Source organism: Olivibacter domesticus (assembly GCF_900109575.1).
GTDB classification, from domain to species: domain Bacteria; phylum Bacteroidota; class Bacteroidia; order Sphingobacteriales; family Sphingobacteriaceae; genus Olivibacter; species Olivibacter domesticus.
On the sequence record NZ_FOAF01000008.1, the window covers coordinates 1 to 57,671 of the forward strand.

Here is a 57,671-nt window from a genome sequence, read left to right on the forward strand (position 1 = left end):
ACCACGTTGATAGGCCGCAGGTGTAAAGGTAGAGATACCATAGCCGAGCAGTACTAATAGCCCGAAGCTTTCTCAAGCAGCAGCAGACTGTTGTCTTCCTGTTTTTTTTCTTCCGGTATATATGTCATATAAAGATATTCGGGTGCCTATATCGGCGGTGTCCACCTCTTCCCATACCGAACAGAGAAGTTAAGCCCGCCAGAGCCGATGGTACTGCAGTAACATGTGGGAGAGTAGGTCGGTGCCACCTTTTACTGGGCCGTACAGCATTGCTGTACGGCCCTTTTTTTTGTTACAGCCAAATGAAATGGATTGGCCATCCCCAGTTTTTTCTCCGAACTTAAACATGCGTCATTGGATTTATTTTGACGTTACGCTTACAGCACAGATTCTTTTTTGATAGTAGTGAAGTTTAACTTTGTTGTTAATGACAAAGCAAATTCCCTTATCGGCTCTTGAATTGGCCGTAGTAGTTGAAGGCGGAGACGCCGGCACTGCAATTAATAGTACTGTAGAAGTCGCTCAACACATAGAACAATTAGGATACCAACGCATTTGGTTAGCAGAACACCACAACATGGAACATATAGCGAGCTCCGCTACCGCGGTGCTTATTGGTCATGTTGCAGGCCACACAAAAAATATTCGCGTGGGTTCTGGTGGCATTATGTTGCCTAACCATACACCTCTTATTATCGCGGAGCAATTCGGAACTCTTGAAACATTATATCCTGGTCGAATTGATTTAGGCTTAGGAAGAGCACCTGGTACGGACCAACTAACAGCGATGGCTATAAGGAAGAATAATATGAATGCCGCCTACCAGTTTCCTGACGACGTGAAAGAGTTGCAACAATTTCTTCATACTGAAAATGTAGCTAGTAAAGTGCGCGCATTTCCAGGAGAAGGACTCGATATACCCATTTGGATATTAGGATCTAGCACCGACAGTGCCCATTTGGCTGCAAAATTTGGCTTACCATATGCGTTCGCCTCTCATTTCGCTCCAGCCCAATTTCGCGCTGCCATAGATATTTATAAGCGTGAATTCCGTCCTTCCGATCAGCTTCAAAAACCTTACGTAATGGCCTGTGTGAATATTATTGCAGCGGAAACAGATGAAGAAGCGGCAGTACTTTCAACGAGCTTATTTCGTATGTTTATTGGCATTCTTACTGATAGACGCCAACCTTTGCAACCCCCTGTCCCATCATTAGAACCTTATTGGAACCCAGAAATACAATATGCAGTGAATAATATGACGGCTTGCACGTTTATAGGAAGTAAGGAAAGCATTCGCCAAAAATTATCAGTGTTTATTGCGGAAACGGGTATTGATGAGTTGATGGCAGCTTCTTATATCTATGATAGCGAAAAGAAATTGCGGTCGTTCACGATTTTGAAGGATGCTTTAAGCGAGATATAGATTGGTTATTCGGGTTTCCCTGCTGAGGTATAAGTTGAATATTGATGTCGCATAAGGTAAGTGACCGCTTGAGGATAAGATAGGTCAGTGGTGAATAATACTTGGTTAATCAATATTCTTTTTTTGATTTAGAAGATCGTTTATTATCTTTATTTTTAATGTAGATATGTTTTATTTTCGTGTTTTCAACATTTTTTTCATCAATTTCAAAGTATCTATTTAGCGACTTAAATAAGGGAGCCAATTTTAAAAAGCCATAAATACGAGGGTCGAAGTCAGGTTTTCTTTTATTGAGCAAAGCGCCGATTTCTGCTAAAAATGCCCAACCACTTTCATCGGCTACATCATTTACTGTATTTTTTAAGAGTCTTATGAAATTGCTGCTAATAGGTTCTGTGTCAACTGATTTTTGTGTCTCTTTTTCTTGTGTTTCAACTCCCTTTTCTTGCACTTTATTACCTATTGCCGCTGTAGCCTGCGTGTTATTATTACTAAGAATTTCGATGTATATGAATTTATCACAAGCAGCAATAAAAGGCTTAGGAGTTTTCTTTTGACCAATCCCTATTACTAACTTGCCTGATTCTCGAAGTCGTATAGCTAGTCTTGTAAAATCACTGTCACTTGATACAATACAGAAGCCGTCAACCTTCTGACTATGAAGAATATCCATAGCATCTATAATAAGAGCGGAATCAGTGGAGTTTTTACCACTCGTATAACTGTACTGCTGAATAGGTGTTATAGCATGTGTAAGTAAAGGATCCTTCCAACCCGCAACGTAAGGACTTGTCCAATCTCCATAGATGCGTTTAATGGAAGGAGTACCATGTCTCTTTACTTCATCTAAGATGTTTTCTATTTTTGAATTTGAAACATTATCTGCATCAATAAGAACGGCAATATTTAATTCCATCATAGTCTCTTATATACTCATCATCTAGATTAATTTTTGTTTTATTTCCCTTATCGACAGCTCGATTTTTCAAATCTCTCCTATTTACATACTGTCAAACTGTTGAATCTATATCTGTCAATAGGCAGCCTTGGATAGCACGATTCTTCATACTGTTTCAAAATGAATAAGGCGAATGTACAAAATAAGATCAATTACTTCATTTTTGGTGTAGTAATAATTGTTTTTTCTTATGTTTGATGCTCAAAATATTAACTTTGAGACTAAAGCTAAGAGCTATTACATGTTGCTTGATAACTATTCGATTACAATATTTCTAGTTTATAATAGTTCGATAGGTAGATAAGAATGAGTAGCTGTTATTAAATAGAAAATAGATATGATTGCTCAAGTTTTTGGAGCAGCCTTTGGGTTATTGGCTGTGGTTTTTGGTGCATTTGGCGCACATGCTTTAAAAAGAAGGTTTACGGACGAGCAGTTGCAGAGTTTTGAAACGGGTGTGAAATATCAGATGTACCATGCTATTGTGTTAATCGTAGTTGGGCAGTTATGTGAGGAGACTGCAACTTTTTATCAAGCATTCACAGTTTTATTCATTGTCGGTACATTTTTATTTTCTTTTAGTATTTATGGTCTTTGCCTAAGCGCTGCATTTGGTAATAAACTCAGGTTTTTAGGCCCGGTTACACCTCTAGGAGGACTGCTTCTCGTTGGGGGATGGATGTTGCTTTTATACCAGTTTGTAATGGCTCTTTAGGTTCTGTACACATAGGTTCAATCAAAATCTATTCCTAACCGTCTATAAAGATTATGCAGCGTGAAGATTTGTTTACTTGTATTGTTATCTAACGACTTTACCCCGTTTTTGCAACTAGTATAACAACATGCTATTTTCTGCCCATGTCCCCACTCAGGTGTGAGCGGCAGCATAGTAGTCAACAAAGTCAATGTTAGAAAACTAAAAAATAGTGAAAAAGCAATTTTTGTCTTGATTTTATTAATACCGAGCATAATACAATTCTATTATATGCTGAATCCCGTAAAATTTATGCCGTATTTTTAAAATGCTTATTTACAGTGTCTTATTTGTTTTATGTTGACGGTTATGTTCGAAATCGGACAGTTTTTTGTGCGTTTTCGAACTGTAAGGAATGTAAATTGACTTCTAGCGATTGGCACGAATGAAGTATTTATTGATGCTTCAAATAGTAAAGATTGCTAAAATGTATTTTAATGTTTCCTTACACTACTTCTTTTTCGACTAATTTAACTAGAACTGAAACAGATAGTCGCAGGTAGTCTTTGCCAGTTCGATTATTTTGAACTGGTAAAACTGTCTGTTTATTTCTCCTTTAGTAACGAACGCTGATTTACACTAAAAATTAGCCGGGAAGTATTTTCTAAATTGTTGTTATTGTGTATACCATTCTTTGTAGCATCATAATTTAGGTTTATAATTGGTAAAAGGCCTTCAATCAAGGAGATCGAAGGCCTTTTTTACGTACATTGCCGTTAAATGATGTTGTGTAATAAAACCTATGTAATTAAGATTTTTCCTTTGCAAAGGTCTCTGCAATAGCATTCACTTCTTTGTCAGTTAAATGGCTTCCCGAATTGATAAGTATTTTATATTTGAAGATAATTGATTTCCCTGCAGGCAGGGAAAAATTCAATGTTTCTTCACCGCCACTCATTGCGTTTTGACCTAGGGGATTAGCTGCAAATAAACCGTAGCCACGTGCATGCCAATAAGTAGGGTAACCAATATTATCTGGATGATCAATGATAACGAGTGAAATAGATTCATTATCAATCTTTCCGGTTAAGTTTACCCATTTTCCTCTGGTTCCCCAAACATCATCGCCTTCTATACCCTCACTACTACGATATTTACCAGTTGTTTTTGAATTATCGAGCTTTGCCACCTCTGTTATATTTCCACTGGCATCTGTAAAATTAACTGGCTCGTTTGAAGGATGTTCCAATTCTCGCGCCAGACGGATTCCTAGTAGACCTTCTTTATTATCTTTGAAAGATACATTCTCTTTCAACGCCGTTAATTTTGTGGTTAATTCAATCGTGCGCATCTCACCGTTAACGCTGAATAAATAGCGCGTATCTTCCTTTAAAATATTAGTGCCATCTGGTTTTTGCCAGTACTTGGTTACATCTAATAGAGCATGATCATTTGTCGCTTCCATCTTATTAACACTGGCGTGTACGATGGTGCCATATTCGTTCTTCTTTTCAGCAGGTATCGCAGTAGAATTATTCCAAAAGTCGAGGCCGTTCACATCTCCATAATTAAACCAAAGGCCCACATGGTGCGGATGATCCACTCGCTCACCAGGTCTTGGATCAAAAGGCCACCCTCTTGTTATTAAAGTATTCTTGGAAGTGCGTAATGGATATAGCACTGGTTTCATTAACGATTCAGGATAGATATAGGAGGTAAGGGGTTGACCATCGAAAGTGATATCAACACGTTTTTCCACCTTATTTTCGGTAATAGCAAAACCGTTTTTTTCAGACTTAAATCCTGTAATGGTTAATATAGCAATAAGCGCCAAAATATTTATTTGTTTATAATTCATGGTGTTACTATTTAACCAACGATTACTTCTTGTTTTTCATCATTAAAAGATACCTTTTTACCTGTTTCCATTGCTATCCTCGCCATTATATTTGCGACTGAATGATTATAACCTGCCTTTACAGAGGCATTAGGGGTTTTTCTGCTACGTACGCACTCCATCCAATTCAGCATATGAAGAGATGTCATAGGATCGCTGCCCGTATTGGCCGAAGTTTCTATACGTGCAGCATTTGCCAATGTAAAAGGCTGCAACAAATTAGCTTTCATGTCCATTTCAGCCGCCATCTTACCCGATAATCCACCTTCATCTGTTACCTGATTCGTGTCTAAATTCAGCATGCCGGCATTTGAGTAGTACAACTCTTTAATGCCCCCTGCCGAATTGGTAAAGCGCGAAGAATAAAGAACTTGAAATCCCTTAGTCTTGTCATTCTTCGGGCCATAGTCCATTACCGCGGTTACCGTATCAGCGTTTGTTCGTCCGTCATCCCACATGTAAATACCACCGTTGGCTGCTACACTTCTTGGGTGCTCAAGATCAGTAAACCAATGTACAGTATCTATCTGATGTGACATCCATTGTCCAAAAATACCCGAAGAATAAGGCCAGAATAAGCGATATTCTAAATACTTTCGGGGATCCCATGCTACTTTTGGCCGATTCATTAAAAAGCGGTTCCAGTCGGTATCCTGCTCGCGTATTTCTTTTATCAATTGTGGAAGTCGCCATCTTCCAGGCTGATTAACATTCCAGGTCATCTCCACCATTTTGATGTCGCCAAATTTTCCAGATCGAATATATTCATTGGCAGCGATATAGTTAGGTGCGCTACGTCGTTGAGAACCAACTTGCAATATCTTTCCTGTTTCCGTTACAGCTTGTAGTAAGACTTTGGCGTCCTCCAATGTCTCCGCCATAGGTTTTTCTACATAAACGTCCTTACCATTACGAACGGCTTCTGCAGCCATAAGCGCATGTTGAAAATCAGCCGTACTGATGATGACCGCATCAATCCCCTTTTGCGCATAAAGTTCATCGTTATTTCGATATTTAGCGATCGACATACCTGCTTTATCCTTAATAAAAGCTTCTGCCTCCTCACGCCGCCGATTCCAGATATCGGAGACACCTACGAACTCAAAATTTAATTTTTTCGAATGGTTTAGAAAGCTAGGGCAAAGTGTACTTTTAAAACGATTGGAGAAGCCTACAATAGCCACCCTTACACGATCATTCGCACCTAAAATGCGACCATAACTTTTGGCACTGATGCCCATCGTAGATAATCCCACAATTCCCGCACCTAAAGTGGCTTTTTTGATAAATTCGCGACGTGAATTTTCATACTTTGTTGTCATATCATTATTGGTTAGTTATAAATTATATGGTTTATATTTTTTTGCGGAACAAAATCCGTTTTTGCATCATGCTAAATAATATCAAGCAAAATAATGAAGAATTACTCACTTCACAATTTCGGTTATTTTACGTGAATGCCTGCTGAATCCCGCAATAGATAGCTAATCAGTACAAGTATAATGACATAGCAGTTTTAAAAAAAATAAAAGCTAGGAAAAATCTACGCAATCGATATCGTTTACATTGAAATCGGTATTTGACCAAGAAAACAACGTTAATTTATCTGTTTTTAACCAAAACCCTCTCGCTAAGCTAATTATAATAGCAAGAGGGCTTAAATGATGGACTTGCATCTACTTTTTAAACGCTAGTACTGTAAGAATCGGAAAGTGATCGGAAGGAAATTTACCACGATAGGTATCTGTTAAAATTCCCCACTTTTTAGCGTGGATATCTTTTGTTACAAAAATATGGTCGATAATTTGATCACTGGCCAATGCTTTTGTCGAACCAAAAGAATTAAAAGACGCATTGCTTTTATAGGGATATTGTACCTGTATTTGTGTATCGAAAACTAATTCAGATTGTGCTAGTGTCTTATACCACTCCGTATCACTGGCACCATTAAAATCACCTGTTAAAATAGTGGGCGCCCCCTCGGCTATCTCCTTTATCTTTTTTAGAATCAAATGACTGCTTTCCTTTCGGGCGATAATGCCTTGATGGTCATAGTGAACATTAAAGAAGTAGAAGGTACGTTTACTTGCTTTGTCTTCTAAAAATACCCAAGAGCATATACGTTTGTGTGACTGTGCATCCCAGCCAAAACTAGGCTCGTCGGGTGTTTGAGAGAGCCAGAAATCTCCTTTGTCCAACAAATTGAATTTGTCTTTTTTAAAGTAAATTGCCGAATGCTCTCCAGCGTCTTTTCCATCATCTCGGCCAACACCGTAACGGTCGTAATTAGGTAGTCCAACACTGAGATCATCAATCTGATTTTTTAATCCTTCCTGTGTGCCAAAAATATCAAAATCATGAAATCGAATAAGAGAAATAATTACTGGTGCACGATCTTGCCAAAGATTACCTGTATCGGTTTTGTTAGCATAACGAATGTTATAAGAACCAACTGTAATGGTTTGTGCATAAAGTCCGTTGATTATCAATAACAGAACGATAAGTAGGGAATATACATGTTTTGTGCTCATCTTTATAAATTTGCGGTTGGGAGTTTAGTTCTCCCAACCTGGGTTTTGTCCGATATTCGGGTTTAATAAATAGTCTTCTTGTGGAATAGGATATAAATAATGCTTTTCCTCCCAATGCCGGTTAATGTTATTCAGCCACGTCAATTCGCCAGATGTACTATTTTTTAACTGTTGTGGATTTACTCCTCCACTAATGGTAGGACCTACGTTTACATAGGTAACACCAGGAATCCGTTGGGCTGGTTCCTGTTGAAAGAAGCAAACATCTAATATACCGTCCTCGTTAAGATCAAGTGGCGTATTTAGCGCAGGTACATAAAAGCCGTTCCATGGCAGATCCATCAGTTCTCCCTTGTGCCAACGTACAATATCATAAAAGCGAAAGCCCTCCAACGCGAGTTCGATACCTCTTTCCCTACGTACTTCCAAAAGTATTGGATCGCTAGTTTCTTTAAAATAATTCTGTTGTAGATATGGATCTACCTGAGTAGGTAAGGAAGATGTGTTTCCCGTAATACCTGCGCGTCGGCGAAGCGCGCCAATTGTATTGTTCCAATCAGTGGCGCTAAGTACGCCAAGTTCTGTCTTGGCTTCCGCGTAATTTAACAACACTTCTGCATATCTAATTATACAGATAGAATTCGTATTGCGCGTGCCACCGTCATAAGATGTATTATCAACGGTCCATTTTATTGGTTGATATCCCGTATAGGTATAAGAAAATACAGGAGGAGCCGCTTCCGGTTTTCCGCCGTTTAGGCGTTTGTAATCACCCATACGGATAGTTTGCTGCAAGCGCTTATCCCGGCCCTTTACTTCCTCTGCAAAAGTCATCGTGGCATAGTTTGATTTATTTGTAAATGGCGTACCATCAATATTGAGGTACGTATTAACGAACGTACGAGTAAAACTCAATCGAGCACCGTAAGTAGCACTCGTCCACCACCAGTTTGCATCGTTTAAAACATTTAAAGAAGCGTTCATTACTGCTGATAACATTATTTCCTGCGCAACAGGGGCATCACTAGTAAACAGTTGTCGATAAGAAAGTTCTTCTCCACCAGCAGTATTTAAGCTAAACCGATTACCTTGGATTACGACTTCAGCTGCATTAGCAGCCTCTTGGAGCCATTGATTGGCCGATCCACTAAGATTGTATGCCACATGATATTTTCTAAAGGTACCTTCAAATAAACATACCCGTGATTTAAAGGCATAAGCAACGTCCTTCGTAATAAGACTTCTGGTAGCATCGTTTGTGGCCGTAATGTTTTGGCAAGCATAATTAATATCGGCTAAGATTGAATCCATTACTACGGTTCGATTATCGCGACCATTGAACAAATTAGGGTCATCAATAGTAAAGGGTTTGCTAATCCAAGGCACATCTCCAAAACGTTTAACTTTATCGAAATAAAACCACGCCCGGAAAAAACGAGCTAAGCCAATATAATTGTTTTTTACTTCTGTACTCAGTAATGGACTATTGCAATTTGCTATAAAAAAGTTCACATTACGCAAATCTTCCCAATCCCAGCCATCACTTTGTTGAGGGCCATAAGCGCCCACACGTAAAAAATCAGGTACCTGGCTGCGCGCGCCATAATCTGACATTTCGTCGCCACGATGAATATTATTTGCCGTGGGTAAAATATCATAAAAAGAGTTTGCATATAAGGCTAAGCCATTCTCACTATTAAAAACAGCCTCGCCGGTTGCAGTATCTTCAGGCTGTTGATCTAATTTTTGGCAACTGGTGAAGATAATCATAAGTACTGCGAAAAACAGCCATTTAGTCGCTTTCATTTGATTTATATTTAAATGCTTTATCATAATTCTTTTGATTAAAAAGTGGCCGATATACCAAAAGATATACTCTTTAACATAGGGTAATTATTTCCGTTACCACTGTTGTTATTATTGGGGTCGGCTACAGCATCAGTAGGTGGATTGAGGAGCGTGTCCGAACGCCAAACATTTTCTACATCTAAATCTTTGGTGCGTTTATATAAAGGCGACCAAGTAAAAAGATTTTCACCCGAAACGAATATTCGTGTTGCACTCATTCCCAGCCGTTTAATCCAATTTTCTGGAAGCATATAACCCAGTTGTATATTTTTCATGCGGATATAAGCTACATTTTGTAGATAACGTGTTTGATTTTGCCGAAGTGTAGCTTGGTCATTCTGCGCAATGTATCCTCTATAGCGTGGTAAATAGGCATTTGGATTATCCTCCGACCAAATTTCACCCAGTTGCCAAGTAGGAATCTTATTATACGGGCGATTGTATTGCCCCCAGAAAATGGCCGCTTCTCGTCCAGGATACCAATCTTGTTTTCCTACGCCCTGAAAAAAAACAGAAAACGAAAAACGATTCCAATCGGCTCCCAAATTAATGCCATAAGTATATCTAGGCGTCGTATTACCAATGATAGACATATCGCCAGGATTTCCTACTGTTTCGGTCCCTTTATCTATTACACCATCTCCATTAAGATCTGCAAACTTAATGTCGCCTGGAAGTGTTTGTCCACTGGTAGATGATTTATAAAGAATTTGTGTAGGAGAGCTGGCGATATCTTCGGCCGACGTATAAAATCCAGCTGTAGTGAAACCCCAAATTTCGCCTAACTTCTGGCCAGCATAATAATCAGAGAGCCGTTTGTCAGGGTTATTATATTTAGTAACCTCCGCTTGGTAATCTGCTAAGTTTAACCGGATATTATAATGGAAAGGTTTGGCACCAAGGTCAAACTTGTCATTCCATTGAACAGAGACCTCCCATCCTTTTGTTTCCAGATCAGCATAATTGCCTTTCGGCACATCGGTGCCAAAAACAGCGGGTAAAGTCATGCCCACCGTAAACATATCGGTTGTTTTGCGTATATAGGCATCTGCTACCAATGTTAGGCGATTAGCTAACATACTTACATCTAAACCTACGTTGGTTGTAGTAGAAGTTTCCCAGGTAAGACCATCTGGCAATACGCCTGGCTGGCCCGTTTGTTGCGGACGTACGCCGTTTAAAATCCTTTCTGATTGAGTAATCTTGTATCGCTCTTGAAAGGCATAAGACGCAATACTTCCGTTTCCTAGTGATCCATATGATGCCCTTAATTTCAATTCAGATATAAAGTTTGGCGAAACATTCCAAAAAGGTTCACTATTAATGCGCCAACCAGCAGAAATGGAAGGGAAAAAGGCGAAGCGCTGGTCTTCCGGAAATTTCGAGGATCCATCGTATCGCCCATTGGTTTCGATGAGATAACGGTCCTTATAAGCGTAATTTAATCGATAAAATCCACCACGAATAGCCCATTTTTCTCTACCTCCTAAAGTAGTTATAGATTGCCCGAGGGCTAAGTTGATGTCTGTACCATCTTCAAAGATAAGTCCGTTACGGGTAGTGGTAAGGGATTTAAAGGTAGACTGCTCATTGTTAAAACCAACTAACGCTTTTACATAATGGCCGTTCGTTAATTTCGGCTCATATTCAGCATAGACGTTCGTTGCAAGATAATCGGTAAGCCTATCCGTAAATTGCAGATCATTCGTATTGGTTCCTACATATTCAATTACCCCCGGAATCCGGCTATATGGCACTTGAACACGTCTTCTTTGCTCATCGTTATTGGTCTGTTGAAAAGTGAAGTCTGCATTTACACGAAGTTGATTGCTGAAAAAATTAGTGTTTACAGAACTGGTGTTTCGGAAAACCCTTCTATCCATATCGACACCATTTTTACCGTACCAAAAATCACCTACTGTATAAGCTGCAGAATAAGTAAGTGTTCCGTCTGGATTAAACATAGGTGCCATCGTGTGTCCCTCATCAGAAATATTACGCCAGATACTCCCGCCTTCGCCAACATTTAAAGGATTATGATATTTAATACTTGAATAATCTGCATTATTGGCAAATCGCAGCCAAGGAAATACTTGTAAGGAACCTTTAGCACGGAGATTATAAGATTTATAATCATCAGAATTATAGCGAAAAAGGCCGCTTTGATTGAACATTCGGCCGGAGACATAAAAATCAGATTTACCTTGGCTTCCGGAGATGGTGATGTTATGGTCGTTAGAATTGTTATGGTCTTTATAAAGTTCCTTATACCAATCGGTATTGCCATAGTATACATATTCTCCCGCTTCATTTACGTCAACTTTTGGTAAACTTGGATCTGCTGCTCTACGCTGATACTCTGCCAAATATTCAGGAGAAAATTTAACAGTTTTATTAACGTTCTGCGGTGTTTGAGAATAATCGTTCCAAGCTGACCAAGAATCGTTAAACATTGTAGCGAACTGATAACCATCTGTAACAAAATCGGGCGATGCCACAGGACTTTTGATACCATGATTAAATGAATAAGTGACACTGGTTTTATCAGGATTCGGATTTTTAGTCGTAATTAATATAACACCAAAAGCTCCTCTGGCTCCGTAAATTGCTGCAGAAGAAGCGTCTTTCAATACAGAAACGGTGGCTACGTCGTTCGGGTTAAGTCTACTAGGATCTCCTTCAACTCCGTCAATAAGCACCAGAGCGTTACCTCCTTGACCAATTGACGTTATACCTCGGACATTATACGAGGGCGACTGAATGGGTTTGCCGTCGAGCGGCACCAAATTCAAATTGGGTATAGTTCCCTGCAAGCCTTGGGTGAGATTAGGAATGGCCCTATTTTCAAGCACCTTGCTTGTTACCTGATCTACGGCTCCGGTAAGATTAACTTTCTTTTGTGTTCCATAGCCAACCACCACTACCTCGTCCAAGCCTTCGAATCCTTCTTTTAATGTAACTTCTAAGGTGCTTTTACCATTCAGTGGTATTTCTTGTGTAAGATAACCTGTGTAGGAAATTATCAGAATGGATTGTAGATCGATATCTTTTAATTCGAAAATCCCATTATCATTGGTTACAGTAACCCGCTGTGTACCCTTCACTTTTATGGACGCTCTTGGCAGGGGAGTGCCAGTGGTATCCGTAATTTTTCCATTCACCGTATTCTGCTGCGCATGATCAAATGAATTTTTGTTTATTACCAATGGTTCCTTTTTCTTGATAACTACAGCATTGCCTTTGATGGTGTAAGTAAGTTGTTGATTTTGCAAAGCCAGCTGTAATACTTGAGAAATAGAGGCATCTTTCACGGAAAGATTAATAGGTTTAATTTGCTTTAAGAGCTTAGCATCATAGAAAAAATCAAAATTAGTTTGCTGATGAAGATTTGTCAAAAACTGCTCCACAGATAAATTTTTTGCCGAAAGGGTAATGTTTTGAGCATTCCCAGGCTTTGCATATCCTTGAAGGATACTGAGTAAAATCAGGAAACCTGTAATTTTCATGACCAAAAATGTTTGAAAATGAGGGATCGTCCAATCCCTTGATTTTAGGGCGTAGATTAATTGCATATATTTGTCTAAATGGATATTGAAAAAATGAGTGCTATTCTTTTTTTGATTTCTAAATTCATAACCAGGGGCGCGGTAACGCTTCTGGTTTTTTTTGGATAGCCTGTCTATTGTTAGGGCATAACCATTACCCTCCTTCCCTCAACCTTAAAGTGTACGTTGTCTGTTAGTTCCATAATGCTTAAGATGCTTGAAATATAATTGTTGCTGGAAATCATTCCACCAAATGTTTGATATTTATTAGCTTTCGGATGATATATTACCTCTATATTATACCATCTTTGTAATTTTCGCATAATACTGTTAAGCGGCTCATCTTTAAAATAGAAGTAACCTTCTTTCCACGAAAGAGCTTCCTTCATATCTGCAGCAACTACTCGAATTGGTGCTGAAGAATGAGTGACTGCCTGTAAACCAGGTTTGAGTTGTTTGCTTATATTTCTATTATCAACACGTACGGATCCTTCAACCAACGTTGTTTTTGTATTTTCCTCGTCGAGGTAAGCCATAATATTAAAAGCTGTCCCTAAAACTTCTATGTTGGTACCTTTAGCCTTTACAATGAAGGGTAACGATTTATTTTGCGCTACTTCAAAATAGGCTTCACCCTCAAGTTCTACGACTCTTTGATTACCAGTAAAACTACTTGGAAAAGAAAGTCTACTGGAAGCATTTAACCATACCTTGGTACCGTCAGCTAATGTTAGCATATACTTACCGCCTGGCGGAGTAATAAGTTGATTTTGGCGGCTAGAGAGATTTTTTTTATTTAATTCTACCGTCTTAAAGTTTAAACTGCCATCTATTGTTTTAATAACTTGAACCTTATTTTGCAAAGCAAGCAAGCCGTTCTTCTTTTCATCAAGTATAATTGTTTTACCGCCACCTAATATTAATTGCGCACGTTTACTGCCGGGTGGTACATCATGCGGAGCAGTGGCAACTTTTTCAGGGAGAACCTGTTGTTTTTGATGATGATAGTAAATAGCAAAAACAGAAGAAATTACTATCAATATAGAAGCAGCGGCATGCCAATGGGTGAATTTTTTCTTTACTACTGAGGGTTCTTGCTGAATGGTTTGCATGAGTTTTTCATACATTTCATTTTTGGTGCCCAGATCTTTTTCATTTACCTTATTCGGCAGCGCATCGAATAATTCATAATATCGATTGATAAAATCCTCCTCCGTTTTGGATGCTTTACCTTCGTTGTATTTTTTTAATAATGTTAGAAGCGTTTTGCGGGTCATATAAATTATTACTGCATTTATGATATGATCCGCGAAACAGAAAAACTCCCATGAAAAAGATTTTTTTTTAAATGTTATTTGTAAGCAATTAAAAAACAATATAAAATGATTAGCAGTAAAGTTTCTTTCAATTTATGACGACAGTAAGCAAGTTGATTTTGAACTGTTTTACGGGATATATGTAATTGCTTAGCTATAATGTCGGTGGATAGGTCTTCTAAGTATCGAAGACGGTAAATGTTTTGCTGGGAAGGGGTTAGTTCTCTAAGGAGTTTTTTATAGGCCGCCATAAATTCTTTCTCCCGTATTCTACCATCTGTTTTATCTCCACTTGTTCTGAATTGATCTAGTAACACCGGTATGGAGCAATATTTGTTTTCTTTTTCCATTAACTTAATTACTTGATTTCGAGTACAGACATATAAGTAGGCTTGGAGATTTTCGACTTTTAGGTGTTCCCGCTGTTGCCAAAGCTTTAAGAAAATATCTTGCGTGGTGTCTTTGGCAAGCGAGATGTCCTGCAGCCTTTTATAAGCAAGATTGTAGATATAAGCCCAATATTTATCATATAAGGTATTAAAAGCACTAATAGAACCTATACTAAGTTCGTGAAGAAGACGTAGGTCTTCCTCTGGATGGTTGACAGTTTTTATCATTATAAGGAGCTTTGGGCAAATAAATGGTTCAACTATTAAGTCTGTGTTAAATATAAATGGTTTTTTTAATTGTTGGTAGCCGAGCTAACAATTAGTTGCCTATTTAAACAGGTGGTAGAAACTACGCGTACTATAAATATTAAAGAAATGAACATTATGTTTCTACTGAATATCTTTTGGTGCTTTATAAGAGCTGTCGCATCACGAAATTGGCTTGTATTTTGATAGATGGTATAAAACTAATAATATGCGCAACTATTTTACGATTACTCTTTTATTAGCTACGGTGATCAGTAGCACGGTCTCTTGCCACATGTCTAAAAACCGACCTGAAAAAACGGATACGGTCTCAAAAAAATTGGAATTCCCCTCTGCAAGTGATACGAATCTTGTAGCACTATTATCCATCCAGCAGCCGTTACATCTTCGTGATAGTATTCTCTTGCATTTTACCGTATTTAATCCAACGGAAGATACCCTGCGATTTACTAAATATCATACACCTTTTGAAGGTTTTTTGAACAACTATTTAACGATCAACCATGCTGACGGAAGTGAAGTGACCTATATCGGTCCGATGGCGAAACGTATTATGCCACCCGTTCCAGAAAGTTATCTGGTAGTGGCTCCTCACGATAGTCTGTCTGTAAATATTGATTTAAAAAAAGGCTACCGTTTTGAAAAAAAAGGGATGTATAGGATACAATATAATGGTGGGAACGTGAGTGGAATAGTGAGCGGAAAAGGTATAAATGCAGTTATTGAAGAATAGGTTTAGAAAGAAGGCAACTACTATATGTAGATTTGTGCAACTAATAAAACAAGTATTTGCCATAGGTAATGTACTACTATCTTTGTATCATCATAATTTAGGTTTAATAATTGGCTAGTAAAGACCTTTGATCTCTCCGATTGAAGGCCTTTTTCATTCTTATAATGAATCTATTTCATTAGAATATTGATCATTCGATAAGAAAGGATGTTTTTGTTAAACCAAAAGCTTGCTTATAACTAAAATAAAGATAGAATGTGTGAAAAATTTGCACAGATAAAGGATTATATCTATTTTGCTTGCTCTATTTCTTTTAAACTAACGCAGCAGCAAATAAATGCTGCTGTAAATTATAAACAATAAATTTAAATAATATGAAAAAGTTCAATGAATTAAAAGAGTTGATCAATTCAATGGAAAAGGACGCACTAGCTTTTTATGAAAAAGGAAACAAAGCAGCGGGAACCCGATTGAGAGGTGCCCTGCAGCAAACAAAAGCGATTGCTCAGGATATAAGAAATAGTGTGACTGAATTGAAAAATAAAAAATAAAACCATTATAAGCCGCTTGTAGATAGCTATCAAGCGGCTTAAATTTAAATGCTATTGTTTTTCTCTAATGGTTGGATAGCTAATACCTAGTTGCTCTAAGTAAGTGGCATATTTCTTAGGATCGTAATAGTATTTTTTCATTTGTGGTCTAAACTCCTCCATAATCTTTTTATTCAGATAAATAGCTGGTTTATCTTTTTCTGAAATCAAAGGCGTGTATTTAATCTCTTTAGTTTGCACATCCTTAAAATAAGTCCACGCATCCTCAATAATCTGCGGATTAATTAACATATCCAATAAAGTAAGTGCCTCTGCCTTTGCTCCAGCAATGACTCCTTTATGTGCAATTGGCGTAGCCATAGCTATAGCATTAGCCCAATGATGGCCCGGTAAACCAGGTATATTAGCTGGATAACGTAATACAACAGTTGGTACATTCCAAGCAATATCTGCTATATCATCGGATCCTCCACCCATAGTAGAAGAAGTGGCAGACGGTACACCCAGGGGACTTAACTCGCTATTCATTCCCTCTTCTTTAACTTTTAACTCTTTCTGTATCGCCTTTGCTAACTCTTGATCCTGATCGCTCCATTGGGGTAATCCTACGGTTTTTATATTTTCATACATTGTTTCAGCAATTGCTTTATTAAAATGACCTGGCCAGGCACTGCCTAAGACCTCGTACGTCATCTTCGTGTTGGTCATTTTAGCCGCTCCTTCGGCGATTCGTATGCCATCTTGGTACATCTGCACAATTTTTGGATAAGTTTTTTCTCTAAAGTAATACCATACCGCTGCCTTCGAAGGAACAACATTAGGTTGATCACCCCCATCTGTTACTACATAATGTGATCGTTGAGTAGGTTCCATATGCTGTCGATGATAGTTCCATCCTACATTCATTAGCTCAACCGCATCTAACGCACTTTTCCCCCGCCATGGAGCTCCCCCTGAATGGGCCGCTTCTCCTTCAAAATTAAATTTGACAGATATCATGCCATTGCCTCCGCTATCTCCGTAAGAAACACCAAGATTATTGGCGACATGAGTGAAAATACACGCATCTACATCCTTAAAGTAACCGTCTCTTACATAATAAGCTTTAGTAGCAAGCTGCTCTTCCGCAACACCGGGCCATAATACCAAGGTACCAACAATCTTTTCACGCTCCATTATTTTTTTTAAGGCTAGTACCGCAGTAATATTGAGTGGAATTCCGGAATTATGTCCTTCTCCATGTCCTGGAGCTCCTTCCACCAGGGGCGCATGATAGGCAACACCAGGTTTTTGGGAAGCTTTTGGAATACAATCAATATCACTGCCTATAGCGATAACAGGCTTGCCACTGCCCCATTTAGCCAGCCAAGAAGTAGGAACCCCAGAGATGCCATATTCTATCTCAAATCCATTTTCTTTTAAAATATCGGTGAGATAACGGGAAGTCTCTTCTTCCTGAAAGCCTAGTTCGCCAAAGCTGAAGACCATGTCTACCATCTCTTGACTACGTTTTTGCTCTTTATCGATTTCTTGAACAAGCTCACTCTTTAAAGCCGATAATTTTTTATCGCTTATTTTTTGTGCTGATACGTTATTAATAGATGCAAATGCCATATATCCCAATAAAGCACTGGCAGTGAATATTTTTAAAAAAGAATTCGTTTGCATGAATGTTTCAATTAGTTAAATGAACAAATACTATTGTTATTAAAATCTATTGATGGCATACCTATTGGTGCTCCTGGAGGCATTTGCATAGGCGTTTGTACCTCAAACTGAGATGGATTTCGCCTAAAAGTAGCCACCTCTGCTAGACCATAACGTAGGTTAGAAGCATAAGCTGGCGATGCAGTGCCAACTGTCTTTTCCATCCATGCAGCAAGCGCATCTATGAGGAAAAGTGTTTGTCCTTTAACGATAGGAGAAACATTTTTACTTGCGGCTAGCTGAAGTAGATATTGTAAGGTAGTGTTGTTTACCATCACCTGTAATTCACCTTCGTAACCAGCGGGAAGCGGTTTTTTCCAAGTGGCATCAAGCAATTTTTCTACCATAGAAATAAATCCCGGTTGTTTAGCATCTCTGCCTTGGTATTCAATTAAACGAGCGGCTCTGGCAGGGTCTAATAAAAAGCCAATAGTAGTACCCGCAACCGTTTCGGCTGCAGCTATAGGATCAAATGTCGAACCGGTGTAGCGATTAAATATTTCTCTGGTTTCCGGATAACCCGAAGGACGGGGAGGGATTTGTTGAATTAAGCTTTCGGGTAAAGTTAAAGCACTTGGCTGAATGGTTTTTAATAACGTATTGAAAGCATTCCACTGTTCGTCAGGTTCTATAAGCTTAGTTACCGTTTGTCCGTCGTTCTTTATGGCGTGCGTAAAATATAAACCGCCAATAGACTTAACAGCTGCCTCAATTTGATAGCGATGTAAAAGATACATTGGCACTAATACTTCCTCCAAGGTTGCCATCGGAGCGCCGCTTGGGATAGCTTTTTCAGAGAATTTCTTTAATACTGCTGCTCTTATTTCGATTATACGCTCAAGTTCATCTACTGCATTTACCCCTTCATCCCATTGGTTTGCAATGGGGTGCACATAGCCCCCTATATCAGGTATAAAGATATGTCCCTGTGCTAAGGTTTCCTGCATGATTTTATCCAAGGCATCGTCTTCGTTCGTGCCTTCGGGAAAATCTTGGTAACCCCACATAATTGCCCTTTTGTCCCAAGCACCAATGCCAATAGCGTAGGCATCAGCTACATTTATGTTTCCTTGCTTATCCATGCTAAAGCGAGGAAAAGGATAATCCATTACAGAGGCTCGGTCTTTCGTACTGGAAGTGAAATTATGATAAAGCCCTAGGGTGTGGCCAATTTCATGTGCAGACAACTGACGAATGCGTGCTAAGGCAAACTTTTCCATTGCTTCACTTACCGGTTTGCCGTCTTCATAATTTTGCAATAAGCCTTCGGCTATCAGGTAGTCTTGACGATGTCTATCGGCACCTAGCGTTACTACTCCTTTAATAATTTCACCGGTACGCGGGTCGATATGTGACATGCCGGTAGAATAGGCACGTGGATTGCCCGTGCGATTAATCCAATTTACAATATTGTAGCGAATATCCATCGGGTCGGCTCCTTCTGGGAGTTCCTTAATCTGAAAGGCATTTTTGTAGCCTGCGGCCTCAAAAGCTTGATTCCACCAACTACCACCTTCTATAAGCGCTTTTTTAATTAAGGCCGGCGCACCCCGATCTACATAATAGATAATTGGTTTTACGGGTTCACTCAGTGCCGCATTTGGATCTTTCTTTTGCAAACGTTGCCTACGAGTAAAGCGTTTGAGTATCGGTTCTTTCATAGACGCTGCAAAATCCATATAACTGAACATATTAAAGCCAGATCGCGGATCAAATTTTCTTGGTTTATATCCATCATCAGGTAATGCTACAAAGGATTGGTGCATTTTTACGGTGACTGAGTTTGGATCGGGCGCGATACCAGGCCCTCCGCCCCAACGGCTAGCAGCGGTGGAGCCACCGGTGAAGGTAATAATCGCTTCAAATTCAGTATTTTTTGGAAAGTTTTTAGTGTTTTCCATGTAAATGGCAGATCGGCTTTCATCGAAATGGTAAGTAGCACTGCTACTTTTACCTTCCCCTATATTAAGACCAGGAAGATTGTTTTGTCCCACGCGATTGGCTATTTTCTGGCTATCCCGTATAATGAAAGGAGTGAGGTCAATTAATATATGTTCGCCTTCTGCAGCAAGGGGGGTGAAAGCCCAAATAACTGATTGAGCGAAAGCGTTTTCTACCGCCTTTTGCTCATCTTTATTCTCGGTCACAGCTCTAAAAGAATAGTTTGGTTCAACTAGCAATATTTTAGGACCCACCTTGATAAATTTGGCAATTGCCGCGCTTGCCTGCCCCCGTTCCGGTCCACCTGAACCAACACCGTCAGTCAGCGAATTATAATAGAGAAATTCGGCGCCAAGTTTGTCAACCTCTAGATAAATTTTACCGTTTTTTTCATCATAATAAAAATTAAAATAACCAGCATGTTTTGTTAAGTTCTTTACCTTCTCGGTGATGTTTTCAACGCTACTTGCATCTGTTTTAACTTTTTGTGCGCACGCTATTCGATAAGACAGGAGCCCGCCTAGCGGAAGTATTATTAGCAAAGTGTTAGTGATTGCTTTTTTAATATGCATCATAATAGTATTTAAGTTTATAAATCTTTATTGGTTAATAATTCTGAATTCGGCAACGGAAAAATATACGCTTCGTCTGCTGGAGCCACGGCTGGAGCCGAACCCTTGGCAGGGATAGTTCGTAAAGTACGTAACAAATCATTGGAACGCAATCCCTCGCCAAGGAATTCTATACGTCTTTCATGTAAGATTGTGTTGACTAAAGAAGTTTCATCAGCAACAGCATTTGCCGTGAATTGATAGCTGGCATCTGCTCGATTTCTCACGAATGATAAAAGATTTCTTGCTTTATTAAGATCCCCCGTGTGAGCGGCAGCCTCTGCGTAGTTTAACAATACTTCGGCATAACGTATAACGGGAATATAATCAAGGAAAGGTGACGGTTTATTATATTTTTTTAGATATTTAGTTGTGCCGGTAGTGATGAACTGCCTACGTTGATCGTTTTCCCGCCATTCCATATCGCCAATGATCCCATCTGGATTGAGATTGTATTCGGAGTTTCCAGCGGGAGCCGTATTGAGATTATAAGTAATGGATGATTGACCGGTAGAGGAATCTAAATCAGTCATAGGCATACTGAAGATGGATTCAGTCGTTGTATAATTGTTCCCCAAAAACGGAACCGTAGCATCCGTTTGTAATGTGTTGGCTACACCTGTTTCAGCGCGATAGGGAGCGTTAGAGGAGACAATTTTTTGTGCCTCTTGTACCACCATGCTATAATTACCCATTGTAAGGTATACCCTTGTTTTAAAAGCAATAGCCGTATTGCGATGGGCACGAGTAGTATTAAGTAATGGTGTGTCATACGTTAAAGGTAAGTTCTCTTCTGCTTCGTCGAGGTCTTTTAATATTTGACTATACACTTCAGCAACCGTACTTCTAGCTAAGGAGTTATTCTCGGATGTAGTTTCCCCTTGCAGCCGAAGGGGTAAACCGGGTGACGTGCCGTTATTTTCTATATAGGGCCTGGCATACAGTGTTACCAATGCAAAATAAGCAACAGCACGAACGAATTTAGCTTCCGCTGCATATTGAGATGCTATTTTAGGATCTACTTTGTTGGCATTGTCGTTGAGCCCTTGTAGAAATACATTACAAAGGTTAATGGTGCGATAAGCCGCGGTCCATAAATTCTGAACCTCGTTAGAACCCGCATTTAACGTATGATTCCATGAGTCAAATGCAGTAAATAGGTTAGCTGTCCGGTTAATATATTCATCACCACGTACCTCCGCATAAATATAATAGCGGCCACCATAAAATTGTTGATCTTTCATGCCTCTATATAAACCATTTACCAGTGCCAATACGCGCTCTGGTGTATCAAACGTTTGCTCCTGTGGAATATATGTGGTTGGGTCTGGATGCAAATAATCTTTTTCACTACAAGAACTGAGACTCAAGATCGTTAGCAATAAAAGTTTAAAGCTATGCTTGTATAAATCGTTTTGAAGAGTAACTTTCATAATTTTTTTTTTACATACATTTTAAATTGTTCTAGGGCTTAGAAGCCTACGTTTACACCTAATGTAAAAGTACGTGCTTGGGGTACCGAATTTTTGTCAACACCGGGAGTTAAATTGTCATTTCCATTAGATGAAAGTTCTGGATCGGAACCGCTGTAGCCTGTAATTAAAAAGGCATTAAACACTTGTCCATAGATACGAACCGAGCTAATGCCCGATTTACCCAATAAGCGAGGAGGGATTCGATAACCCAGCGATACCGTTTGCAAACGTAGAAAATCGGCCTTCTCTACATTCTCAGAAATTGGATAAGAAGAACCATTAGAAATCACATCCCCATATACCAGGCGAGGAATATCTGTTATTTGTCCAGGTGTCGTCCAACGATCAAGTACATCGGTATAATTGTTCCAAAAACGCTGGTCGCGCAATGTTCCTTTGCTACCATTTTGAATATAGTTGCCGCCCGAATAGACAAAATTTAAGTTAAGATCAAAATTCTTGTATTGGAGAGTATTGTCAAAACCACCGTACCAAGTGGGAAGCGCATTGCCGAGCAAATAATAATCACTCCCTGAGATAGCGGCAGCGGGGCTTCCATCTAAGTATGTCCACCTACTTTGTCCCGTTGCTACCGCATGGCTATATTGTACGCGTTCACCATTACGATTAATAAAAATACGTTGCCCTGTTTCGGGATTAACGCCATCGGTTTTCGCACCGTATAAGCTGCCTACTGAATAACCCACACGTGTTATATTGGTTGCTTCGGCGGCAGTACTAGTTGACCCTACAATATCAGCGTTGCCTTCTGCCAGTGCAGTTACCCTGTTTTTTATAGTCGTAAAATTTAATGAAGCATTCCAATTAAACGCATTCCGCTCAATTACGCGTGTATTAAATGCGAATTCAAAACCGCGGTTATACATAGCGCCAACATTTAACATAATGCCGTTATTGGGAATTCCCTTAGAAGGCGACTGCGGTGCATTTAAGATGAGTCCATTTACATCATTGTAGAAATAAGTCATCTCGACTTGAAAGCGGTCATGAAAGAAGGAGATATCGGCACCCAAATTAGTTTGGTCACTCGTTTCCCACTCTAAGCCAGTATTACCTGCTTGGTAGTAATTTAGCATAGGAGCATCTCCATATAAACCAGATTCATATAGATTGAGAGATGCAAATTTATTAGGGTTGTTTGCATTGCCTACACGACCCCAGCTAGCACGTAACTTTACACTATTCATGATGGCGGCCAAACTCGAATTCTTATAGAAACTTTCCTCAGAGAGTGTCCAGCCTAGTGAGGCGCCGCCGAATACACCGAATTTAGAATCTTCCCCTAGAATGGAATTGCCATCCCGACGAAAGTTGATTGTCAAGAAATATCTCTTAGCATAATCGTAATTGATGCGAGAGATATAAGAAATGAGCGAAGATTGAGCGTCTAGCATGTTGGCGAAAGGAATAATCCGGCCGTAGCTTCCTTCAAAGTTTTCATAATATTGATCGGAAAGTTGTGTGCGGTTTGCTCCCCATCTATTAAAATCAAAATGTTGAACTTCATATCCCGCTAATAAGGCGAGGTTGTGCTCCGCAAAGTTTCTTCTAAAAGAAAGTGTGTTGCTCCAGTTCCAGGTATTAATATTATTCATCGTGTTTGCCGCGTTTCCTCTAGCGGTGAAACCGGGGCCGTGCAAGGCGCTTTCGAAGGTCTTATTCTCAACTTTTGTCCAATCAAGGGCATAACTGGTTTTAAAGTCCAAACCCTCCAATAATGTTACGGTGGCTCCCACATTGCCAATAATATGGTCATTCTGCGCATCATACCTATTTAAACCAAGTAGGGCAGTCGGATTATAAAAATTGCTAGGCACCGTGTTATTTCCCATTCCCATGGTGTTAGTGCTACTGTTTATGTTATAAGATCCATCTGTATTGTAGGGCCCCACATTTGGAGCTGTAAGCCACGCTAGTCGAGCTATTCCGGTAAGTAAGAAGGCGTTGCCTCTTAAAGATCCTGTATTCGGTGACTGATTGTTACTACGGGTATAATTGGCGCCACCTGTTAATTTGAGCCAGTTAGTAAGGTTATGATCAACATTGAAACGGACACCAATACGATCAAATTCATTATTTTTGATGAAGCCCTTTTGGTCGGAATAATTGGTTGAGAAGAAATATTTAGTGTCTTCTGATCCGCCTGTAATATTCAAACTGTGATTGTGTGAGAATCCTGTTCTGTAAGTTTCGTCGTACCACCGGGTGTCTACTAAAGAACCATCGTCATTATATGTAGGAAAGAAATAGGCAGATGCTACTTTATCATTATTCGCATTGCCACTTGAAATTTTTGAGTTTAATACAGCTTCATTTTTTATCATCATAAATTGTTCTGCATTCAACATAGTAGGCAATCTTACTGGATTCGAAATACCTGTCCAGCCTTCATAATTTACACGGGCTTTGCCCGTCTTCCCTCTTTTGGTAGTAATGATCATCACGCCAGCTGCACCTCTTGAGCCATAAATAGAGGTAGATGCCGCATCTTTCAATATATTAATAGATTCAATATCGGCGGGGTTGATATCTCCGAGGGGGTTGTTCGACACGTTAGCATTAGATGATACGCTCTCACCCGCATTGATAGGAATTCCATCCACCACAATAAGTGGGTAAGAACTTTGAGAAATAGAGTTGACACCACGGATACGGATAACAGGTGCATTATTTAGAACCCCGTTAGGTTGGGCAATATTGACACCAGAAGCCCTACCTGCCAATGCTTGATCAAAACTTTGAACCGGCTGATCTGCCAATTTTTCTCCTCCAATGCGAGAAGCAGAACCTGTAAATTCTTCTTTTCGCTGTACGCCATAACCAACCACCACCACCTCACTTAATTCAGCAGCAACAGGCTCCAATTTAAAATTTAAAACAGTTTTGTCTGAAACGGCCATCTCAATTGGGCGATATCCCATATAAGAAACGATGATAATAGCATTTTTTGGGAGATTTTTCAACATGAAGTGACCATTCTCATTTGTGCTTGTACCGAGGCTTGTACCTTTTATCTTTACCGCAGCAAACGGAATGGGGTCTCCTTTCTCATCCGTTACTGTTCCAGTGATTATTTGCTGCTGTGTTTGCGGGTTTCTATTGATATTGCTTTTAATACCTGTATTTTTTTTCTTTTCAATGATAACATAGAACTTTTCATTGTTCTTGGTATAGGTTAAATTTTTTTCAGCCAGTGCTTTACTTAAAGCAGCCTCAACCGTAGTTAGCATTTTAAGTGCATCCATATCCACTTGATTGCTGCCGAGCAATCCGCTGCGGTATGCTATTGAAACGTTAAATTTTTCTTCCAGGGTTTTAAACGCTTGTTCCAAACTAACTAGTTGAATGGAATGAATATAAGCCGGATGAATTTTTCTTAAATGAATAAATGTAGAACTATGCACAGCTCCATAGGCATTGAGAGGTAGGAGTGGTAGCGTAGTTACACCAAGGAGAAGAGTTAAACTGACATTTTTTAGAGTTTTACGCATGATGAAGACTTGTTTAGATGATTTTAAAAAATGCAAAGCATTTCCATTAACCAATAAATGTGTTTTACTGATTTCACTTTTTAATGTAGATGAACCTAAATTTTAGAGGTCAAAAGCTGGTTTAACAGCGGAGAATAATGAATGTTTTTTGTGGCTTCATAGTAATGGGTTTGATATTTATATTATTGTCGATTATATTTTCTATAACAATAAAAAGTCTTTACATGCGATTGAGCACATGTTTTTTCGTTAAAAATCCTGCTATAAAGCGATTTATTTACGATATATTGATTTAGGTAGCAATAAGAATTGATCGTCCTTTCTCATAACATTTAAATCATATAATAATGCAATATTCGATATCATTTCTTTATGACTGACATTGAGGGGTAGAGAGCCTGAAGCATCCCTTTCTAACAATTTACTGTCTGTCACTTTCAGTCTTAACCCGTAAGTTTCTGATAATGTGGATAACACATATGAAAGTGTACCATGATTTAATACGAGCTTATACTGCTGCCAAATAAAAAAATCATCAATTGGTGCATTGTCTTTAAGTCTATACCCTGTACTGTTTTCCGTTAAAGAGAGGTACTGCCCAGGATGGATGAGTATTTGATGTTTACCTTTTTTGCTGTTATATCGAAAATTGATTTTTCCATTGCGGAGGGCTACCAGCGTCTCTACCGTTCTATTTCGTACATTAAATTCGGTACCTAATACATCAATATAGGTACTGTCGGATACATGTACCCTAAAAGGTTGATTGTTTTGTCGGTGTACGACCTGAAAAGTCCCTTCTCCCTTGATCCAAACTTCCCGTTCTGATGAAAAGCTATATTTATGATAAACCAAACTAGAGTTACCGTTTAGTTTAACAAGGGAGCCATCTGGCAATTTTAACTGTTTTATTTGACCAAACGCAGTTTTATAGGTTAATTTTTTAGGTGCAGATAATAATACAACTATGCTGGTGAATACCAATATAATAGAAGCTGCATATAACACAGGCTTCCACCGGAACTTTAAAGAAAATGATGTAGCAGGTTGATAAGATATGTTGGATTTTGTCTTGATCGCTGACAGCATGTTACTGCGAAGATTGCGTCTAGTTTGCGGCCTTAGTTCTTCCGTATAACTATGCAGCTCATCCACTTCATTATACCATTTTTCGAAGCGTTCGTTAAGAGCTCTTTCCTCTTCCTTATGTTGATTGTATGGATCCATTATCTACGCAAATACAAACAATAGTAAACTTAAGCAAGATAATACCTCCATTTTTTCTAAAAAATAAAAAATAATAACAAAAAAAAATACTTTAGTTCCTCGCGAATCGTTTTTAAGGCCCTAATGATATGTTTTTCTACCGTGCTAATGGATATTTGTAACAGAGCGGCAATTTCTGGATAAGTCAGTCCATCTTCTTGTTTTAATTTGTATACTCTTTGGGCTTGTTTGGGTAATTTTTCAATGCATTTTTTTAATGCTTGATGGAGATCGGTATAATTTAAGTGTTCTTCAGTTTGATTACTATTACCAGAGCGCAAAGAGGCTTGTATATTTACAAATTCCTTATAGCGTTCCTGTACTTGTTGAGATTTATAATGATTGAAGATTTTAAATTTTAAAGATTGTTGTAAGTAGGAGGATAGCGAAGTGTGAATTTCTATTTTACCTTTATTCAGCCACAATTCAGTGAAAAGATCCTGTATAAATTCCTTGACAATCTCTTCATCAGCCAATCGCCGATGAGCTTGATCGAAAAGTTTAGACCAATATTTATCATAAATCTGCTCAAAGGCTTTTATATCGCCCGATTTTAGCTTTTGGAAGATATCTATATCCGACATTTTCTTATTTACCGACATAATTAATAGAATTCAATTAAAATTCATTATCTCTTGTCAGTTCAATTCGGTTTTATCGGTTTCGTTAATACGAATTTAATCTAATAGGATTATAAAAACAACAAATTTTAGAATTAATAACCAATAGCAATTCAACGAGACGTTAAGAAATACTTGAACACCTTTTAAGATTAAAAATTAATAATATGGCTGATTATTCTATGATGCTTTGTCAATTAATAGGTTTAGATGTTATTTGCTTATTGCTCAATTAATTTTTTCAGCAATTCCAATGTAATGTTCCAGTAGAAGGCTAAATGTTTATATATGGTTTCTGTCGGAAAGTTGGAAAGTGTAATTGTCAATGCTGTTTGATTCTCTTCTTCTGTTAAACTAAAATCAATTATGGAATAGTTTTCGATGGTGTTGGGAAGCCGTGAAAGAGAGCTTAAATGGCTGTATTTTAAATGCTTGTTAGGTTTAAATGCTAGAATTATACCTTTATTTTCAAGTTGGGTTTTATACCAATCCACCCGAATGGTTATTGGGCTTCCAACTTTCCAATCGGTGATTATATCAATTTCCGTTTCGAACATCCACTTTTTCATTAGCTTAATATCTGTCAGGAACTCCCAAACTTTTGAAGAGGAGGCATTTATAATAACCGTTTTATTGACCATACGCTGCAGCAAATTTTTCTCATCCATTTTTTATAGTCATGTATGCAAATCTGCAATAAATCTAAAAATACTGGAGCTTTTATTAGCATAATTTAATATGGAAAATTTTTGACGAACTTTTGAGGTGATTTTTAGGTCAAAGGGTTAGTTAAAGCGCCATCCAATATCTCCAGTATACCTTCATTTTTTAAGATCCAAGCGCCTATTCTATTATCTGTGATACCTCCAACAAGCTTATAATTGAAGGTTGGTGTGTTACTTTTCATTTTTGTTTCGAAATGCCTGAAGTCTATCTGCTTGTTTTCTTTTAAATCGTGGGCCACCTCTATCAAATGGCTGGAAATAATAAAAAAACTCGTCGGTACTTTTGAAAAGGCCTCTATCACTAAAAGAGAAGATTCATAAGCATCTTTAACATTTGTTCCCCGGAAAAGTTCATCAAAGATGATCAGGAGGTTTTTTCGTGTTGCAACCTGTTGAGCAACAAGTTTTACTCTTAACACCTCATTATAAAAATGGCTTCTACCCAGTGTTAAGTTGTCAGCAAGGTTGATGGTGGTCAATATTCCATTAAACAGGCCGGTCTCCATCCCGACAGCTGGCACAGGAAATCCAATATGGGCAAGATACACGGCAATGGCGACAGATTTCATTAAGGTGGATTTACCCGACATATTTACGCCCGTCAGGAAGCAAAGATGTTGTTGTCTATCTAACTCGAAATTGTTCGTAACAGGCGTGCTTAAAAATGGGTGAAAAACTCCTTCTAAAATAAGTTTGCTTTCGTTATCATGGTGATAAATGGGAAAGGAAAAATTATATTTTCTTGCAGCCAATGCAATGGCATAATAGGCGTCAAGTTGATATACACTAGCTAATATTTTAAGTATATCCTCTAAATAGATATTTCTAATAAGGAAATCGCATCTCTCCAATCGTAATCCCTTAAGCTTTTTAGGGTAGGTCAAACACTTTTTTATAAACGGATCGCTGCACACTTTCTCTAACCGTAAGTAAAGCTCCTTAATAAAGTTGAGCTCATGCTTTTGTTGGATTTCCTTAGAAAGCACATTGAGAAAAACCAAGGTGTTTAGTATTTCACCTAATCCGCGTTGTTTGTTGTATTGCTCTTGTTTCTTTGTGTATCGATATTTAACCGACTTTTTAAAAGCAGCATGCCAAGTGTATTTTTTGGGCTTATCGATACTGTTTAAATAATATTCAATGAAATCGATAGATTCCCTTTGAAAAGATAGGCTCTCTACCTCATTGAAAAGAAATTGGATATCCTTACTTCGATGTATTAGCTCCTCTATGTTAATAATTGGCTTAGTAAACAAATCTTTTAAAAAGGCTTTTCCGCCAATGGTGGTGGTATTATCAAAATAGGCATAGATACTACGATCATGCTTCGTACTCTCAAAAAGCTGTAAATCATCAATCGTTTGACTATCTATCAGAAAGGTATCCACGTATTATATATATATGTTTAGGCAATTTAATGATTCTATCATAAAAAAGTGCATCCAGTCGGCTTTTGTTATCTTATACATACTAATTTAATATCTGTTAACTCGTCCCGCTAAACGAAAACTGACAAAGTACGTGAATTTAACATACGGTTAAATATTAAAAAACATTGGGAAGTTACTTTTACAGCAAAAGATAACTGAACTATGATAAACACGAACGCCAAACAATCACTAAAACTAGGTATAAGCCTTTTTGTCTTATCAACACTCTTATTTGGAGCTTGTAAAAAGAACAATGATAATAATACCGACGAAGAAAATCCAAATCCCGATTTCGAAATCGTTGATAGATCGGTAAATCCTTCTTTGGTGAAATCACTGACTGGATTCGAAGATTTAAAGATCAATACATTGATTAGCAGTGACGACGTTCTTTCTGAGTCACCAGACTTTATCTTTGGTGCTCAACCTGATGGTGCCGGTATTCTTAAAAACCCTGATGGAACTGGCTATATCATGATCAATAACCATGAGATCTTACAATCTGTTTCGAGAGTTTATTTAGATAATGAATTAAAACCCTTAAAAGGTGAATATATTGTAGATTCTGATGGGGGTATGACCCGTCTATGTTCTGCAACATTAGCAACACCCGAAGAACATGGATTTGCGAAACCCTTGTTTCTTACTGCTGGGGAAAGTGGCGCGGAGTCTTTGATACATGTTATTGATCCCTTGGCACCTGCTGATAAAAAGAATCAACAACGTGTAAACCCTGCCTTTGGACGGTGGAGTGCAGAGAATGCCGTTCCATTACCAAAAGATGCTTTTCCAGGAAAGACCGTTATTCTTATAGGTGAGGATGAGGGTGATGGACAAGTAGCAATGTACGTGTCGAATAATCAGGGAAATTTGGATGATGGTAAATTATATGTACTGAAACGGAGCGACAATAATCCGGTAGAAACAGACATATCAAAAGGAAATTCATATGATGTGGAATTTGTAGAGATGGATAAGGTTAAGGATAGTAGGGGTGAAGAGCTTCAGCAGCAAACCGTTGACAAAAATGCTGTAATGTTTGCTCGTGTAGAGGATATTGATTATCGTAAGGGGGGGAGCGCCAATGGTCGGGAGGTTTATTTTACAGCAACAGGTGTAAGTCAAGCCGATAAAATTACGCCCGTTAGTGGTAAAACGATGTGGGGACGTGTATACAAATTGATCTTGAATGCCGATAACCCGTTGAAAGGTAAACTCGAAATTGCTGTTGATGGGGCGGATGATCCAGGTAATAGTATTGTTAACCCAGATAATCTCTGCGTAACCGAAAATTTTGTTTATATTCAAGAAGATGGGGATTCGTTCTATAAAAATAATAATCACGATGGAACTATCTGGCAATATGAAATGTCGAACAAAGCATTAAAACCAATGCTTCAGATGAATCATAGAAGAAACGAAGCTGAATTTAATGCAAAGTATAATCCGGACAATGTGCAGACACTAAGTACTTGGGAGTACGGTGCTATGTATGATATTTCAGAAATCATTGGTAAACCTAATACCTTCGTAGTCAATTTACACCCACATACGTGGAAAGATGATAAATATAAGAACGCCGATGGCGGAGATGCACGGCTTACCAATAACAGCGAGGGTGGCCAGGTGGTGATTGTAAGCGGGGTTAAGAAATAGCTATAATAATAAATACTACCATTTCCCTTTGTGGCGTTGCTACAAAGGGAATTTTATTTACTCATCCTATATGATTAAAAGACTTTTTATCATTCTTGGAATGTCTGTTATCATTATCTTTTTAGTGACTTTCTGCGCTCAAAATAAAAAAACGAACGCGGTTACTATAAAAGATCAGGTAACCAAAGAAATTTGCAAGCTAGAGACATTGATTAATGCCGATTTGCTGCCTTTGGCTATCAACAGTAAGGATACATTGGCTATCAAAAAAAGCTTTTTAGAATGTAGAAATCAATTTAAAGTCATTGAGTATTATATAGAATATTTTTTTCCAAGTACAGCGAAAGTTCTAAATGGTCCCCCTATTAATGAAATTGAGTTAGGCGAGAATCTGGTAGAGCCTCCCGGTGGATTTCAGGTAATGGAAGATTATATATACAACGACTTGACACCAGAAGCTAGGGAAGAGCTTGTTAATGAGATTAAAAAAATGGAGGTCGCTTTAAAAAGAGTTCAACAATATCAACAAGCGTATACCATTACCAATGAACAGATTTTTGACGCGATGCGATTGGAACTTTTCCGCATTGCCGCTTTAGGTATTACAGGTTTTGATACTCCTTTGGCGCTACAGTCGCTCGATGAAGCTGTATCCTCGTTAACAGGATTAAAACAGTGTCTTTTGCTTTTTCAAAAGCACGATGCCGTTATTGAGGCATTAGATAAATCGATAAAGTATCTTCAAAGAAACAATGATTTTAATAAATTTAACCGCTTGGATTTTATAATCCAGTATCTGGACCCTTTAAATGTTTTGCTTAATGAGATGCGGAATACACTTCAAATTGCCTCAATATCTAGTACCGTAGCACTTGATAATGAAGCTACAAGTCTCTTTAAAGGGAAGGTTTTAGATATCAACAAATTTGTTAGTAACAAAACAGCATATTTTTCGAATGAAAAAGCGGCACTAGGGAAAGTGCTCTTTGCAGACGTTATTTTGTCGAACGGGAATAATAAAAGTTGTGCAAGTTGTCATCATATTGAGAAGGCATTTACAGATGGATTAGTGAAAGCCATTGGTATTGATCAACAAAAAAGTCTTTTAAGAAATACACCAACGCTTAGTTATGCAGGTTTTCAACGTGCTTTCTTTTACGATCATAAGGCCGGAACCTTAGAAGATCAGGCGCTCGATGTAGTGCACAATGAAGCCGAAATGCAGGGAACACTCGCTAAAGCGGCGGAAGCTTTACAAAAAAATCAAAGATATGCTGCTCTTTTTAAGCGTGCCTACGGCTCGGATCCATCTCAAATTGATCCTTGGAAAATACAACATGCGCTCGCGAGTTATGTCAGGTCTTTAGCGCCTTTTTCTTCCAGGTTTGATCAATATATGGATGGCGATTACCAGCAGCTAAATGAACCTGAGAAAAAGGGATTTAATTTATTTATGGGTAAAGCGAAATGTGCCACCTGCCATTTTGTACCACTATTTAATGGTACACCCGCTCCGCTATTTGATAAATCGGAGACTGAGGTACTAGGTGTGCCTTCTAAGCCAGATACTATTCACGCTGTGATCGATGATGATAAAGGTCGTTTTTTATTAAGCCCATATAATCAGTATAAATATTCTTTTAAGACGCCCACCCTGAGAAATATTGCTAAAACGGCTCCTTACATGCACAATGGCGTTTATAAAAGCTTAGAAGAAGTGATGGACTTTTATAATCGAGGAGGGGGAGCAGGTATTGGAATATCGCTTAACAACCAAACCTTATCGGATCAACGACTAAACTTGTCGCAGCAGGAAATAACGGAAATCATTGCTTTTATGAAAACACTGACAGATAATTAAGGCCTAAATTTTTGTCTTATACACTAATTCTGTTTTAAAAAATCATCAGTTGTTGAATTATATCGATTTCGATGATATATAAGATATCACCGTTGAAGATAAATAAACGACATTCTCGTTTTATAGACATATAGCAAGCTACCTTTAATTTTCAGCTTCATTTGGTTACCATTCTCCTGTGTTTTACATGTCAAATGTGGAAGTAATTTTCTCTATCTAATATGAACGTTTTAGGTATGGGCTTTTCAACAAAGTTAATTTGAGCCTTTCAACAAAACTTTATCGTAAATAAGAGTTAAATTTGTTCTGGATTATCATATGGTCGATTCATTCAACTACTTCATAAATTAATTGTTGAAGCAATGGAAGTGTTGTTAATAGATGCTACTGGTATGCCAATGCTGTTTTTTCTTTTCCTGAGGGAACCTTTTGTATGAAATTGAATTGATGATGATTAATGCTGTACGTAAACTCTTTATAAAAAATGGATTTTAGCTGTGAAAGATATTAAGTTTTGACTCACGTATAAATGTCTGCTGTTGAAATTAAAATGAAGCGATTTTTAAAAATATTTAAACGAATAATGATAGTCCTCCTATGTATCGTGCTGCTCACAGCAATTGTTGTATTCTTATATATGCGCCAGCAGAAATTTGGTAAAGCCCCATCGGGTAAACGCCTTGAGCTAATAAAGAAATCACCACATTACAAAGACGGACAATTTCAAAATATTCATTTTACGCCAACTATCACCGAAGGCTATTCTACAGCAGGCGTTACCTATGATTTTCTCTTTAAAAGTTTTCCAAGGAGAACCCCTGCGGATAGTATCCCTTCTATAAAAACAGACCTACTACAATTGAATGTAGATAGTAATGTGTTGGTATGGTTCGGACATTCCTCTTATTTCATGCAAATAGGAGGGAAGCGTTTTTTGATCGATCCGGTCTTTAGTGGAAATGCTTCTCCTATTCCAAGGACAAATAAAAGTTTTAAAGGTACTGATATTTACCATGCTACCGACATGCCCGATATTGATTATTTATTGATAACGCACGACCATTATGATCATCTTGACTATGAAACCATTCTTGCATTAAAAGGAAAGGTTAAGCATGTAATTTGTGGGCTCGGTGTGGGTGAACATTTTGAACAATGGGGATTTGATGTTAAGAAGATTATAGAGAAAGATTGGAATGATAGTATTCCGCTTGGCGACGGTTTTGTTGTGCATACTGCACCTGCAAGACATTTTTCGGGAAGAGGTTTTACGAGAAACAATACCTTATGGTTGTCATATGTTCTACAAACACCCAATCTGAAGGTATATATTGGTGGTGATAGCGGATATGATAATCACTTTGCCGATATAGGTAAGCAGTACGGCCCGATTGATTTGGCTATCTTAGATAATGGCCAATACAATGTTGCTTGGCAAGCAATTCACATGTTACCGGAAGAGGTACTTAAAGCCGCGCAAGAACTAAGGGCGAAACGTATATTTCCGGTGCATTCCTCAAAATTTGTGTTGGCGTTACATCCATGGGACGAACCTTTAATGAAGATTACAGCCTTAAGCAAATCTCATGATTTTCCATTAGTAACACCGATGATAGGACAAGAAGTGAATTTAAATGATACTGCACAAGTTTTTAGCGAATGGTGGAAAGGGCTAAACTAGAATTTAAAAGAACAAGCATACCCTATATCGGGCAAGAGGAGAGATAGGCGTAACCGAAGTTCAAATCGTCCTATCTCTCTTTGCTTGTTCTCTTATTTATTTTATTGCCGAGCTATTTATAGAGATATCCGTAATTTTGGTTGGTAGCCAAACTTGCATCTCGCCCATACCTCGATTCGCCCAAGAGTAATAGGGAACTGCGGTAATGGTTGCTCTTTTTAGGTTTACCGATTGTGCATCTGTAGCCGGACTGACTACTGGAAGATTACTTTGGATAGTTACAATACCTCCAAGTAAATCTTTTTGATACGACGTTGTAAAAGAAACATCTTCAGGCACAAAAAAGTTCGAGACAGATTGTTGATCTGCCTGTTCCACACAGTATACGAGGGGGCCCCTTTGTAATGCTATACGGTTTTTGTTAGCTGAAACCTTATCACTAGCGCCTACTTTTTTAACCTCCATAGGCAATGAAACGCTTAATACATCACCCTTGTTCCAAGCTCTGTCAATGACGGCATATCCCTTTTCCATCCTATAATCTACGACTTTTCCATTGATGGATATTTCTATTTTATCCTGTTTCCCATTAACAAAATGATAGGTGTCGCCAGGTACAGGTTGATTCTGCGTCCAGCCAGGAATTCGGATGTGCATAGGAAAAGACATTTTCTTGTTTGGTGTAACGGTTAGTTTAATATTCCCCTCCCAAGGGTAATTGCTTTGTTGTGTGATGTCTACCTGTCCCTTTTTGAGTAGTACACTGGTATTGCTACCAACAAATAAATTAACCCAAATAGACTGATCAGATTTTGCATAGATATAATTACCTAATGACTCCACTAGTCGCGCTATGTTGGATGGACAGCAAGCGGTGCCGAACCACTCACTTCTAGAATAGTTCCCTTGTGAAGCAAGTGGATTTCCATAAAAAAAACGATCGCCACTCAATGATAGACCATCAAGTGCCCCGTTGTACAAACTTCTTTCAAGCACATCAAAATACTTAGCCTCACCAGTAAGTAAATTCATGCGCTGATTCCAGAAAACCATACCAACAGAAGCACATGTTTCGCAATAGGCAGTGGCGTTGGGCAAATCGTAGTCTTGGCTGAAACCTTCATTTTTTGCTGTTGAACCGATTCCACCAGTAATATACATGTTTCGATATACCACATCTTGCCAAACATCTTGCATGGCCTGCATATAATCGGCATTTTGCGTAGCGGCACCCACGTCAGCCGCACCTGTATAAAGATACATAGCCCGCACCGCATGGCCCGTAATTTCCCGTTGATCCATTAGAGGTATGGCATCTTGGCAACGAGCTGGATCCTTCCATTCATCCCAAGTTTGTCCTTTGCCATAACCACGTCCACGCTGCTGAAGAAACCAATCCGCCAATTGCAGATAACGTTCATTTTGCGTAGTATGATAGAGTTTGACGAGTGCTAATTCGATTTCCTGATGCCCACTGACCCAATGCCTATTTGGTAGTCGAAATGTCGTATCAATGTGGTCAGCAAAGCGAATGGCCACGTCCAGCAGCTTTCTTTTACCTGTGGTGTTATAGTAAGCAATTGCAGCTTCCATTAAATGTCCGGCACAGTAATCTTCATGCATATCCATATCGGTCCATCGTTTATCTAATCCGTTTAGTGTAAAATAGGTGTTTAAATAACCATCAGATAGCTGAGCGGCTGCAATCTTATCGATCCATTCGTCAGCTTTATCAACTAAAGCTTGATTAGGTTGGTTTTTTAATGAGTAGGCGATGGCTTCCAATGCTTTGTAAACATCCGAATCATCATAATAAATGCCCTCATGTTTTTCACCTGTTTTACGAGCAACTTTTTCAAAATTGCGAATACGTGGAGTTTTGACTTCGGTTTGCTCAATGCATACAGGAATGGTCACGGTGCTCACCGTTTTTATCTTGGGTGTCCAAAACTGATCAGTTATTTCAACTTTAGAGAAATTAACGGGTTGTATCGTGTTGACTTTGTTCTGCGCGTATGCCACTGCTCCGGAATGTAGGAGCAAGCTAGTACTTATATAGATGAATGTATTTTTCATAATTACTTGTTTTAATTAACTACCGGGAACTGAGTGATACGAAGAGTAGAGCAGCCATAAGGAACCAGCACTATGGGTGTTTCTTCTCCTTTGGCAGATGAAAACTGATGAGGAAGAGGACCTGCCATATTTTTATATAAGGTCCATTCAGGGATCTTCTTGGCCTTCGTTTTTATAAGGATGGGCGCACCGGCTAAATTCCAGGGGTACTGCCCGTTTGTCTGGTTTTTAATCACCTCGAATCCGTTCTGAGGGTCGTTTATTGCTTTTTCCAGTAACCCGTAATTCCATTCCGATTTAGGATATACCTCATAGAAATCGCCGAAGTATTCCGCATTACTTACTTTGCGCCAGTCTTCCTCTATCTTAAGTGCATATACCAAAGGGCCTCTTTCTACAGCAACCGATAGTTCAGCCCAACGGCTGGTTTCGATATGCATTGGTAAAACCAAGCTAACCTGGTCGCCTTCTTTCCAGCTGCGATTAATTTTTACAATGCTACCGGGCTTAGTTATTTCACTTATGGTATCTCCATTGATAGTTATTTTTGCATCTTTTGCCCAGTACGGGATACGGAGATGGAACGGAAAGCTAACTGCTTTCTTTGTCTTTATGGTGAAACGGATAGTCTCGTCAAATGGATAATGGGTGTCTTCAGTAATATGGATGGATTGACCATCGGCCACTTTTGCATCTACTTCGCTGGGCCCATAAAGCAGGGCAGCTATACCTTTATCTGCTGTTTGATACCATAGGTTTTGCACAAATTTAGGCCATCCTTGATGCATATTGGCGGTGCAACAAGGATAACCGGTAAGGAGTCCATAACACTGATCAGTGCCTTGGTGCCCACCATCTTCAAAAAAGTTGCGTTCGGCTCTAGAAATCAATACCTGATTAGCACTCTGGAAGTATTGACGATGGTTGAAGTCGTCGGTTGCCTGCGTAGGCATGGCGTTATATGCAATTTTTTCCAAGAGATCTGCAAATTCTGTATCACCGGTAATGGAAAGCATGCTCTCTAGGGAAAACAGCATTTCGACTACCGAACAAAACTCAATACCTTGAGTTGGGGCATTGCCGTGTAGGGGCTCATCGCCACCATACATGCCTTGCGCCTGCCCGTGAAAAATTGCAATATCATTATAAGCTCTTTTTACCGCTTTTATGTAATTTGTATCTGGATTTTGCTGGTAATAAATGATGGGTGACTTAATACCTTGCGCTAAATTAACACAGTGAAAGCTTTGTAGCTGGCCAACATGCAATCTATTAATTGCTTGCTGATCGAATGGATAGGTGTTCCCGGTGTTGTAAGGATAGAGGTGTGAGATACCGTTTTGCTTGTCGTTATATTGATTTGAAAAGACAGTAGCGTAAGGAAATGTTTGCTGGTAAAGCAGATTCCCCAATTCTAATAGAAAAGACTCTCCCGTTTGGTTATACAACCAGTATACCACCATTAGGTTATCTGCTCCCCGGCGATTTCCCCAGAAAGACCATTGGTCTAAAGGGTGTTTAGGTAGTTCTTGGAGCTGATACCTAAAATAATTGGTTAAGGTTTTAATAACCCTTTTATCACCTGTGGCATTATAATATTGTTGTAGCACCTTTAACATTACCATTCGTGGCCACCAATCTTCAACGGGCTCCTTTTGGATTCCTGGTTCAGGTTTTGATTTTTCTTTAAGTGGCCTTGGTCCGATATATCCGTCATCACGTTGGTTCCTTATAGTCCATTCAATCCATGGCTTTACTTTTCTAATTAACTCATCATCTTTTAAAATGTAAGCAAGGGGCAGTAAACCATCTAACCAGTAAGGACCTCTTTCCCAAGCATCGCCATCACCACCAAGCCAGCCATTTCTGTTGCCAACCACTTGCGGGTATCGTTCATCTAAATGACCTGTTAAGCCGGTTTTCATACGTGTTAATTGATTTTTTAACCAGTCTTTGGGCTGAATAGCACCTAATGGCAATTCCATATAAGGATTAGCGCGTAATGGTTTACGATTCTGTAACTGAGCCTTGCCTTCGGCACACAGGCCGAACGCAAGGAGGATAAAGCAAAAAAACTGTTTTGTTTTCATCGTCATATGGAGAATAAAATATTAATAACCTTGATTTTGCGTTAGGTTAGGATTCGAATTAATAGTCTGTTGCGGAATCGGAAAAGTAATACGGTAGTCGCCATTTGGCTTGTGCGAGAGCCAGCTTTTAGTGGTAAATATACCGAAACGAATCATGTCACGACGACGGTGACCTTCCCAAGCAAACTCCCAACCTAGCTCATCCAGTAGGCGTCCATATTGTACCGGTGCTGTATTCCCTTCGTCTACAAGCTTGTAGTCTTCTACATAGCCATACTTATAACGACTATTTTGCTGGAGGTCGTTTCCAGTTACCGTCGCCTTCGCTGGATTGTTTTTAAAAGCACGAGCTCTTACCTGACTGACCAATGTGGAAGCTTCATTGGGATTGCCGTTTCGTAAGAGGCATTCAGCTTTCATCAATAGGATATCAGCATAGCGAAAGAAGGGGAAATCATTATCTAGATTATGTAGTGCCCCCATTTTTACGGTGAATTTATTCATACGATAACCTTCCGATTCGCCAGTATATAAGCCATCGGGAATATCTTTGGTGAATACGAGTGGTTTACCCGCCTGGTCATAAGCACCCAAAAGTGGTGTTTTACCATCAGCAGCAAATTGAGGGCCCATTAACCAGGTGTCGGCTAATCGTCCATCAAGCGGATCATAAGTATCAATAAATTGCGGAACAGCCATAGCCGAACCCGAACCCCATGGTGTTGCTTGCATATTTGCTTTAGCCTTTAGTGAGGCATGCCAAGAAAACATATGGAACAGGAAACCGCCACCAACTGTTTCTTCAAAAGGAATGGCAAATACGATTTCCGGTGAGTTTTCATTCTGAGTTGTAAATACATCTCTGAAGTTGGCGTTCAAGCTATATTTGGCAGAATTGATCACATCATCACATTGCTGAATGCATTCTTGCCATGCCGGTGTACCTGTATACACACCAGCATTGAGATATACGTTGGCCAATAATGCTTTTGCAGCCCATTTATTAAAGCGTCCATATAACAACCGACTATTATCTTCACTTAAGTTGGGCAGTGCGGCATTGACTTCTGAAACAATGAATTGATAAAGCTCGGTTCTTGACGATTTTGCCTGTAATTCAGTGCCTGTACTGGTAACTAAGGGGGCATCGCCAAAATTGTCACAAATGAGCCAGTAAAAAAAGGCTCGTGCTATCTTTACTTCGGCTAGTACGCCTTCTTTTGTAAGCCCGTCTGTTAACGGAATTTTGTTTTCTTCAAGCAAACTGATAATACGGTTTGCATTGATCGCACCTTTATAGAGGCTATTCCACATGGCATTCATTTGCTCGTTTTCTGAATTCCAAGTATGGAGATGAATACGCTTATAGATGCCACCATCATCCCAGCCGGAGGCATTGGCAGGCATAACTAGCTCGTCTGAGGAGGTTTCCTGCACACCGGCCCAGTTATGATGATCAAAAAGTTCACGCATATTGGCATAAAGAACACCGGTGGCCTGGTATGCATTTGTATAGGTCAATTGATCATCAGTCACTTCTGTATATAGCATTTCATCTAGATCGTTGTTACAGGCGGCGAGCAACAATATCAGCAGAAGGGTGGTTATGTTATATTTAATTGTTTTCATAAATCAGGTAATTAGAAGGTTAAAAATGCACCGAGTGTATAGCTGGTTGTGGATGGATAACGATTTTTGTTGTCAATTCCCGGTGAGAGGCCATTGATGCTCACTTCAGGATCAATGCCTTTGTAACCAGTGATTGTTGCTAAATTCGAGACCGCTCCATAGAGTCGGATGCGTTTGATATACTTGCTCTTAAGCCCAACATTGTAACCCAGGGTGACATTATCTATTTTCCAATAATCGCCATCTTCAATATAGTAACTTACATAATTAAGAGATTGATCGTCAGCGAGTGGTCGTTTGTCGAAAATGTTATCATAAGCCGAATTAAGTAAATTCCCACGGGTCAGCATTACTGGGTTGCCGTAAAACATCTCGGGCATGTTCAGAATCTGAAAACCAAATGCACCACGCATGGTGATATTTAAGTCGAAATTTTTGTAGACGAAGGTGTTGTTCCAGCTGGCATAATACTGTGGTAATCCATTTCCAATGATTTGTTTGTCATCGGCTTGCTGATTGGAAATAGATTTTGGATTACCATCTTTACCCTCAATTATCCAATAACCATTCTCATCAATATCAATGGTTTTGAATCCATAAAAATTTCCAATGGGCTGACCTACTTGCACCCGATGGGTACGTTGTTGGATAGGTTCACCCGTTTCACCAGCATCAAAGTAACCGCTGGCCAGTTGGAAATTCTCATCCGAAAGCGAAAGAATCTTGTTTCTGTTCGTAGAGAAATTAACAGAAGTACGCCATTGAAAATTGTCGGATTGCACCGGGATACCATTTATTTGTACCTCTAAACCCTTGTTTTGCATGGAAGCTGCGTTGGCACGTATGGTACTATATAAATAGGGAGGCGTTGGAACAGGATAATCCATCAGCAGATCTTTGGTAGTGCGTTTGTAATAATCTATGGAACCGGAAATACGATTATCAAAGAAACCGTAATCCACACCGATGTTTAACTCCTCTTTCTTTTCCCAGCGTAAATCGGGATTAGGATTTAAAGAAGGATTTACGACTTGTATCCACTGCCCGTCTACTAAGCTATAGGTGTCAAAATTAATGAGGCTTAAAGACCGATATGGATCAGTCGGTTCAGTACCTGTAATACCAAAACCAGCACGAAATTTCAAATTGTTGAGCACCTTGAGATCCCGAAGAAAATCCTCGCGAATGGCATTCCAACCAATAGAAATGGCCGGGAAATTACCCCATTTATAGTTTCTTCCGAATTTAGATGACCCTTCATGTCGTATACTGGCCATAAGTAAGTATTTCTCTTTGTAATTATAATTTATACGGAAGAAATACCCCACTAACTTGTTTTCGGTTTGGATCGAATTTTCAGGTGCTTGTCCGCGTTTTAAGGCCAAACCTGCACCCATATTATTATATGAGAAATCGTCAGTAGGAAAATCCCAATTTTGCATCCAGTAATCTTGGTAATTGTTGTTTCGCCAACTGTAACCTACTAAACCAGTAATTTCATGATCTTTGAATATTTTATGATAGTCGGCCGTTAGTTCCAATAAATCTTCTTGTGTCCTAGTGGTGCCTCTAGAAGCATATCCATTTTTACCATCTCTGATAGTGGAAAAATGTTTTTTGGTTTCGTAGTAGCCTCTTGTACTATTATATAAATCGCGAGAGAGTAAGAGTTTGACGTTGATGTCATTATTTGGTGAATAGGTAATATTACCAAAAGTGCGGAAATTGTTGTTTTGAACAAGCCCCTGTGTTTCTTCTAAAAGTGCTACCGGATTCATGTAATCCGTTTTCTCAATACGTTCAATCCAGACACCATTGTCGTCTTTCACGCGATCGGTAGGGTTGAAGGTAAGGCCATTCCTGTAGATATCGCCTCTAAAGCTATTACTCTCCGTACTTGTGAAATTTTCGGGCTGATCGGCGCTTGCATAGTACTTTTGTTGATAGCCATTAATATTGGCATTCAACTTTAGTTTACCATCAAACATTTTATGGTTAAATTCGATTCGTGGAAAAAGTACCTTGTTATCCGATCGTTTGACAATACCTTCGATGCTTCTATAATTTATATTGGCAATGTAGTTGGTATTACTGTCTCCCCCCTTTAAACTGATGTTGTACACCTGTGATATAGGCGTTTGTGTAATCTCATCCAGCCAATTGGTTTCATAACCATAATCAGTAGCACCTGGTCTACCTTCTGCAACACGTTGGCGATATTGAGCAGCATTCATAAAGTCCAACCGCCTAGCAATGCTTTGAGTAGTAAAGTAGGTGTTGATATCAATAGTGGCTGGCGTTTTTCCGTTCACCTTTTTTGTGGTGATTAGGATGACCCCATTGGTGCCGCGCGTACCGTATATCGCTGCCGCGGAGCCATCCTTAAGAATATCGATAGATTCGATATCTTCTGGTGCAACTGTAAATAAAGTACCCGGCACACCATCAATTAAAACCAAGGGGGTGCTGCTTGCCAAGATGGAAGGAACACCACGTAAATTTACTTGTGCAGTAGCAACAGGATTTGCATCTGACGATACAATGTTCAATCCTGCAACTTTACCACGAATCAACTGAGCCGCATCGTTTACGGATCCCTGTACAAAATCTTCAGATTTGACGCTGGCTATAGCAGTAGTAATTTGTTCTCGCTTTTGTGTGCCATAGCCAACAACCACTACTTCGTTAAGCGTATTGGCATCCTCTTTCATGATCACATTTACTACGCTTTGTTGGCCAGAGGAGATTTCCTGTACAACATATCCTAAATAGCTGAATACTAGTAAAGTATTATTTTTCGGTACATTAATTTTATAGTAACCGTCCGTATTGGTAATCGTCCCAATGTTTGTTCCTTTTACTTTAACACTTACCCGTTGAAGTGGTAAGCCCTTTTCATCCGTTAGCTTTCCCGTGATTTGCAACTGAATTGACTTAGGAATAGCAGGGAGGATTGGGGCGCTTTTTAGCACAATGGTTTGGCGGATTATTTTGTAAGACAGGGGTTGATTCTCTAAACTTTTCTTCAACACTTCCTCAATAGCCGCGTTTTCTACTGCTATTGAAATTAATCCTGCTTTTTCAAGGTCAATTTTGTTAAATAAAAAATGGTAACCCGTTTGCGCTTCTATCAATTTAAGTATTCTGGCTACAGAACTGTGTTTTTCATTGAGTGTGATTCCTTGACTATAGCTTTTAGCACTCACTTGTACGAGTATTAAAAACATGAAAAAAGCAGTAAGTTTCATAGTCAATAAAATTTTGTGATGATATGGCCATTTCAATAAAAAGGCCCTTGAAATAAAATTCATTACTTTTGTTTGTTTGGGTTAAATAAAATATTGATTCATCGATGTGGAAAAATCCAAGCATATGCCGGGGAGTGCTGGTACCACTCTTCGGTTTTTATTAGATTTCTATTATTAAATCCTTTTAGCTGTCTATAATTGCTGGTTGCGTTTTCATAATTTAAAATTTAAGTAAATAATGTTTATGTATGGTTAGTTTTTTATTATGATATTTCTTTCTTTTATTTCATAGGCTACCCCAGTAAATGCTAACATGCTCATTAGCTCATCGAGATTAGCACTTCTAGACACACTACCATTGAATAATTTTTTTGAATTCTTACCTGTATATATTACCTTAACGTTATACCATCGCGCTACTTGGTTCATAACCTCTTTCATACTTGCATCCTTAAATAAAAAGAGCCCGTTTTTCCACGCTAATTCTACTTCAGGATCAACGCCATCTTTCAGTTGGAATTGATTGTTTGCCGTAAGTATGCTCTGTTCTCCCGGTTTTAGTAGTTGTGTTTTTTCTCCCCGCTTTATTTTTATGGCCCCATCAAAAAGTGTGGTTTTTTGGGTGGTTTCGTCTTTATAGCCTGAAATACTAAAGGCAGTTCCTAATACTTGCACTTCTATTCGGTTAGTTACTACTTTAAAAGGTTGATTTATTTTCTTTGCTATTTCAAAGTAAGCTTCGCCTATCAACTCTACTCTTCTTTCTGCACCGATAAATTTTGACGGGAATTTTATAGATGTTTCGGCATTTAACCAAACTTTACTACCATCAGGAAGGATAATTTGATATTGCCCTCCCCTCGGCGTATAAATGGTGTTTACGCCTATAGAAGCTTCTTTGTCGTATTGTATATGGCGCGCATTAAAAGCTAGTTGTCCTTCAGCAGTTTTTTTTATGATGGTGCCTTCATCCCTTGCTAAAACGCCCTTATTAGCACTATCTAGCAAGATGATCGTACCATTGGCCATGCTGAGTGTGGCCCTATTGCCCCCCGCAGAAATATCACTTGTTTGCTTAATGGGTAAGGTACGCTGATTGTCTTTTTGTAAGCTATAAAATTTAAAAAAAACTAAACCAAAGGTAATTGCACCGATTATTGCAGCGATGCTTAATTTATATATAGGCGAATACTTCCTTTTAGAAAAATGAGTTTGTTGACTGATTTTGGTATCCTTTAAAATATTCTGAAGTATATTTTGGCTTTGATCAAGGTTAAGAACAGGATTAGTGGTGTCAGTCTGCTCATAAATTTGCTCCATTATTTTGTTTATCTCTTCTATTTCAAGCGTATGTAACAGGGTGGATAGCTCTTCAATTTCTGCCGCTGTAGCAGATTTATTGAGGTATTTAGTTACAAGAAAAGTGAATCTAAGAGATGCTTTTTTCATTTTTCGGTATAATTGTTTAGATGAACGCCTTACTTGCGCTTATAAGAAAGACAAAAAGATGCCTAAAAAGGGGGTAACGAAAAATAAAAAAATAAAATTTTTACTTTGTAAGGAAAAGAAGCAATAAATAAATATTTTTTTTAACGAAGCTTTTTATTGAAACAATCGCAAGCTTTAGATAGCTTTTCACCGTCTCTGGAGAAATACCCATTAAAGATGCTATCTCTGAATATTTTAAACGTTGTTGTTTACTAAGTACATAGACTTTTTGTTGTTGGGGAGGTAGTTCATTAATAGCCTTATCCAGTAATAAATGATAGAAGGAGGGACTCTCTTCAGCATCGTTGATGACACTTTCAGTTTCCAAATATTGCATCAGCGCTCTTTCTTTTACAGCTTGCTTTAAACAATTAAGCGTATGATTTTTTGAAATCGTAAATAGGTAGCCTTTGAAATTCTTGATATCAGTTAGTTGTTCTCTATTGATCCATATTTTTAGGAAGGTATCCTGAACTACCTCTTCAGTTAATGTATAGGAATCAGTTAATTTGAAGACAAAAGCAGCTAGATGTTGATGATGACGATGAAAGAGGAGAGCGAACGCATGTTCGCTGCCCTTTGATACTTGTAATATCAATTCCTGCTCATTAACATCCATTAGGTTAGTATATGGTTATCGCGGAGCAAAAATATGCAATAGTTGATTAACCGCAAAAAATACTACGCGACTGTGGTGAATTTATAAATTTTCAATAAACATCCAGCGGCAAACGTGAAAAAAAAATTAAGCAATTTAAAATCATCCGAAGCAATTTTTATCTTTGTCTGCAAGTCCCTTTCTTCAAATTTTCAACAGAGATACAGCTATAGCGCATGAATTTAAGCATCACACATAAACGTGTTATTGATTTCCTTGTAAATACCAATAAACCAATATTTTTAACGGGGAAAGCAGGAACAGGAAAAACTACCTTTCTTCATTATATTAAAAATAACATTACAAAGAACATGGCAGTCGTAGCTCCTACAGCCATAGCTGCGCTAAATGCTGGCGGTGTTACTATCAACTCCTTTTTTCAAATACCTTTTGGGCCACTTATTCCAAACACATCTGGAGAAATATATAATGCTGAAAAAGTTAGCCGTATGTCTCCTGATAAGGCAAAGCTATTGGCCAGTCTTCAACTGCTGATTATTGATGAAATTAGTATGGTTCGTGCTGACACCATTGACCGGATTGATAGTATTCTGAAAATTGTAAAAGGTTCTTCGCGACCCTTTGGAGGGGTACAGCTTCTAATGATTGGCGATCTTTATCAGTTACCGCCCGTATATCAGAACGATTGGCCCGTTTTGAAAGCATTTTACACAAGCCCCTATTTTTTTAATGGTCTAATTTTTAATACGTTTCCTGTGCTTAGCTTTGAGCTTACAGAAGTTTTTAGACAATCGGATCCTACTTTTGTACAAATTTTAAATAGCATTAGAAATGCCGATATAAACGCGTCGCTTCTCGGTATTTTGAACAAGCAATACAACCCAGATCTTGCCCCCGATACACTGTCGGATTACATCACACTATCCACCCATAACAGTTCGGTAAGTAAAATAAATGAATCCCGACTTGAAAATCTAAAAGGAGAATTATTGATCTACAAAGCAACTGTCGCAGGTGATTTTCCGAAAGAAGCATATCCTGCCGAACCTGAACTACGTATAAAAACAGGCGCACAGATTATCTTCATAAAAAACGATTCTAGTGGTAAAAAGCAATACTATAATGGGCGTGCTGCCAAAATTATTGCAGCAAGTGAAAACAGTATACAAGTTCGGTTTTTGGATGATGGATCTGAATTTGAGGTAGTCCCAGAGACATGGGAAAATGTGAAGTATGCACTTAACGAGTCGGACGGCAAAATAGCAGAATCGAACAATGGCTCATTTACGCAATATCCGATTAAGCTTGCATGGGCAATAACCATCCATAAAAGCCAGGGATTAACATTCGACAAGGCGGTCATTGATGTAGAGGCGGCCTTTGCTTCGGGCCAGAGCTATGTAGCACTTAGTCGTTGTAGGACGCTGGAAGGTTTGGTGTTAAAGGCACCCGTGAAAGCAGAAAATATAATAACGGATGGCCGTATTATCACCTTTATGCAGGAGACTACCTCGAAGCACGATAAACAGGAAATACTCAAGACTGCGAAGCTCGAACATGAATATGAAGTTGTGGCCGATCTCTTCAACTTCAGCTCTATTCAACAAGAATGGAGACTGTTAAGTTCCATGATAGATTATAGTGATTATTCGGATAAGATGATTCTTTTAACGCTTTTTAAAGAAGTTGAAGAAATATTGGGTAATCAAATAAAGAAGGTTGCTGATAAATTTTTACAAAAGGAGTTTTCTGCCTTAATCGTCGAAAAGCCCCTCAAAATGCAGATGGGATTTTTAGTTCGGTTAAAACAAGCGGCTGTCTATTTTAAACCAAAAATAGAAGACTTAATCAACTGCATACAAAAATTACTGACATTTCCTTTAGAAAAAAATCTAGATCCAGATTTCTTTTCTATCTATAACCAATTGATGAGCCATTTAAAAGGAAAACTTAGGGGTTTGCAAGTTGATTTAACTACCTCCGATTTAAACGAGCTACTTACTGCCATTACAGAAGCTGGCATTAGCTATCACCCCGTGTATCAGTTGAAGACAGAAAGACCTGCTCAAATAAAAGAAATCGTGAACCCGCTCTTGCTTCAAGAAATTTTAACCTGGAGGGTAGACACTGGTACTAAAAGAGGAATAGCAGATTATCTGGTATTGAGCGATCAACTTTGTGTCTCCATTGCCGCTAAATCACCTAGATCACTCAGCGAACTGGCGCAAATTAAAGGTGTTGGAGCTGGAAAAGCTACCGAGCTAGGGGATGATTTCGTAAAAATAATCCGTAATTATCTTGGAGAAAACGACCTGTTTGCTTAGCGTTTTTTAGCTTTAAGTGGTTACGCTCCTTGTGTTTTTGAACTTCACAAGGAAATTGTAAATTAATTCAAAAGTTGCTGAAACACCAAAGGTGATATTTTATAAGCCTATTGGAATCTATTTTTTACGGCTAATAGCAATGCCCGAACTGCTTGATTTATTTATAATAGTTTCATAATCTGGCCGACTTTTTACATAGTCCATATATGCCCGGATTCCGCTCATATTTTGAAGTACATTGTGAGCTGTAAAGCGGCCACCTTTTTGAAGTTTGGGATCTAGATCCTTGAAATATTGTATATACCAGTCTTTATCAGCATCCGAAAAAACAAAATCAAAAGGTCCATCTAGCGATTTGACGATCTGATGGGCATCGCCATGCTTGAAGCTTACAAAATTAGATAGACCAAGCATTTCTAAATTCTTGATTGCTTCCTTTTGCCGATTCATGTCAATTTCTATAGTCGTTAACTTGCCACCAGTTTTACTAAGTGCCCATGCTATCCAAATGGTAGAATGCCCTGTAGAGGTACCAATTTCCAACGCGGATTTGTAATTATTATTTACAATAAGATCATGCAGCACCTGTCCATCTTCATAGGGCACATTTAGGCTATGCCATTTCTGCCGATTTTCATTTAGAAATTTTTGTACACGTTCATCCAACTGTTTTTGGTTTGTACTTTGTGCTGTGCTTGCTGTTACTAATCCAAAAAATAGGATAAGTAATAAAACTGACTTAATTTGAAATATAGTTTTCATGATTGTTGATATTAGCTTAATATAGAAACATGAAATATTATTCATTTGTTGCGATATTTTTGTGTAATTTCATGAGTAAACTATTTCGTTCTATTGGATCGTTGTTAAAAATGCTATGTTGGGTTTAAGATAATTTTCCAAATCGGTATTGTTGCTACGATTCCTGAGTAGGCCCTTATTGAATAATAATATTATATCGAATTGTTCGAAAATGTTTGACGAAAGGATGGTCGGTAAAGAGCTACTAAAATAAACTAATTTTATCAAATTCTTGAATTTATGAACCCGACATGAATAAAATAATTGTTAAACACAAAGGTTAACAATTAGTTTATTCATCAAAGGCTCCATCTGACCACTAAACCGCCGAAGGCAGCATGAACCGAGTGAACCGAACGAAGTGAGCTCACGAATACCTTAGAATACCAATTTAATGAGTAAACGAGCTCATGAATGCCTTTGAAAATAAATACTTATGAATAAATGTCTTTAGAAACATGCAATAATGAATAAACAAAAAAATAAACAGATGAAACCATCATGATTTGCCAATCACACAGTGAAATGAACTAAGCGTAGCGCTCTCTTGAACGCCGTTGAAAAACATACAAAAAGTGAAAAATAAATCATGATAGCTTCATCGCCTTAAAAAAAACAAACCGAGTGTAACGAGCTCATTTATGCCAATGAGAAACTTCACTCATAAATAATTATACACGGATGAAAAAGATATTATTTCTCTTTGCATTAATTGTTTGTTCTGCTGCTGTCCAAAACGCTATGGCACAGAAAAAAGTAATCCATCAGCTGCGTATCTATGAAATTTTTGACAATAATAAAGCAGCTTTTCATAAACGATTTGAGGAGCATGCACAGCGGATCATGAAAAATTATGGATTTCATATTGTAGCAATGTGGGAATCAAAAAGTGACAAGAAAACAGAGTTTGTCTATTTATTAGAATGGACAGACATACCAACTTTGCAGGACAGCTGGGCGAAGTTCATGAAGGATGAAGAGTGGAAAGAGATTAAGCGGCAAACAGGCAAGCTCCATGGTCAGCTAGTTGGCGAAATACAAGATAGAATTTTGACAGCAACACCTTATTCACCAGTTCAGGGGGTGGATGAAATGCAAGAGCAGCACTAAGACTGTCTTTCTGTTAAATCCATACGCATTTCAATCATGTGCTTTTTGAAACCAATCTTCTCATATGCACGAATGGCAGTCTCATTTTCTTGGTACACATTCAATTTGAATTCGGTCAAGCCTTGCTCAGTTCCCCAATGTATAAGAACATCCATGATTTTTTTATTTACTCCCATACCACGGTAATCAGCAAGAACGTACATAAAACCAAGGTAACCAAACTTACGATTTCTGAAATGATTCTTCGCGTTCATGATGCGGATATAACCAGAGCCAATCAACTTGCCGTCAATTACAGCCACCACGATTTCGACATCGGGGTCAACAATGAAAGCCTTTACATCATAGTAATTAATAGGGGTATCTTTAAGAGAGGTCGTTAATGGACGTTCCGCCGCAATGACTCCCTGTTCAAACGTTAGAAGTACTTCTATATCCTCTAATGTGGCAGTGCGGATGGTTATTTGATTCATGTGTTAATCTGTTTTTTTGTTAATTCATTTCGTATCAGCCATTATCTAAAGCTCATCTCATTCCAATACCTTGCTGGTTTTTACTACAGTAGATCTTTTCAGTACTGTTTTTTCATTGAGAATAGTAGTCTCACAAATCAATAATTCGTTCAATATTTATCTGTTTTAGAAAATATTCATCATGTGATACCACAAGGAGCGTACCGTTGTATTCGTTAATGGCGGCAGTTAATATTTCAAGGTTTTGTATATCTAAATTATTGGTTGGTTCATCCAAAATAATGATGTCAGGGGCATGATTACTTATCGTGAGACAGCTAAGCATCAGTCGCATTTTTTCTCCACCACTTAAGGCAGCACAAGATTTGTCCCAATCTTCTTTCGTAAATAAAAAGCGGTTGAGTCTGATTTTTATTTCATGTTCTTGTAATAAAGAAGTGTTAAATTGTTGCGCCTGTTCATAAATAGCGAGTTGATTATCGATCAATGAATAATCCTGATCGATATATACCGACTTATTCTCTGCTCGATAAACCGTGCCTCGTTTGGGATTCAGTTCACCTAGTATTATTTTGATCAATGTTGTTTTACCAGAGCCATTGTATCCCTTAAGCACTATCCGTTCGCCACTAGTGATTTGAAAGTTTAGATTTTGCTGCCAAAGCAAACGATTTCCGTAGGCAAAATTTATGTCATTTGCATTGAAGAGTATTTTACCCTTGTGAACAGTAGAATTGTCAAATCCAAATTTCATTTTATTCACATCAGGAACCTCCTTACGTAGATCACTTAACTCCTGAGATATAGTGCCTATTTTTTCAGTATGTACACCTTTCAGCTTGGATGTGCTTTTTTCAGCATTGTTTTTTAATGTGTTCATTAATATGGTCGGTAACCCTGCTTTTTCCTGTTTCTTTTTGCCTCTGGCATCTAATTTTTGCTGTCTTTCTATCGTTTCCCGTTCTATTTCTTTTGCTTTACGTAGTGCTTTTTCTTTATTTTTTACGTCCTGGTTTAATGCATTGCTTTCAATTAACTTCTGCTCTGTATAAAAGTCATAATTACCACCGTAAGCTGTTATGCCTCTTTTACTCAGTTCGTAAACAGTATCGAGTAGGTTTAGCAACTTTCTATCGTGGCTCACAACAATTAAGGTTTTTGAAACAGAATTGATAAAATCGTACAGTTGCTGTCTTCCTATCTTATCCATATGATTACTAGGTTCGTCCAACAAGATAAGCTCAGATTGATGGATAGATATACCTGCAAGAAATACCTTAGTTTTTTGTCCGCCGCTTAAGGTTTCCATCTTTTGAGACAAATCTAAATGACCCAATTTCCAATAACTCAGCGCTTCTTTGCACCGTTCTTCTATTGACCAATCATCATTGAGAAGTGTGAAATTGGCGTCCGTTAAGTTGCCGGCAAGAATCTCGTTCAAAGCCTTTAATTTATCTTCAATCCGGAGCGCTTGCGCAATGGTTAAATGATTGTACTGACCAAATATTTGGGGCACATGATAAATGGAAGTCTCCATTTTTATAAGCCCTGCTGATGGTGATAATTCACCTGCGATAATTTTTAACAAGGTAGATTTTCCAATACCATTGTTGCCAATTAAAGCAATTTTACTATGCTTATTAAGCGTGAGATTTATATCATGAAACAATAAATCCTTATTGGGATGTATATAGGTTATATTTTGTAGAAAAACCATAATTTCTTTCTTTTAAAAAAATCAACAATGATAGTGAGCCAATTATGGGTGCACTAATTAATTTATTGAAAGAAATGATCTCCTACATGAAGTGTTGTTAGTTTTTTGCAAAGCTACAAAACATTTTTCAATCGGCATTATTTAATTTTTTGTGTTTTTTGTCCGATAATCTAACAGCACTTATATTGTATTTTTTGTTGAATAAAAATTATATTGTTGAACATGCATTCATAAAAAATGATTGAACAAAAAATTTCGCTAAAAAATCTTAATGATTGGAATACAGATCAAATCATTTCATCGCCTTGTTATAATATATTATTGCTGAATGGAGCAGGTGAGATATCGATCGATCATAATCAATTTGTGTTTTCAAAATATACAATATTGTTTGCAACCCCGTATCAGAAAATCCTGATCAACCATAACAATTCGTTTAATATAAGACAGTTAACCTTTCATGGTGATTTTTACTGCATAGAATATCATAAAAAAGAAGTCGCCTGCAACGGATTACTATTTAATAATATTTACATTAAGCCATTTATCAGCATTTCGGAAGACCAGTATCGAGTATTTAAAAACGACATGGAACACGTCGATCAGTTTTTAAAGGAAAACGATCCCCATGTTGAACCTATAGTAAAAGCATATCTACAAGTGATTCTTGCAAAGGCGAGTCGATTAAAAATGAAGGAGTTACATGAAAATGTTCATTTAAATAGACAACGCCATCCCATTGAAAAGTTTCAAACGTTGCTGGAAGAACATTATCTTACTAAAAAGCAACCAGCATTTTATGCTGATGCGTTATTGATGTCAACTAATTCTTTCTCCAGAAAGTGCAAGGAATACTTTGGCAAATCACCGTCCGAAATGTTGCAGGAGCGTGTCATATTAGAAGCAAAAAAGCTACTACACCTAAGTTATAAAAGTGTAAAAGAAGTAGCAACGGCCTTGCATTTTGAAGATGAACATTACTTCAGTCGTTATTTTAAAAAATATACCGGGGTGTCACCAACGCTATTCCGAAAAAAGGTAGGTATCTCAATTGTAGCAGATTTGTCCAAGAAATAGAACAATTTGTCCATTTATCACTTGAGAGCATGTCTGTAAATTTGTGAAAAAATAAAAATATGAAGAAGTTCTTAATTTTATTAGCAAAAACGCAACCTGGTTTTATAAATCTTATCCGTATAGCCGTTTTCATTGTTATGGCCTGGATAGGAGGCCTAAAGGCACTTCCATATGAAGCAGAGGGTATTGTCCCTTTCGTCGCAAATAGTCCACTGATGAGTTTTTTCTATACGAAAGAAGCTCCCGAATATAAAATTTATCAAAATAAAGAAGGGGCCTTGGTTCCGGAAAATATAGTTTGGCATAAGGCAAATGGCACCTACTTGTTCTCCTATGGCTTGGGTGTGGTAATCGTGCTAATCGGAATCTTAACACTCTTAGGTATCTGGTTTGCTAAAATTGGTGTTTTGGGAGGCTTATTAACCTTTGGTATGGCGCTCGTTACTTTGTCCTTTCTGATCAGTACTCCAGAAGTATACGTAGCCCCCCTAGGCGGCCCTCATGTCGGGTTCCCCTTTCTTTCTGGCGCTGGAAGATTGGTTATAAAAGACGTCATTATGATGGCAGCAGGATTAATAGTCGCTTCAGAAGCCGCAAAGAGAACCTTGTCTTAGAATAGGTACGATTTAGAAACAAAATATGTTCAAGATGTATATAATTTCGTGTAGAGAAATTTGAAACTTAAAAGAAGGAAAAATGTTAATAACCTGAAACCTGAAGTAATAATTTTGACTATGAAAAGGAAAAAGGTTGAGTTCGAAAAGAAAAAGGGCAAATTAGTAAATCAAAACAAGTCTGGTAGCGAGACCCCAGGAAACCTAGCTGACGAAGATATAGCAACGGATCATGCATCGATTGATGAGCTCGAGGAGGATATAACAGGTCCTGTTAAGAAAAATGTGCCTCCCAAACCAGATTTATTGAGAGGAGATCATCCAGATTTAGCCAAATAACTGAAATTTTCATTACATACGAAAGGTTAAAGAACAGTTATTATAAGTTAAATATCGGTCAATATTTCGACCATTTTTATAATAGCTTTGCTAGCTTATAATGAGTTTTATGAGCTTTAAAATCAGTATATTGGGGTTTTGTTTTTTAGTGATTGGGTGTGTAAGATCATTAAATGCACAAGAAGTAACCCGTTTTCAACCCACACATGAGCAATTGGTAGCCCGTTATAAGCGAGCAGCGAAAATAGATAGCCTCACCGAAGATGCTGTGTTTCGTACCAACGTAACGGCCCATTGGTCGCCTGATGAGAAGTCGTTTTGGTATAAAAATACATTGAAAGACGGTGCAACCGAGTATATCGAGGTAGATGCTGCATCTGGAAGCAAGCGAACAATTTTTGATGCCTATAAGCTGTCCCTTGCCCTAAAAAAAATCGGTATAGATACAAACCCGGAAAAAATACAAATTAGCGCCATTCAAAAAGACCAAGATAAAAAGGTCATGCGATTTGCAATGGCGGGTCAGTGGTTTGAATACCGTGTCGCCCAAAATACCTGTATTAAAATAGGCTTCCCTCTACGAGAAAAAAAGCCTGACATCGAGATTGCTACTCATGTATCTCCCAATAGAAAATGGGAGGCATATATAAAAGAGGGAAACCTATTTGTGAAATCGGTAGATGGCAAAGAGACTGTACAATTTACAAAAGATGGTAGCGAGGTTCATCCTTACGGCGAAATACATTGGAGTCCCGATAGCAAATATCTGACTGGATACAAAATCCATCCAGTTAAAGATTCATTGGTTTATTATATTTCGAGCTCCGTACCAGGTACTACCCGCGGACAACTACGCTCACATCCCTATAAACAACCAGGTGATGCTTTTACCTCTTATGAGCTATTCCTTTTTTCCCTTGATAAGCAAAAAGTACTCAAGGTAAATACCGAAACAATAGACTTTCCAAATATTCCTCCAGATTTACATTGGCGCTATGACAACGCCCGTTATTTTACTTATGAAAAGTTTGATCGAGGACATCAACGTTTTCGTATCATTGAAGTGGATGCCCAGACAGCTCAAACACGCACTGTGGTAGATGAAAAATCAAATACTTTTATATATTTAGCCCGTCAGTATACCCATTATCCAAAAGGTAGCAATGTGGTGATCCGTTCTTCCGAAAAGGACGGATGGCGACATTTATATCTTATCGACCTAGTAACGGGAGAAGAGCAGCGCATAACAAAAGGGAATTGGGTGGTTCGCGGTGTGGATAGTGTGGACTTTTCAAAAAAGGAAATTTGGTTCTCCGCCAGTGGGATGAAAACGAATGAAGACCCCTACCTGATATATTATTATCGTGTGGGGTTTGATGGGAAGAATCTGTTGGCCTTAACGCCTGATAAAGGCAATCATGAAGTGGTGTTTTCGCCCACTAAAAAATATTATTTAGATACCTATTCTTTAGTTAATGTACCGCCTATTACCAAACTACGTCGTAGCAAAGATGGGCAGGAGATAACCCTTTTGGAAAAAGCAGACCTTTCGTTTTATGAAAAGGCAGGGGTTTCTCCACCAGAAGTGTTTGTAGCGAAGGGAAGAGATGGCGTAACCGATATATGGGGCATCGTAAGCAAGCCGTCGGATTATGACCCTCAAAAAAAATACCCTGTATTGGAGAATATTTATGCCGGACCTCACGACTCCTTTGTGCCTAAATCTTTTGTGCCATATAGTGAAATGCAGAGTCTTGCTGAATTAGGCTTCATCGTCGTGATGATTGATGGTATGGGAACGGCTAACAGATCAAAAGATTTTCACGATGTATGTTGGAAAAATATTGCCGATGCAGGTTTCGAAGATCGAATTTTATGGATAAAAGCCCTTGCTAAAAAATATCCCTATGTAGATGCTGAACGTGTTGGATTATATGGTACTTCCGCTGGCGGGCAGAATACACTTTCAGCGTTGCTATTCCATCCTGAATTTTATAAGGCAGGTGTTGCTGCCTGCGGTTGTCACGATAATAGGGTAGATAAACAATGGTGGAATGAACAATGGATGGGGTATCCTGTTGGTGAACATTACGAAGAACAATCCAATGTAAGTAATGCAGCTAAATTGCGTGGCGATTTACTGCTGATTGTTGGAGAGGAAGATACAAATGTGCCTCCAGAATCTTCTTATCGAGTGGCAGATGCACTTATTAAGGCTGGTAAGGATTTTGATTTTCTGGCCATACCGGGGATGGGCCACAGCGACGGCGGCCCGTATGGCAGGATGAAGAAACGCGATTTCTTTGTTAGGCATTTGATGGGTATAGAGCCGCCGAGATGGAATGTTGGTGAATTACCTTACAATAATAATATAGGTAGAGAAAGATGGTCTTTTAAGTAGATCTATTTTATCCTGCCGGAAAGTATTCTGTAGCAATATTGCTACAACGCTTTGATGGTACACTATTATCAAGTATCTTTAAATCCAAGTAACATTTATTGTTAACTGAAACAATAGCCATTTATACCTATGAAAGAATATATAGAAAGTTCAAGGCGCAAATTCTTGATGCAACTCGGTATTTTAACTGCAATACCTCTTTTAGGATCTGGTAAAATATTACCGGCTGCAAAAATTAAATTTGGTTATTCTACTATCACCTGGGGAAATGATATAGAGCGGGCCATTAAAGAAATTGCCTCACTTGGTTTTACAGGTGTACAGCTACGAAATCCTTTTGCTGCTTACGGCAGTAAACCGGAAGTACTAAAACAACTATTGAGTGCTGCTAATTTAGAGGTGGTGATGCTTTCCAGTGGAAATGCCAATATTAATACGGGCAATGATGAATCGGAAATAACAAAACATGTTGAAAATGCCAAATTCATTAAGAAGTTAGGAGGCAAACGTATTCAAATTACCAATTCCTCCAGACCAAAGACAGGAGATGTTAAGGAAGAAGATCTTATTAGGTTTGGAAAATTATTAACGGAAATAGGTAGTAGAACTGCTGAGTTCGATATAGAAACTACCTATCATAACCATATGGAACAGTTGGGAGAAACACCGGAAGAGGTAGATATCATTTTGCAACATGCAGACCCAAAATATGTAGGGTTTCTATTGGATATTGCACATTATTTTCAAGGTGGAGGAGATCCTGCCGCGGCGGTATTGAAATATAAAGACCGCATTAAGATGCTCCATCTGAAAGATGTAATCAGCAAGGAAGGCGGAAATGGCTATCAGTTCGTAGAATTAGGGCAGGGCAGCGTAGATATTCCAGCTGTTTTTAAGGCATTGAATACCATTAACTTTAAAGGTTACGCAGTAGTGGAGCTGGATGCTGTACCCGTAAAAGGTCGCACACAGCTGGCATCTGGTCAAATATCAAAAGATTACCTTGATACACTAGGTTATAATAT

General features: G+C 38.4%; 39 protein-coding genes and 1 rRNA gene (1 of these 40 running past the window's edge). 15 read left to right on the top strand and 25 right to left on the bottom strand.

All coding sequences use genetic code 11. The features are described from left to right. The first annotated feature begins 138 nt into the window (after positions 1-138). Both rrf and BMY50_RS21440 read left to right on the top strand, forming a co-directional pair. A 5S ribosomal RNA gene (rrf, locus tag BMY50_RS21435) occupies positions 139-250 on the top strand. 177 nt (positions 251-427) lie between these two features. Further along, positions 428-1,426: an LLM class flavin-dependent oxidoreductase gene (locus BMY50_RS21440; protein WP_093328913.1), complete on the top strand. Its 999-nt coding sequence runs from the start codon at positions 428-430 to the stop codon at positions 1,424-1,426. Positions 1,427-1,535: 109 nt separating this feature from the next. Here the strand turns inward: BMY50_RS21440 and BMY50_RS21445 are convergent, their stop codons facing one another. After that, complete coding sequence (locus BMY50_RS21445) at positions 1,536-2,345, bottom strand: NYN domain-containing protein (RefSeq protein WP_093328917.1); 810 nt, start codon at positions 2,343-2,345, stop codon at positions 1,536-1,538. Positions 2,346-2,721: 376 nt separating this feature from the next. Between BMY50_RS21445 and BMY50_RS21450 the strand changes: the two genes are divergently transcribed. Next, a complete protein-coding gene (locus BMY50_RS21450) occupies positions 2,722-3,099 on the top strand; it encodes a DUF423 domain-containing protein (RefSeq protein ID WP_093328921.1) in 378 nt (125 codons plus the stop codon). A 787-nt stretch (positions 3,100-3,886) separates the two neighbouring features. On the opposite strand, the gene BMY50_RS21460 is transcribed toward BMY50_RS21450, so the two are convergent. The 7 genes from BMY50_RS21460 to BMY50_RS21490 form a co-directional block, all read right to left on the bottom strand. Further along, the gene (locus BMY50_RS21460) at positions 3,887-4,936 is read right to left on the bottom strand and encodes a DUF6807 domain-containing protein (RefSeq protein WP_093328927.1); all 1,050 of its coding nucleotides are present in this window, start codon (positions 4,934-4,936) and stop codon (positions 3,887-3,889) included. Between the two features lie 11 nt (positions 4,937-4,947). After that, positions 4,948-6,297 carry a Gfo/Idh/MocA family protein gene (locus BMY50_RS21465; RefSeq protein WP_093328930.1) on the bottom strand — a complete coding sequence of 450 codons (1,350 nt, stop codon included), beginning with the start codon at positions 6,295-6,297 and terminating at the stop codon, positions 4,948-4,950. A gap of 354 nt (positions 6,298-6,651) precedes the next feature. Beyond that, positions 6,652-7,506: an endonuclease/exonuclease/phosphatase family protein gene (locus BMY50_RS21470; protein WP_093328932.1), complete on the bottom strand. Its 855-nt coding sequence runs from the start codon at positions 7,504-7,506 to the stop codon at positions 6,652-6,654. Between the two features lie 24 nt (positions 7,507-7,530). Next, entirely contained in the window at positions 7,531-9,312 is a 1,782-nt protein-coding gene (locus BMY50_RS21475; protein ID WP_093329350.1) for a RagB/SusD family nutrient uptake outer membrane protein, read from the bottom strand. 38 nt (positions 9,313-9,350) lie between these two features. Continuing rightward, the gene (locus BMY50_RS21480; protein ID WP_093328935.1) at positions 9,351-12,860 is read right to left on the bottom strand and encodes a SusC/RagA family TonB-linked outer membrane protein; all 3,510 of its coding nucleotides are present in this window, start codon (positions 12,858-12,860) and stop codon (positions 9,351-9,353) included. 179 nt (positions 12,861-13,039) lie between these two features. After that, the gene (locus tag BMY50_RS21485; protein ID WP_139202307.1) at positions 13,040-14,176 is read right to left on the bottom strand and encodes a FecR family protein; all 1,137 of its coding nucleotides are present in this window, start codon (positions 14,174-14,176) and stop codon (positions 13,040-13,042) included. A 74-nt stretch (positions 14,177-14,250) separates the two neighbouring features. Further along, positions 14,251-14,832 (bottom strand): RNA polymerase sigma factor, encoded by a 582-nt coding sequence (locus BMY50_RS21490; RefSeq protein ID WP_093328941.1) that lies wholly within the window; start codon positions 14,830-14,832, stop codon positions 14,251-14,253. Between the two features lie 247 nt (positions 14,833-15,079). Here BMY50_RS21490 and BMY50_RS21495 point away from each other — a divergent pair, with 247 nt between their 5' ends. Further along, entirely contained in the window at positions 15,080-15,604 is a 525-nt protein-coding gene (locus BMY50_RS21495) for a hypothetical protein (protein ID WP_139202308.1), read from the top strand. A 374-nt stretch (positions 15,605-15,978) separates the two neighbouring features. Next, a complete protein-coding gene (locus BMY50_RS21500) occupies positions 15,979-16,155 on the top strand; it encodes a histone H1 (RefSeq protein ID WP_093328947.1) in 177 nt (58 codons plus the stop codon). A 51-nt stretch (positions 16,156-16,206) separates the two neighbouring features. On the opposite strand, the gene BMY50_RS21505 is transcribed toward BMY50_RS21500, so the two are convergent. From BMY50_RS21505 to BMY50_RS21540, 8 genes are all read right to left on the bottom strand, one after another. Then, a complete protein-coding gene (locus BMY50_RS21505) occupies positions 16,207-17,823 on the bottom strand; it encodes an amidohydrolase (RefSeq protein ID WP_093328950.1) in 1,617 nt (538 codons plus the stop codon). Between the two features lie 11 nt (positions 17,824-17,834). Then, positions 17,835-20,378, bottom strand: coding sequence for a zinc-dependent metalloprotease (locus tag BMY50_RS21510; RefSeq protein WP_093328953.1), 2,544 nt, complete (start codon positions 20,376-20,378; stop codon positions 17,835-17,837). A 14-nt stretch (positions 20,379-20,392) separates the two neighbouring features. Beyond that, on the bottom strand, positions 20,393-21,847 hold the full coding sequence (locus BMY50_RS21515; RefSeq protein ID WP_093328956.1) for a RagB/SusD family nutrient uptake outer membrane protein: 1,455 nt from the start codon (positions 21,845-21,847) through the stop codon (positions 20,393-20,395). 38 nt (positions 21,848-21,885) lie between these two features. Next, a complete protein-coding gene (locus BMY50_RS21520; protein ID WP_238383845.1) occupies positions 21,886-25,401 on the bottom strand; it encodes a SusC/RagA family TonB-linked outer membrane protein in 3,516 nt (1,171 codons plus the stop codon). Positions 25,402-25,674: 273 nt separating this feature from the next. Next, positions 25,675-26,628 (bottom strand): FecR family protein, encoded by a 954-nt coding sequence (locus BMY50_RS21525; protein WP_093328960.1) that lies wholly within the window; start codon positions 26,626-26,628, stop codon positions 25,675-25,677. A 56-nt stretch (positions 26,629-26,684) separates the two neighbouring features. Then, positions 26,685-27,269 (bottom strand): RNA polymerase sigma-70 factor, encoded by a 585-nt coding sequence (locus tag BMY50_RS21530; RefSeq protein ID WP_093328963.1) that lies wholly within the window; start codon positions 27,267-27,269, stop codon positions 26,685-26,687. Between the two features lie 239 nt (positions 27,270-27,508). Continuing rightward, positions 27,509-27,955 (bottom strand): SRPBCC family protein, encoded by a 447-nt coding sequence (locus BMY50_RS21535; RefSeq protein ID WP_202907904.1) that lies wholly within the window; start codon positions 27,953-27,955, stop codon positions 27,509-27,511. 104 nt (positions 27,956-28,059) lie between these two features. Continuing rightward, on the bottom strand, positions 28,060-29,400 hold the full coding sequence (locus BMY50_RS21540; RefSeq protein WP_093328965.1) for a MutS-related protein: 1,341 nt from the start codon (positions 29,398-29,400) through the stop codon (positions 28,060-28,062). Between the two features lie 204 nt (positions 29,401-29,604). Here BMY50_RS21540 and BMY50_RS21545 point away from each other — a divergent pair, with 204 nt between their 5' ends. The 3 genes from BMY50_RS21545 (at position 29,605) to BMY50_RS21555 (ending at position 34,640) form a co-directional block, all read left to right on the top strand. Beyond that, positions 29,605-31,098, top strand: coding sequence for a PhoX family protein (locus BMY50_RS21545; RefSeq protein WP_093328966.1), 1,494 nt, complete (start codon positions 29,605-29,607; stop codon positions 31,096-31,098). A gap of 70 nt (positions 31,099-31,168) precedes the next feature. Then, positions 31,169-32,959 carry a cytochrome-c peroxidase gene (locus BMY50_RS21550; protein WP_093328968.1) on the top strand — a complete coding sequence of 597 codons (1,791 nt, stop codon included), beginning with the start codon at positions 31,169-31,171 and terminating at the stop codon, positions 32,957-32,959. Positions 32,960-33,542: 583 nt separating this feature from the next. Beyond that, a complete protein-coding gene (locus BMY50_RS21555) occupies positions 33,543-34,640 on the top strand; it encodes an MBL fold metallo-hydrolase (RefSeq protein ID WP_238383846.1) in 1,098 nt (365 codons plus the stop codon). Positions 34,641-34,736: 96 nt separating this feature from the next. Here BMY50_RS21555 and BMY50_RS21560 read toward each other — a convergent pair whose 3' ends face one another. The 6 genes from BMY50_RS21560 to BMY50_RS21585 form a co-directional block, all read right to left on the bottom strand. Beyond that, positions 34,737-36,716, bottom strand: a complete 1,980-nt coding sequence (locus BMY50_RS21560; RefSeq protein WP_093328970.1) for a glycoside hydrolase family 127 protein — start codon at positions 36,714-36,716, stop codon at positions 34,737-34,739. A gap of 11 nt (positions 36,717-36,727) precedes the next feature. Next, positions 36,728-38,806, bottom strand: a complete 2,079-nt coding sequence (locus BMY50_RS21565) for a beta-L-arabinofuranosidase domain-containing protein (protein ID WP_162276648.1) — start codon at positions 38,804-38,806, stop codon at positions 36,728-36,730. Positions 38,807-38,827: 21 nt separating this feature from the next. Further along, positions 38,828-40,435, bottom strand: a complete 1,608-nt coding sequence (locus tag BMY50_RS21570) for a RagB/SusD family nutrient uptake outer membrane protein (protein WP_093328974.1) — start codon at positions 40,433-40,435, stop codon at positions 38,828-38,830. Positions 40,436-40,446: 11 nt separating this feature from the next. Further along, positions 40,447-43,683 (bottom strand): SusC/RagA family TonB-linked outer membrane protein, encoded by a 3,237-nt coding sequence (locus BMY50_RS21575; RefSeq protein ID WP_238383847.1) that lies wholly within the window; start codon positions 43,681-43,683, stop codon positions 40,447-40,449. A gap of 252 nt (positions 43,684-43,935) precedes the next feature. Then, the gene (locus BMY50_RS21580; protein ID WP_093328979.1) at positions 43,936-45,132 is read right to left on the bottom strand and encodes a FecR family protein; all 1,197 of its coding nucleotides are present in this window, start codon (positions 45,130-45,132) and stop codon (positions 43,936-43,938) included. 100 nt (positions 45,133-45,232) lie between these two features. Next, the gene (locus tag BMY50_RS21585) at positions 45,233-45,790 is read right to left on the bottom strand and encodes an RNA polymerase sigma factor (RefSeq protein WP_093328982.1); all 558 of its coding nucleotides are present in this window, start codon (positions 45,788-45,790) and stop codon (positions 45,233-45,235) included. Between the two features lie 215 nt (positions 45,791-46,005). Between BMY50_RS21585 and BMY50_RS21590 the strand changes: the two genes are divergently transcribed. Continuing rightward, positions 46,006-48,114: an HRDC domain-containing protein gene (locus BMY50_RS21590; RefSeq protein WP_093328985.1), complete on the top strand. Its 2,109-nt coding sequence runs from the start codon at positions 46,006-46,008 to the stop codon at positions 48,112-48,114. Positions 48,115-48,231: 117 nt separating this feature from the next. Here BMY50_RS21590 and BMY50_RS21595 read toward each other — a convergent pair whose 3' ends face one another. Beyond that, positions 48,232-48,876 (bottom strand): O-methyltransferase, encoded by a 645-nt coding sequence (locus tag BMY50_RS21595; protein ID WP_093329360.1) that lies wholly within the window; start codon positions 48,874-48,876, stop codon positions 48,232-48,234. Positions 48,877-49,596: 720 nt separating this feature from the next. Between BMY50_RS21595 and BMY50_RS21600 the strand changes: the two genes are divergently transcribed. Further along, the gene (locus BMY50_RS21600; RefSeq protein ID WP_093328987.1) at positions 49,597-50,025 is read left to right on the top strand and encodes an NIPSNAP family protein; all 429 of its coding nucleotides are present in this window, start codon (positions 49,597-49,599) and stop codon (positions 50,023-50,025) included. Here the strand turns inward: BMY50_RS21600 and BMY50_RS21605 are convergent. Both BMY50_RS21605 and abc-f read right to left on the bottom strand, forming a co-directional pair. After that, positions 50,022-50,498, bottom strand: coding sequence for a GNAT family N-acetyltransferase (locus tag BMY50_RS21605; RefSeq protein ID WP_093328989.1), 477 nt, complete (start codon positions 50,496-50,498; stop codon positions 50,022-50,024). The genes BMY50_RS21600 and BMY50_RS21605 overlap by 4 nt on opposite strands. A gap of 130 nt (positions 50,499-50,628) precedes the next feature. Beyond that, positions 50,629-52,215: a ribosomal protection-like ABC-F family protein gene (abc-f, locus tag BMY50_RS21610; RefSeq protein WP_093328991.1), complete on the bottom strand. Its 1,587-nt coding sequence runs from the start codon at positions 52,213-52,215 to the stop codon at positions 50,629-50,631. Positions 52,216-52,452: 237 nt separating this feature from the next. On the opposite strand from abc-f, the gene BMY50_RS21615 reads away from it, so the two are divergent. The 5 genes from BMY50_RS21615 to BMY50_RS21635 form a co-directional block, all read left to right on the top strand. Then, positions 52,453-53,292, top strand: coding sequence for a helix-turn-helix domain-containing protein (locus tag BMY50_RS21615; RefSeq protein ID WP_093328993.1), 840 nt, complete (start codon positions 52,453-52,455; stop codon positions 53,290-53,292). 59 nt (positions 53,293-53,351) lie between these two features. Next, the gene (locus tag BMY50_RS21620) at positions 53,352-53,906 is read left to right on the top strand and encodes a DUF417 family protein (RefSeq protein ID WP_093328996.1); all 555 of its coding nucleotides are present in this window, start codon (positions 53,352-53,354) and stop codon (positions 53,904-53,906) included. A gap of 120 nt (positions 53,907-54,026) precedes the next feature. Then, complete coding sequence (locus BMY50_RS21625) at positions 54,027-54,245, top strand: hypothetical protein (protein ID WP_093328998.1); 219 nt, start codon at positions 54,027-54,029, stop codon at positions 54,243-54,245. Between the two features lie 109 nt (positions 54,246-54,354). Next, positions 54,355-56,646, top strand: a complete 2,292-nt coding sequence (locus BMY50_RS21630; protein WP_238383848.1) for a S9 family peptidase — start codon at positions 54,355-54,357, stop codon at positions 56,644-56,646. A gap of 129 nt (positions 56,647-56,775) precedes the next feature. After that, positions 56,776-57,671, top strand: the 5' portion of a protein-coding gene (locus BMY50_RS21635) for a sugar phosphate isomerase/epimerase family protein (RefSeq protein ID WP_093329004.1). The gene runs 4 nt beyond the window's last position; only the first 896 of its 900 coding nucleotides appear in the window; it begins with the start codon at positions 56,776-56,778; its stop codon lies beyond the right edge, outside the window.

Excerpts from the sequence above, each read along its gene's own strand:
- BMY50_RS21465 (WP_093328930.1), bottom strand. The coding sequence starts at position 6,297 with ATGACAACAAAGTATGAAAATTCACGTCGCGAATTTATCAAAAAAGCC.
- BMY50_RS21500 (WP_093328947.1), top strand. The coding sequence starts at position 15,979 with ATGAAAAAGTTCAATGAATTAAAAGAGTTGATCAATTCAATGGAAAAG.
- BMY50_RS21565 (WP_162276648.1), bottom strand. The coding sequence starts at position 38,806 with ATGAAAACAAAACAGTTTTTTTGCTTTATCCTCCTTGCGTTCGGCCTG.
- BMY50_RS21570 (WP_093328974.1), bottom strand. The coding sequence starts at position 40,435 with ATGAAAACAATTAAATATAACATAACCACCCTTCTGCTGATATTGTTG.
- BMY50_RS21495 (WP_139202308.1), top strand. The coding sequence starts at position 15,080 with ATGCGCAACTATTTTACGATTACTCTTTTATTAGCTACGGTGATCAGT.
- BMY50_RS21470 (WP_093328932.1), bottom strand. The coding sequence starts at position 7,506 with ATGAGCACAAAACATGTATATTCCCTACTTATCGTTCTGTTATTGATA.
- BMY50_RS21515 (WP_093328956.1), bottom strand. The coding sequence starts at position 21,847 with ATGAAAGTTACTCTTCAAAACGATTTATACAAGCATAGCTTTAAACTT.
- BMY50_RS21575 (WP_238383847.1), bottom strand. The coding sequence starts at position 43,683 with ATGAAACTTACTGCTTTTTTCATGTTTTTAATACTCGTACAAGTGAGT.
- BMY50_RS21475 (WP_093329350.1), bottom strand. The coding sequence starts at position 9,312 with ATGAAAGCGACTAAATGGCTGTTTTTCGCAGTACTTATGATTATCTTC.
- BMY50_RS21520 (WP_238383845.1), bottom strand. The coding sequence starts at position 25,401 with ATGCGTAAAACTCTAAAAAATGTCAGTTTAACTCTTCTCCTTGGTGTA.
- BMY50_RS21580 (WP_093328979.1), bottom strand. The coding sequence starts at position 45,132 with ATGAAAAAAGCATCTCTTAGATTCACTTTTCTTGTAACTAAATACCTC.
- BMY50_RS21590 (WP_093328985.1), top strand. The coding sequence starts at position 46,006 with ATGAATTTAAGCATCACACATAAACGTGTTATTGATTTCCTTGTAAAT.
- BMY50_RS21460 (WP_093328927.1), bottom strand. The coding sequence starts at position 4,936 with ATGAATTATAAACAAATAAATATTTTGGCGCTTATTGCTATATTAACC.
- BMY50_RS21550 (WP_093328968.1), top strand. The coding sequence starts at position 31,169 with ATGATTAAAAGACTTTTTATCATTCTTGGAATGTCTGTTATCATTATC.
- BMY50_RS21585 (WP_093328982.1), bottom strand. The coding sequence starts at position 45,790 with ATGGATGTTAATGAGCAGGAATTGATATTACAAGTATCAAAGGGCAGC.
- BMY50_RS21530 (WP_093328963.1), bottom strand. The coding sequence starts at position 27,269 with ATGTCGGTAAATAAGAAAATGTCGGATATAGATATCTTCCAAAAGCTA.
- abc-f (WP_093328991.1), bottom strand. The coding sequence starts at position 52,215 with ATGGTTTTTCTACAAAATATAACCTATATACATCCCAATAAGGATTTA.
- BMY50_RS21600 (WP_093328987.1), top strand. The coding sequence starts at position 49,597 with ATGAAAAAGATATTATTTCTCTTTGCATTAATTGTTTGTTCTGCTGCT.
- BMY50_RS21450 (WP_093328921.1), top strand. The coding sequence starts at position 2,722 with ATGATTGCTCAAGTTTTTGGAGCAGCCTTTGGGTTATTGGCTGTGGTT.
- BMY50_RS21445 (WP_093328917.1), bottom strand. The coding sequence starts at position 2,345 with ATGATGGAATTAAATATTGCCGTTCTTATTGATGCAGATAATGTTTCA.
- BMY50_RS21535 (WP_202907904.1), bottom strand. The coding sequence starts at position 27,955 with ATGGATGAGAAAAATTTGCTGCAGCGTATGGTCAATAAAACGGTTATT.
- BMY50_RS21480 (WP_093328935.1), bottom strand. The coding sequence starts at position 12,860 with ATGAAAATTACAGGTTTCCTGATTTTACTCAGTATCCTTCAAGGATAT.
- BMY50_RS21555 (WP_238383846.1), top strand. The coding sequence starts at position 33,543 with ATGATAGTCCTCCTATGTATCGTGCTGCTCACAGCAATTGTTGTATTC.
- BMY50_RS21490 (WP_093328941.1), bottom strand. The coding sequence starts at position 14,832 with ATGATAAAAACTGTCAACCATCCAGAGGAAGACCTACGTCTTCTTCAC.
- BMY50_RS21545 (WP_093328966.1), top strand. The coding sequence starts at position 29,605 with ATGATAAACACGAACGCCAAACAATCACTAAAACTAGGTATAAGCCTT.
- BMY50_RS21615 (WP_093328993.1), top strand. The coding sequence starts at position 52,453 with ATGATTGAACAAAAAATTTCGCTAAAAAATCTTAATGATTGGAATACA.
- BMY50_RS21510 (WP_093328953.1), bottom strand. The coding sequence starts at position 20,378 with ATGATGCATATTAAAAAAGCAATCACTAACACTTTGCTAATAATACTT.
- BMY50_RS21620 (WP_093328996.1), top strand. The coding sequence starts at position 53,352 with ATGAAGAAGTTCTTAATTTTATTAGCAAAAACGCAACCTGGTTTTATA.
- BMY50_RS21630 (WP_238383848.1), top strand. The coding sequence starts at position 54,355 with ATGAGCTTTAAAATCAGTATATTGGGGTTTTGTTTTTTAGTGATTGGG.
- BMY50_RS21505 (WP_093328950.1), bottom strand. The coding sequence starts at position 17,823 with ATGCAAACGAATTCTTTTTTAAAAATATTCACTGCCAGTGCTTTATTG.
- BMY50_RS21625 (WP_093328998.1), top strand. The coding sequence starts at position 54,027 with ATGAAAAGGAAAAAGGTTGAGTTCGAAAAGAAAAAGGGCAAATTAGTA.
- BMY50_RS21485 (WP_139202307.1), bottom strand. The coding sequence starts at position 14,176 with ATGACCCGCAAAACGCTTCTAACATTATTAAAAAAATACAACGAAGGT.
- BMY50_RS21595 (WP_093329360.1), bottom strand. The coding sequence starts at position 48,876 with ATGAAAACTATATTTCAAATTAAGTCAGTTTTATTACTTATCCTATTT.
- BMY50_RS21605 (WP_093328989.1), bottom strand. The coding sequence starts at position 50,498 with ATGAATCAAATAACCATCCGCACTGCCACATTAGAGGATATAGAAGTA.
- BMY50_RS21440 (WP_093328913.1), top strand. The coding sequence starts at position 428 with ATGACAAAGCAAATTCCCTTATCGGCTCTTGAATTGGCCGTAGTAGTT.
- BMY50_RS21525 (WP_093328960.1), bottom strand. The coding sequence starts at position 26,628 with ATGGATCCATACAATCAACATAAGGAAGAGGAAAGAGCTCTTAACGAA.
- BMY50_RS21560 (WP_093328970.1), bottom strand. The coding sequence starts at position 36,716 with ATGAAAAATACATTCATCTATATAAGTACTAGCTTGCTCCTACATTCC.